The organism is Parafrankia irregularis, assembly GCF_001536285.1.
GTDB classification, from domain to species: Bacteria; Actinomycetota; Actinomycetes; order Frankiales; family Frankiaceae; genus Parafrankia; species Parafrankia irregularis.
The window spans coordinates 115,343-164,213 of the sequence record NZ_FAOZ01000019.1 but is presented as its reverse complement, the minus strand read 5'-3'; the positions used below and the strand labels follow the sequence as shown (position 1 = coordinate 164,213).

The 48,871-nt window shown below is 70.6% G+C and carries 39 protein-coding genes (1 of these 39 only partly in view); 21 read left to right on the top strand and 18 right to left on the bottom strand.

Annotation, left to right across the window (positions count from 1 at the left end):
* Both AWX74_RS24970 and AWX74_RS24965 read left to right on the top strand, forming a co-directional pair.
* The coding region (locus tag AWX74_RS24970) for an amidohydrolase family protein (RefSeq protein WP_165615773.1) at positions 1-456 on the top strand (456 nt) is incomplete at its 5' end.
* Positions 457-554: 98 nt separating this feature from the next.
* Complete coding sequence (locus AWX74_RS24965) at positions 555-1,604, top strand: aldo/keto reductase (protein ID WP_091281634.1); 1,050 nt, start codon at positions 555-557, stop codon at positions 1,602-1,604.
* A gap of 192 nt (positions 1,605-1,796) precedes the next feature.
* On the opposite strand, the gene AWX74_RS24960 is transcribed toward AWX74_RS24965, so the two are convergent.
* From AWX74_RS24960 to AWX74_RS24950, 3 genes are all read right to left on the bottom strand, one after another.
* A complete protein-coding gene (locus AWX74_RS24960; RefSeq protein ID WP_226931187.1) occupies positions 1,797-2,924 on the bottom strand; it encodes a glycoside hydrolase family 6 protein in 1,128 nt (375 codons plus the stop codon).
* Between the two features lie 225 nt (positions 2,925-3,149).
* On the bottom strand, positions 3,150-3,683 hold the full coding sequence (locus AWX74_RS24955) for a hypothetical protein (RefSeq protein WP_091281627.1): 534 nt from the start codon (positions 3,681-3,683) through the stop codon (positions 3,150-3,152).
* Between the two features lie 4 nt (positions 3,684-3,687).
* Complete coding sequence (locus AWX74_RS24950; RefSeq protein WP_091281625.1) at positions 3,688-4,749, bottom strand: phosphotransferase; 1,062 nt, start codon at positions 4,747-4,749, stop codon at positions 3,688-3,690.
* A 318-nt stretch (positions 4,750-5,067) separates the two neighbouring features.
* On the opposite strand from AWX74_RS24950, the gene AWX74_RS24945 reads away from it, so the two are divergent.
* From AWX74_RS24945 to AWX74_RS41505, 7 genes are all read left to right on the top strand, one after another.
* Positions 5,068-5,718 carry a TetR/AcrR family transcriptional regulator gene (locus AWX74_RS24945; protein WP_091281621.1) on the top strand — a complete coding sequence of 217 codons (651 nt, stop codon included), beginning with the start codon at positions 5,068-5,070 and terminating at the stop codon, positions 5,716-5,718.
* A gap of 429 nt (positions 5,719-6,147) precedes the next feature.
* A complete protein-coding gene (locus AWX74_RS24940; protein WP_091281705.1) occupies positions 6,148-7,218 on the top strand; it encodes a hypothetical protein in 1,071 nt (356 codons plus the stop codon).
* A gap of 299 nt (positions 7,219-7,517) precedes the next feature.
* On the top strand, positions 7,518-10,991 hold the full coding sequence (locus AWX74_RS42130) for a beta-propeller fold lactonase family protein (protein ID WP_278184654.1): 3,474 nt from the start codon (positions 7,518-7,520) through the stop codon (positions 10,989-10,991).
* 203 nt (positions 10,992-11,194) lie between these two features.
* The gene (locus tag AWX74_RS24930) at positions 11,195-11,947 is read left to right on the top strand and encodes a tyrosine-protein phosphatase (protein ID WP_242666400.1); all 753 of its coding nucleotides are present in this window, start codon (positions 11,195-11,197) and stop codon (positions 11,945-11,947) included.
* A gap of 405 nt (positions 11,948-12,352) precedes the next feature.
* Entirely contained in the window at positions 12,353-13,363 is a 1,011-nt protein-coding gene (locus tag AWX74_RS24925) for a DUF2278 family protein (protein ID WP_091281612.1), read from the top strand.
* Between the two features lie 116 nt (positions 13,364-13,479).
* Positions 13,480-14,439 (top strand): TIGR04222 domain-containing membrane protein, encoded by a 960-nt coding sequence (locus tag AWX74_RS40865; protein WP_091281608.1) that lies wholly within the window; start codon positions 13,480-13,482, stop codon positions 14,437-14,439.
* The gene (locus AWX74_RS41505) at positions 14,363-15,985 is read left to right on the top strand and encodes an MbnB/TglH/ChrH family RiPP precursor modification enzyme (protein ID WP_242666399.1); all 1,623 of its coding nucleotides are present in this window, start codon (positions 14,363-14,365) and stop codon (positions 15,983-15,985) included. The genes AWX74_RS40865 and AWX74_RS41505 overlap by 77 nt, the downstream gene beginning before the upstream one ends.
* A 354-nt stretch (positions 15,986-16,339) precedes the next feature.
* Here the strand turns inward: AWX74_RS41505 and AWX74_RS24910 are convergent, their stop codons facing one another.
* Together AWX74_RS24910 and AWX74_RS24905 are read right to left on the bottom strand one after the other, a co-directional pair.
* On the bottom strand, positions 16,340-16,771 hold the full coding sequence (locus AWX74_RS24910; RefSeq protein WP_091281605.1) for a hypothetical protein: 432 nt from the start codon (positions 16,769-16,771) through the stop codon (positions 16,340-16,342).
* 224 nt (positions 16,772-16,995) lie between these two features.
* Positions 16,996-18,591, bottom strand: a complete 1,596-nt coding sequence (locus tag AWX74_RS24905) for a protein kinase domain-containing protein (RefSeq protein WP_091281603.1) — start codon at positions 18,589-18,591, stop codon at positions 16,996-16,998.
* Positions 18,592-18,964: 373 nt separating this feature from the next.
* Here AWX74_RS24905 and AWX74_RS24900 point away from each other — a divergent pair, with 373 nt between their 5' ends.
* From AWX74_RS24900 to AWX74_RS24895, 3 genes are all read left to right on the top strand, one after another.
* Positions 18,965-20,128 (top strand): hypothetical protein, encoded by a 1,164-nt coding sequence (locus AWX74_RS24900; protein WP_091281600.1) that lies wholly within the window; start codon positions 18,965-18,967, stop codon positions 20,126-20,128.
* A 190-nt stretch (positions 20,129-20,318) separates the two neighbouring features.
* Entirely contained in the window at positions 20,319-20,483 is a 165-nt protein-coding gene (locus tag AWX74_RS39080) for a putative RiPP precursor (protein ID WP_114476417.1), read from the top strand.
* 499 nt (positions 20,484-20,982) lie between these two features.
* Positions 20,983-22,077, top strand: coding sequence for an adenylate/guanylate cyclase domain-containing protein (locus AWX74_RS24895; RefSeq protein WP_091281597.1), 1,095 nt, complete (start codon positions 20,983-20,985; stop codon positions 22,075-22,077).
* 7 nt (positions 22,078-22,084) lie between these two features.
* Here AWX74_RS24895 and AWX74_RS24890 read toward each other — a convergent pair whose 3' ends face one another.
* The 10 genes from AWX74_RS24890 to AWX74_RS24845 form a co-directional block, all read right to left on the bottom strand.
* Positions 22,085-22,510 carry a DUF3307 domain-containing protein gene (locus tag AWX74_RS24890; RefSeq protein ID WP_091281594.1) on the bottom strand — a complete coding sequence of 142 codons (426 nt, stop codon included), beginning with the start codon at positions 22,508-22,510 and terminating at the stop codon, positions 22,085-22,087.
* Between the two features lie 267 nt (positions 22,511-22,777).
* Complete coding sequence (locus AWX74_RS24885; protein WP_054569071.1) at positions 22,778-23,245, bottom strand: hypothetical protein; 468 nt, start codon at positions 23,243-23,245, stop codon at positions 22,778-22,780.
* A 221-nt stretch (positions 23,246-23,466) separates the two neighbouring features.
* A complete protein-coding gene (locus AWX74_RS39565; protein ID WP_479724500.1) occupies positions 23,467-24,189 on the bottom strand; it encodes a DUF8175 domain-containg protein in 723 nt (240 codons plus the stop codon).
* A 173-nt stretch (positions 24,190-24,362) separates the two neighbouring features.
* A complete protein-coding gene (locus AWX74_RS24875; protein WP_091281702.1) occupies positions 24,363-24,806 on the bottom strand; it encodes a hypothetical protein in 444 nt (147 codons plus the stop codon).
* A 52-nt stretch (positions 24,807-24,858) separates the two neighbouring features.
* On the bottom strand, positions 24,859-25,452 hold the full coding sequence (locus AWX74_RS24870; protein WP_006545326.1) for a GTP-binding protein: 594 nt from the start codon (positions 25,450-25,452) through the stop codon (positions 24,859-24,861).
* Positions 25,433-25,825, bottom strand: a complete 393-nt coding sequence (locus AWX74_RS24865) for a DUF742 domain-containing protein (RefSeq protein ID WP_006545325.1) — start codon at positions 25,823-25,825, stop codon at positions 25,433-25,435. The genes AWX74_RS24870 and AWX74_RS24865 overlap by 20 nt, the downstream gene beginning before the upstream one ends.
* A gap of 41 nt (positions 25,826-25,866) precedes the next feature.
* Positions 25,867-26,277: a roadblock/LC7 domain-containing protein gene (locus AWX74_RS24860; protein WP_006545324.1), complete on the bottom strand. Its 411-nt coding sequence runs from the start codon at positions 26,275-26,277 to the stop codon at positions 25,867-25,869.
* Positions 26,278-26,280: 3 nt separating this feature from the next.
* On the bottom strand, positions 26,281-29,346 hold the full coding sequence (locus tag AWX74_RS24855; RefSeq protein ID WP_091281589.1) for a sensor histidine kinase: 3,066 nt from the start codon (positions 29,344-29,346) through the stop codon (positions 26,281-26,283).
* Between the two features lie 257 nt (positions 29,347-29,603).
* Positions 29,604-30,713 (bottom strand): helix-turn-helix domain-containing protein, encoded by a 1,110-nt coding sequence (locus AWX74_RS24850; RefSeq protein WP_242666398.1) that lies wholly within the window; start codon positions 30,711-30,713, stop codon positions 29,604-29,606.
* 628 nt (positions 30,714-31,341) lie between these two features.
* A complete protein-coding gene (locus tag AWX74_RS24845; RefSeq protein ID WP_397312320.1) occupies positions 31,342-32,658 on the bottom strand; it encodes a sensor histidine kinase in 1,317 nt (438 codons plus the stop codon).
* A gap of 1,698 nt (positions 32,659-34,356) precedes the next feature.
* Between AWX74_RS24845 and AWX74_RS24840 the strand changes: the two genes are divergently transcribed.
* From AWX74_RS24840 to AWX74_RS24820, 5 genes are all read left to right on the top strand, one after another.
* A complete protein-coding gene (locus tag AWX74_RS24840) occupies positions 34,357-34,638 on the top strand; it encodes a hypothetical protein (protein WP_091281585.1) in 282 nt (93 codons plus the stop codon).
* On the top strand, positions 34,635-35,957 hold the full coding sequence (locus tag AWX74_RS24835) for a glycosyltransferase family 2 protein (protein ID WP_091281583.1): 1,323 nt from the start codon (positions 34,635-34,637) through the stop codon (positions 35,955-35,957). Before AWX74_RS24840 ends, AWX74_RS24835 begins: the two co-directional genes overlap by 4 nt.
* Positions 35,954-36,721, top strand: a complete 768-nt coding sequence (locus AWX74_RS24830; RefSeq protein WP_242666397.1) for a 3-keto-alpha-glucoside-1,2-lyase-like domain-containing protein — start codon at positions 35,954-35,956, stop codon at positions 36,719-36,721. Before AWX74_RS24835 ends, AWX74_RS24830 begins: the two co-directional genes overlap by 4 nt.
* 123 nt (positions 36,722-36,844) lie before the next feature.
* Positions 36,845-38,170, top strand: a complete 1,326-nt coding sequence (gene wecB / locus AWX74_RS24825) for a non-hydrolyzing UDP-N-acetylglucosamine 2-epimerase (protein WP_091281581.1) — start codon at positions 36,845-36,847, stop codon at positions 38,168-38,170.
* A complete protein-coding gene (locus tag AWX74_RS24820; RefSeq protein ID WP_091281579.1) occupies positions 38,167-40,152 on the top strand; it encodes a DUF2334 domain-containing protein in 1,986 nt (661 codons plus the stop codon). The genes wecB and AWX74_RS24820 overlap by 4 nt, the downstream gene beginning before the upstream one ends.
* Positions 40,153-40,298: 146 nt before the next feature.
* Here the strand turns inward: AWX74_RS24820 and AWX74_RS24815 are convergent, their stop codons facing one another.
* The 3 genes from AWX74_RS24815 to rlmB form a co-directional block, all read right to left on the bottom strand.
* The gene (locus AWX74_RS24815) at positions 40,299-41,054 is read right to left on the bottom strand and encodes an RlpA-like double-psi beta-barrel domain-containing protein (RefSeq protein WP_242666396.1); all 756 of its coding nucleotides are present in this window, start codon (positions 41,052-41,054) and stop codon (positions 40,299-40,301) included.
* A gap of 381 nt (positions 41,055-41,435) precedes the next feature.
* Positions 41,436-42,836, bottom strand: a complete 1,401-nt coding sequence (locus AWX74_RS24810; protein ID WP_242666395.1) for a sensor domain-containing phosphodiesterase — start codon at positions 42,834-42,836, stop codon at positions 41,436-41,438.
* Positions 42,837-43,030: 194 nt separating this feature from the next.
* Positions 43,031-44,119, bottom strand: coding sequence for a 23S rRNA (guanosine(2251)-2'-O)-methyltransferase RlmB (rlmB, locus tag AWX74_RS24805; protein WP_091281575.1), 1,089 nt, complete (start codon positions 44,117-44,119; stop codon positions 43,031-43,033).
* Positions 44,120-44,524: 405 nt separating this feature from the next.
* Here rlmB and AWX74_RS24800 point away from each other — a divergent pair, with 405 nt between their 5' ends.
* The 4 genes from AWX74_RS24800 to AWX74_RS24785 form a co-directional block, all read left to right on the top strand.
* Positions 44,525-45,778: a protein kinase domain-containing protein gene (locus tag AWX74_RS24800; RefSeq protein WP_242666394.1), complete on the top strand. Its 1,254-nt coding sequence runs from the start codon at positions 44,525-44,527 to the stop codon at positions 45,776-45,778.
* A gap of 220 nt (positions 45,779-45,998) precedes the next feature.
* The gene (locus AWX74_RS24795; RefSeq protein WP_091281570.1) at positions 45,999-47,558 is read left to right on the top strand and encodes a PP2C family protein-serine/threonine phosphatase; all 1,560 of its coding nucleotides are present in this window, start codon (positions 45,999-46,001) and stop codon (positions 47,556-47,558) included.
* A gap of 2 nt (positions 47,559-47,560) precedes the next feature.
* A complete protein-coding gene (locus AWX74_RS24790) occupies positions 47,561-47,809 on the top strand; it encodes a hypothetical protein (RefSeq protein WP_165615772.1) in 249 nt (82 codons plus the stop codon).
* Between the two features lie 4 nt (positions 47,810-47,813).
* Positions 47,814-48,871, top strand: the 5' portion of a protein-coding gene (locus tag AWX74_RS24785; protein WP_091281568.1) for an FHA domain-containing protein. Its footprint extends 547 nt past the window's final position; only the first 1,058 of its 1,605 coding nucleotides appear in the window; it begins with the start codon at positions 47,814-47,816; its stop codon lies off the right edge, out of view.

Here is a 48,871-nt window from a genome sequence, read left to right as displayed (position 1 = left end):
ATCGGCTGGATCCCGTTCTACCTCGACCGCTGCGACCGGCACTACACCAACCAGAAGTGGCTACGCCGCGACTTCGGTGGCCGGCTGCCCAGCGAGGTGTTCCGCGAGCACTCCCTGGCCTGCTACGTCACCGACCCGACCTCGCTGAAGCTGCGCCGCGAGATCGGCATCGACAACATCGCCTGGGAGTGCGACTACCCGCATTCCGACTCGATCTGGCCGGACGCGCCCGAGTTCGTCCTCAACGAGCTGAACGGCGCCGGAGCGACCGACGAGGAGATCAACAAGATCACCTGGGAGAACGCCTGCCGGTTCTTCAACTGGGACCCGTTCGCCGAGATCCCCCGCGAGCGGGCCACCGTCGGCGCCCGGCGCGCCATCGCGACGGATGTCGACACCGCCATCCGCTCCCGCAAGGAATGGGCACGGCTTTACGCCGAGAAGCACCCCGGCTGACAGCGGATGCGGATCGTCGTCCAGGTCCCCTGAGCCATCCAGAGCTATCCGGCCATCCGGCCATCCGGCCATCCAGCTATCCCAGTGACGGGGGCGACGTGAGATACCGCAGGTTCGGAACAACCGGCGTCGAGGTCAGCAGCCAGTGCCTGGGCACGATGAACTTCGGCCGGCTCGGCAACGTCGATCCCGACGAGAGTGTCCGGGTGATCAGCCGGGCGCTGGACGCCGGCATCAACTTCATCGACACCGCCGACGTGTACTCCGGCGGCCAGGCCGAGCAGATCGTCGGGCAGGCGGTCGCCGGACGCCGGGACGACGTGGTCCTGGCGACCAAGTGCTACTTCCCCATGGGCGGCCGGCTCCAGCGGGGATCGTCGCGGCGATGGATCACGCAGGCCGTCGAGGGCAGTCTGCGTCGGCTGGGCACCGACCGCATCGACCTCTTCCAGATCCACAAGCTCGACTGGACCACCGATCTCGAGGAGACCCTGGGTGCGCTGACCGACCTCGTGCGCCAGGGCAAGGTCCTTTACCTGGGCTCGTCGTCGTTTCCCGCCGACTGGATCGTCGAGGCCCAGTGGGCGGCCGCCCGCCGCAACAGCGAACGGTTCGTCTGCGAACAGCCGCAGTACTCGATCTTCGCGCGGTCGATCGAGCGTTCGGTGCTGCCCGCCTGCCAGCGGCACCGCATGGCGGTCATCCCGTGGAGCCCGCTCGCCGGCGGCTGGCTGACCGGCAAGTACCAGCGCGGCCAGGAGCCCGCGAACGGCTCGCGGTACGACCCGACCAGCCCCTTCATGCAGGGCACGGTCAGCTCGGCCGCCGAGCGCGCCGACCCGGCCCGGTTCGACGCTGTGGATGCCCTGCGCACCGTCGCCGACCAGGCCGGCCTCACCCTGACCGAGCTGGCCATGGCGTTCGTCGCCAGCCATCCCGCGATCACCTCGACGATCATCGGGCCGAGGACGATGAAGCACCTCGAGGACGCGCTCGACGCAGCCGATGTCGACCTCGACAACGACGTGCTCGACGCCATCGACAAAATCGTGCCTCCCGGCACGGACCTTCCCGGGGTTGATCACTTCGTCCAGCACCCGTCCCTCCTGCCCACCGCCCGCAGGCGGCCGTCGGGCCTGGCGGTATAGCGGTCGAGGGGTACCTCAAGGTCGAAGCGGCCGGTGTGACGAACGTGGGCGATCTGGGAGCGGCATACCCGCGGGCGATCCGGCGGCCGTACCGTTTCCGGTCAGGCGGTCCGGGCGGGTCCGGGCGGTAGGCCTTTCGCGGCCGAGGACAGACGGACCGCCGAGCGGCCGTCCATACCGGATCACCGCCGGTCAGGCCGCGTTGCGGACGAGTTCAGCTGCCTGCTCCGGCCACCAGGCGCCGGCCTGCGGATTGCCTCGACCGCACTCCCCGTCGCTGGCTCCCGGCGTCTTGATCCAGAGAAACGCGTCGGCGAGCGGGTTTCCGGTATCAGTCGTCGGTGCCGGGCCGAGGCCACGGCCCGGTGGGTTGCACCAGGCGTTCTCGATGCCCGCGGCGGGCCCCCGGCCGTTGCGGGACGTGTCGACGACGAAGTGGCTGTTGCCGGTCAGGCCGGAGATGACGGTTCCGCGGGCCACCTCGTCCTCGGTGCGGTAGTAGTTGGAGACGTTGACCGCGAACCCGCGGGCGCGGGCGACGCCGGCCCGCCGGAGTCGTTCGGCGATGGCGGCCGGAGCGGTCCAACCGCAGTTCGTCCCGTCCAGGTACACGCTGGTGCCGCCCAGTCCGGCGTAGACGTCGACGGCGTCGTTCAGGAGCTGGTAACGCTCCTCCTGCAGGGCCGGGGAGAGGCTGTCGATCTGGCCGAGTGAGTCCGACTCCAGGATGACGACGGCATGGTTCGGACCGATGCCGACGGCCACCTGGCGGGTGAAGACCCGGTAGGAGGCGGCGTTCAGGGCGCCACCGGCGGAGAAGCCCGCGCCCGCGTCGCGGTGCGGGATCGCGTAGATCACGAAGACCGCGGTGGCACCGGCCGCGGCCGCGGCCTCGCTGCGCTGGCGCACCGCCGCCGTCACGTCGGGCAGCCAGTCTCCGACCCAGAAGGCGGTCGGTGTCCGTACGAGTGGCTCGATCAGATCGGCGTCGGCCGGGTCCGCCGCGGCCGCGCCGGCCGCCTGGCTCGCCGGGTCGGTGAAGAACGGCTGCCGCGGAGCCTGGCCCCACGGACCGCCTGCATCGGCCGCTTCGGCTGCTTCGGCTGCTTCGGCTGTGGCCGAAGCGGGCGCGCCCGAGGCACCCGAGGCACCCGAGACACCGCCGCAGGTGACCGACTGGCTGCCGGCGGCGTTGAGCAGCGTCGCGGTCGGCGGATGAGGTGCGCCCGCCGCCTCGGACCCGCAGGCGGCGAGCCCGGACAGGAGGAGAAGCGCCACCAGGAACCGGGCCCGTACCGGTCGGCTCACCGGACGTGCCATATCCAACGCCGTCCTCCGACCTTCATCCGACCGTCATCCGATGGCCTTCATCCGGCTCATCTCATTGAACCTGGACCCAGGTTGCCACCGATGGGGCACCGGCACCGTTGTCGACGAAAAGCATGTCAGGCGGCGAACCTGAGTATTCGCGCTCAGGGGCTCGCCGCGAAGGGCACTCTCTACTCGTTCGCGCACGATGACCTCGACGGGCACGAAAAGATCCGGCTATGGAGTGAAAGTTCCTTCTCCTCCCGGTAGAGGGGCGGAGGGCTCCCGCGTCACGTCGGAGTACCAGACGCCCAGGTCGGTCCGGTCACCGTCAACGGATGACACGTAGACGTGAATGCTGAATGTCGAGTTGTCCGCGGCGCGGGTCGCGAGGCAGTTCATTTCGGCGCCCATCTGGTTGGGAAGGTCGCCGGGGCAGTCCGCCGTGTACGTCCCTCCGCTGCCCGATCCCCGGTACACCGGGCCGATCTGGGCTTCGACCTCCTCCTCGGGCACCACCGGCCGGAGCGGCTCAGGGGATGTGGCACCATCCGCCGGCGGTGTGGCGGCGACACTTCCGGCGGGCGTCGCCGCCGGTGGCTCGGCGTCGCCGGCCGAGCCTGAGCAGGCGGTCACCGTGAGCACGGCGGCGGTCGCAGCCGCGATCGCCGCCGCCGCGCCGTACTCCCGCGCCCGGCGGCGTCCGGCCGCTTCATCGGCCCGATCACCCGCACCTGCGACGCGGGCGCGGGCGCGGGCGCGGGGCGACATTTGGCTAGGCGAGCGCGTCGAGGGCTCCGGCGGTGTCGAGGTCGACGTACGCGGCCGCGTAGCGTTGCGCGAGCGGGATGGACACCTCTGGTCGTTGCCATCCGTCGGCGGAGGCGGTGGCCATCCAGATGGCGAGGCCGTGGGCCACCGAGGCCCGGTAGCGGAGCCAGATGCCGTCGCGGGTCGGCAGTTCCTCGGCAGGCAGGTCCAGGGCGCGGTGGTATTCGTCGACCAGGTCGCTCTCGCACGCCCGACGGTCGTCGATGGTGAGTGCGCTCTGCACGAAATAGCCCAGGTCGATGACGTGATTTCCGCGGCGCAGCACCTGCCAGTCGAGGAAACCCGCCCGGTTTCCGGGAAGGGTGTAGGTGTTGCCAATGTGGGCATCGCCGTGCAGCAGGGTCTGGGGTCCGTCGGTCAGGGTGCCCACATAGCTGACCCACATCTGCTCGATCTGCGCGCCGGTGAGGGACCGGACCGCCGGTGGAACGGTTTCGGCGACCCTGCGCAGGCCGGTCTCGATGCCCTGCATTCCCTTCCACGCCGCGAAGGGCTGGACCCAGGCGAGGTCCTCCCGGTCGAGGCGACGCCCCCAGAAGGCACTGTGCAGCCGGGCAAGACTTCGGACGGCGTCGGCCGCCTGGTCGGGATTCATGGGTGTGGTCGCGTCTCGAGGCTCCGCGCCTCGGATGGTGACGTCCTCCATGACGAGAACGAAGTCGAGTGTCGGCTCGTCCATGAGGGCGCAGTACGCGGCCGGGTGCTCCAGCGGTAGCCGCACACCGGTACTGAACAGCCGGGTCTCGTTGAACAGTCCGCCGGTCATCGCGTTGAGCTTCGCGTGGGCCGGGTCGGCGGCTTTGACGAAGACAGCGGGCGGACCTTGTTCCCCGATGTAGGAGAGCGCGAAGCGGGCGCGCCGGTTGGTGCCGTCGTCCCGCAGCACGAGGTCCGCCGTACGGACCTTCACGCCGGGAAAGGCGGCGGCCAGGGCCGCGGTCATCCACTCCGCGGTGACGTCGTCCCAGTCTGCCGGTATGCGTAAGGCCGGAGGCGCGCCTTCCATCTCGGTCCCCTTTCGTGTGGACATCCGGTCGCAGGTCGCACAGCCGGGGCGGGAGAGCGAGCCTGATCGTCGGCGGACGCAGCATAGCGCAATTCGCGTTAGACATCACACGCGAATTGCCGCTCAGCCTCGATCGCCGTTCCCACCGCGGGAGGCACCCGTCGGGCCGCCCCCGGCAAGGCGGGCACGACACGACACGACACGAGGCAACTAGAGTCGCGTTCGGGAGCGGCGGTCAGCCGACCAGCGGCGCCGGCCCCCGCGACTCCGGTACGCAAGGATGGGTGACGATGTCGGACGGCCGGGCGGTCGGCACCTGTGAGTGACCCCGACAGCGGCGAGTCGGGCACGGCGGAAGAAATGGACGCACTCCCGCCGAAGCGGCGCCCGTACGAGAGCCCGACACGTCGCCAGCAGGCGGCCCAGACCCGTGATCGCATCGTCGCGGCCGGCGCCGAGATGGTCCACGGCTTCGCCAGCTGGGACTGGCGTGACCTGACGGTACGGGCGGTCGCGCGACGCGCCGGAGTCAGCGAGACCACCGTCTACCGGCACTTCGCCACTGACCGGCGGCTCCATGAGGCGGTGATGCGCCGCCTGGAGGAGGAGGCCGACATCGAGCTGGAAGACCTTCAGCTCGATACGTTCGACGACCTGATCCGGCGCATGTTCACCTATCTGGCGTCCTTCCCGATCAGTCCGCCGACACAGGACGACCCGACCTTCGCGGCGGCCGACGAACGCCGGCGAGCGGCGCTGATCGCCGCGGTGACCGAGTCCGCGGACGGCTGGTCGGACGAGGATCGCGAGACCGCCGCGGCGATGTTGGACGTGTTGTGGAGCGTGCCCTCCTTCGAGCGGCTGACCACGGTGTGGCACTTCGACGCCGACCGTGCCACGAACGCCGCCACCTGGCTCGTACGCCTCGTCCGAGCCGCCGTCCGGGAAGGGCTTGGCCCCAGTCGGTGACGTGACCCGTTCTGCGGGTGTCGCCCGTCCGGCGGGCGGTGCCGGGAGAAGATCTTCTGGCTTTGCCGTCAAGCCTGGCGTGGTGCCACAGGCACCAGGGACCGGTACCGGATGTCGAACGCCTCGCGAGCCACACCGGTGGTCGGCATCTCGTGGTGGATCCGACCGCGGACATCGTCTGACGTCGGAGCGACTCTGGACAAAGCGGATAACTCCGGGCAATTGATCGACGTCTCGCAACCTCCTTGCTTCAAGTCGACACAACTGCCACAAGTCCTGCGCAAATACGGCCTATAGTCGCCGATGGCTCCGTATCTGCGGATCCCGTGCAGCGTCGCACGCCCTGCGCTCCACCCGCGCAGAAGCTGTCACCCCCGGTGTGGACGGGCACCTGTGCTCGCATCGCGCACCCCTGACGCGAAGGTCAACGTGAGATCACATCTGTCTGTGCGTAAGCACGCCGCGGCAACAGCACTGGTCCTGGGCACCGCGCTGGCCGTGGCCTTCCCGGGCGCGGCACACGCCAACACGGTGGGCGTCACGGTGAAGACACCCGGGGCCACCAGCGGTCCCGCGAGTGCCAACTCCGAGATCTCCACCCACGCGGACTGCAGCAGCGGCCTGATCTCCGGCGGTGGGATCAACCAGGCCACCGGCAGCGGCAACGGCAACCATGTGAAGGGCACCTCACCCAGCTCCGACGGCACCACCGAATACACCGGTTCCACCGGGGTCGTCGGCACCGATGTAACGCACTGGCTCGGGATCGGCGGCAGCGGCGGCCAGGTCGACAGCGGCTTCTCCACCACGCCCTTCGCGGTGTGCTTCACCAGCAACCTGATCAACCACACCCAGGTCGTCATGAACAAGACCAACGCACCCACCACCGCGACGACGGTGGGCCTGGTCACCGCGACCTGCCCGGCGAACACGGTCCTGCTCGGCGGCGGCGCGCGCACCACCCCGGGCACCATCGGCAACTTCAAGCCGATCGCCAGCTTCCCCACCTTCAACAACTCCGCCCACAACTACGGCCAGAAAGCCGCGGCCGACGGCGAGACCAACCCCGATTCCTGGACCGCTGTCGGGTGGGCCAACGGCGCCAACAGCACCAACTACACCTATGCCTACGCGATCTGCAGCGGAAACAACATCAACGTCAGCGGCGTCACCGTGAAGGTCCGCTTCAGCGAGGCGAGCGGTCCGACCACGGCGAGCACCGGCCAGAAGGCAACCGTCGGCTGCTCCGGCGGGGACGGAAAACTGGTCAGTGGGGGCGCCGCCATCAGCGGAGGCAGCGTCACCACGACCAACTTCACCGGACCGGGCTCGGGCGGCGACCACCTCAACGAAAGCTTCCCCAGCGATTCGAGCGGCAACCCGGTCAGCGACGGGACCACCACGGCGGCGTACTGGACGGCCTTCACCCATACCGGGGGCTCAAGCTCGCCGAGCACCTATTCCGACGTCTGGGCGCTGTGCGCCGACGACGGAGTCTGAAGACACCTTCAGCCCCGGACGCCGCGCGGGCGGGCACGGCAGCGAGCACGGCCCGCCCGGTCCTGCGCCGGGTGAGGTGACGAAGGAAAGGGGCCCGGCGATACGCGGCCGGCGGCCGGCGGCCGGCAATGACGAAGCGCTGCCGCGTTCGCGGTGGCGGCCCGGCGTCGCGGTGGGACGGCGAGGCCGGGTCGGCAGGTTCTCGTGGTTCATGAATGTTTTACCAGAGGGGGATGATCGTCATACGAAATCGTCGCGTATTCGCGTGGTCTGTTTCAGTGCTGGGTGTTCTGCTGAGTATGACGCTGACCAGCTGCGTGCCGGAGTTTCCGGCGGGTGGCTCTCCGAAAAAAGCCTGCGGCAGCTCGGGTGTCCTCAACAAGAAGACCTGCACCTACAGTACGGTCGGTTCAGACACCTTCACCGTTCCCAGCGGCACAAAATGGGTCGAGATCACGGTTGTCGGCGCTCAGGGTGGTCATTACCACATCGCCGGTGACGACATTCACGGTGGCTCGCCGGTGGGCGATATCACCGGCCGTCCGGGTGGGGCCGGCGGCCGTGCGTACGGCGTGATATCGGGTCTGCCCTCGGGCCTGGTGCTGCAGGTCGATGTCGCCGGCAAGGGTATTGACGGCACGGCGGCGAGCCGATCTGGTGGAAAGAACAACGGGCCGTCGGGCGGGCAGGGCGCCGCGGGCGGGTTCGGCGGCTCCAACGGTGGTGTCGCGGGCGGCAAGGGTGACGCCGGCGGCGCTGCTGGCGGCACCTCGAGCAACAACGGTGGCAACGGTGCCGGCGGCGGCGGCTCCTCGGACGTACGGGTCGCTACTGGCGGCTGCGCAAAGTTGACGTGTGGCCTGTCGGCTCGAGCGCTGGTTGGAGCGGGCGGCGGCGGCGGTGGCGGCACCGGGGGCCAGGGCTATGCGCTCGGCGGGGCCGGTGGTGCCGGTGGCGGTGACGCCGGCGCCGCTGGTGGCGCCATCGTCGATGGCGGCCATCCGGGGACTCCTGGGGGCGGTGCAACCCAGACCGCGGGTGGGGCCGCGGGCCTCAACGCCGGGCGGCACGCGACTCCGCCTGCCCCCGAGCCCGACGATCCGCGTTTCGGCGGCGATGGCAGTGTCGGCGGCTCCGGGTCCGGTGGCGTCGGGGGCGCGGGAAACCAGCCCTGCCTGGGTGTCCACAACCCGCCCTGCAGGAACCCCGATGATCCGACCTCAGGCGGTGGCGCCGGTGGTGGCGGTGGCGGCGGCTACTTCGGCGGCGGTGGCGGCTCGGGTGGCGGAGGCCTCTCGATCGGCGGCGGCGGAGCGGGTGCCGGTGGTGGCGGAGGAAGCTCCTTCGCCGCATCCAACGCGAACATCAGCTCTGCCCTCCTGACCGCCGGCGTCAACACCGGAACCGTCAACAACGGAAACGGCCAGGTGATCATCACGTGGGGCAGCTCCAACGAGCCCAAGCCCACGCACCCGACCGAGCCGGAACCGACAACAACCCCGGAGCCGACTTCAAGCCCGGGACCGACAACCACGCCGACACCGGAACCGACAACGACGCCGACGTCGGAACCGACAACGGGGCCTGGTTCGAAGCCGGCGGCAGCCACCGCCTACGTGATCAACAACTTCGGTAACACGGTGACCCCGATCGACGTGGCCACCAATACCGCCGGTACCCCGATCCAGGTCGGTAAGACCCCGAGGGGAATCACGGTCACGCCTGACGGCAAGACCGTCTATGTGACGAACCGGTCCGACAACACGGTGACGCCTATCAATGCGGTCACCAACACCGCTGGTACCGCGATTCCGGTCGGTGAGTCACCGTTCGGGATCGCGGTGACTCCCGACGGCCGGACCGCGTACGTGGTGAACAATGTCGGCGACAGCGTGACGCCGATCGATGTCGCCACCAACACCCCCGGCCCCAACATCCCGGTCGGGGACAACGCGCACAGTGTCGCGATCACGCCCGACGGCAGGACCGCCTACGTCACCGACTCCGCCGATGGCATGGTGACGCCGATCGACGTGGCAACCAACACCACCGGCACCCCGATCCCCGCCGGGAACAACCCGCAGGGGATCGCGATCACGCCGGACGGCAGAACCGCGTACGTCACCGACAACGCCAATGCCGAGAGCGCCACCGTGACACCGATCGATGTGGCTACCAACACCCCCGGTACCCCCATCCAGGTCAGCGACCGCCCGGTCGGAATCGCGATCACGCCCGACGGCAAAACCGTGTACGTCACCAATGAGCGCGAAAACGTGGTGACGCCGATCGACGTGGCCACCAACACCCCCGGTGCCACCATCACCACCGGAGGAACCCTGCCGTTCGCGATCGCGATCACGCCGGACGGCGTGGCCGCCTACGCGGTCAACCGCGACAGCGACACGGTGACGCCGATCGATCTGGCCACCAAGGCCCCCGGCGCCCCCATCCCCGTGGGTGACCGGCCGGTGGGGATCGCGATCACCCCGGCACCGGTGTGTGGGAGCACCGGCGTGCTGTCCGGGACAACGACCCTGACCTGCACGTATCACTCCGTCGGATCGGACACCTTCCGGGTGCCCGCGGGAGTGGGCTCGGTCGAGGTCATCGTCACCGGCGCCCAGGGCGGGCACTACTTCATCGCCGGCGACGCCGCTCATGGCGGTTCGCCGGCCGGTGACATCACCGGACGTCCCGGCGGAAGCGGTGGCCAGGCATCCGGGACACTGACCGGCCTCGCGAGCGGCCAGGTCCTGCAGGTGGACGTGGCGGGTAAGGGCGCCAACGGCACCGGCGCCTCACGTTCGGGCGGAATGAGCAACGGCCCGTCCGGCGGTTCCGGCGCACTCGGCGGGTTCGGTGGGTCCACCGGCGGAGTGCCGGGCGGGCCTGGCGACGGTTCCGGTGCGAACGGCGGAACAGCCTTCAACGGCGGTAACGGTTCCGGCGGCGGCGGCTCCTCGGACGTCCGTCTGGCCACGGCGGGATGTGCCGCACTGACCTGTGACCTGTCCACCCGAATGCTGGTCGGCGCGGGCGGCGGCGGAGGAGGCGGCACCGGCGGCCAGGGCAACGCGCTCGGCGGGGCCGGCGGTTCCGGTGGCGGTGACGCCGGCGCCGACGGTGGGACCACGGTCGATGGTGGCAACGCCGGATTCTCCGGCAAGGGCGGCACCCAGACGGCCGGCGGCATCGGAGGGCTGAACGCCTGCCGGCACGGCGCTGGGAGTCCCCCGCCCAGCGATCCGCTGACCGATCCGCGCTGCGCCGGGGACGGCGCTGACGCCGCTGCCGGGGCCGGCGGGATCGGCGGGGCCGGCAACCTGCCCTGCAACGGGGTGTATGTCCCGCCCTGCCAGAACCCGACCGCCACCACTTCCGGCGGTGGCGCGGGCGGCGGCGGTGGTGGCGGTTACTTCGCTGGTGGCGGCGGCAGCGGTGGCGGCGGCGCCTTCGGCGGCGGTGGTGGTGCCGGCGGTGGCGGCGGTGGCGGGAGCTCGTTCGCCGCGTCGGACGTCGTGAACGCCATCCTGACCGCCGGAGTCAACTCAGGCACGGTCAACGACGGCAACGGTGCGGTCACGATCACCTGGACGCCTCCCAGCACCCCGGCTGCGGCTGCGGCTGCGGCGCCGACTACCGCTTCGGCTGCGGCTGTAACTCCGGCGGCGGTTGCGATCTCGACCGTCCCGCTGACCCCAGACCCCACTCCAACCCCAACCCCGACCCCGGTACCGACCCCCACACCGTCACTGGCCCCGAAGCCCTGACAGGACGAATGACAAACCCGCGGAGCGCGCGCAGGTAGCGCGCACGGGGCAGCGCAAACACCGCACTCGGCCGGTGATCGACTCGATCACCGGCCGAGTCGCGTTGACCCGTCACCCCGAGTCGCGCGCGACGTCCGGCCGGTGCGGAATGCTGGTTTCAGATTCGCTCGGGTCGCACGCGGGGTCGGGGCAGAATGGGGCTCGTGACCGATCGCTGGATCCAGCTCGACGGGTGTGTGAACGCGCGGGACCTCGGCGGGCTGCCGCTGGCGGGCGGCGGCCGGACCGCCCGCGGTGTGCTGTTCCGGACCGACACAGTGCAGCTGCTCAGCCTGGACGACATCCGGCGGCTGGTTGACGGTCTCGGCCTGCGCGCCGTGCTGGACCTGCGCACCCCGAGGGAGGCGGCGGCGGAAGGCCGTGGCCTGCTCGCCGAGACCGACGTGCGCTACCACAACCTGGCGTTCGTGCCGGACTCCTACCTGGTTCCCGGCGACCCGGAGCACAAGGTGATCGTCGAGCGCCGGTCGAAGCAGGAGATCGCCGACCACTACCTCGACTATCTGCTCCGGTCCGGCAGCGAGGCGCCGGATGCCATCCGGCTGCTCACCCGGCCGGTGGAGCTGCCGGCGCTGTTCCACTGCGCTGCCGGCAAGGACCGCACCGGGGTGCTCGCCGCGCTCGTCCTCGACATCGCGGGGGTGGAGCGGTCAGCGATCGTCGACGACTACGTCCTCACCAACGAGCGGCTGCCACTGATCGCGGAACGGCTCGCCTCACTGCCCACCTACAACAGCCGGCCGGCGGCCAGGCGGGACATCAGCTGCCGACCGGAGACCATGTGGACGTTCTTCGAGCGGCTCGACGACAAGTGGGGCGGCGCCACCGGCTGGGCCGCCGCCCACGGCATCACCGACCCCGAGCTGGACGTCCTGCGAACCCGGCTGCGCCCATGACCAGCCGGATCTGGCCCGTGGCAACCCCGCCCAGGTTCGCTCGAACCTGCCTGTCTTCGCCGAACCCGGGGATCCACCTGGCAACTCGCAAGAAGTGGGATTTTGGTTGCCCTCGCAGCCATAATCCTCATTTCTTGCTCAGAAGCAGCGACGGCGGGCTGCCGCCCGGGCTACCAACCACGAATATTCACCTCCCGTTTCATCCACCGATGAAGCACGCTTCCCTTCCCTTGCTTCCTGGCGGGCTTTCCGCCGGCGATACCCGCGACCGCAGGGGTGCGAAGGCAGAGCGGTCGCCGGAATCCCGGAATCAGCAACACGGCACCGTCGTGCCGCGACCTCTCACCTTGCTGCTACGCTCCGCGTGAGCGTTGCAACCACGGGGAAAGTCAGGTGGAGGTTGTCATGCCGTTGAAATCCTACGGAGTTCTCGCCGGCCGCGTTCGTGACCACCGCCGGGAGGGCGGCACGGACAGCCCGCATTACCAGATCCAGGTGGAGGCGGCCGGAACAATGTTCCGGGTGGCGGTCAACGTGCTGTCCTCCCAGGCCCCGGCGGAGCTTCTCTACACCGCCTCCGAGGACTTCACCCATCCGATCCTGCCCGGGCTGGCCGCCCTTCCCGACGGCTTCAACCCACTGGACAGCACACCGGGTGGGCTCGCGCTCGATTTCATTCGCGGCAACCTGTTCGACCGCACCAGCCTGCGAACACTGCCGTCGGACAAGCCCGGTCCCGACAACGACCTGGCGGACAAGCTCGACCACTACGTCCAACGCGCCGAGGCCGATTCGACCGCCCGGCTGTACGCCTTCGGGGAGCGCTGGGGCCCGGAACCCACCACCCCCGACAAGGTCTTCGGATTTCTTCCCGGGAACGGCGTCCACGACATCCACATGAACCAGGGCAACAGCCGCCAGTTCACCCGGGATGACGGTGTCTGGCAGGACGGTGGGCTCCTGCTCGCGTTTGCCGACCGATGGGTCGCGATCTTCCTCGCGTTCCAGAACCAGATGTGGCACACCCACGACAGCACCGGCCACACCCTGGTCGGCGTTCCGCCCGCAGGCCCGGCCGGCCACCCCGCCCCCGGCGAGCCCGACCGGCAGATCCGCATCATCGCCGCGCTGGTCAACCCGCTCGGTCCCGCCCCGGAGGCCGAAACCATCACACTGCTCAACACGACCGCCGAGCCGGTCGATCTGACCGGTTGGTCCCTGATCGACCGCGCCAGCCACCGCGCCAACCTGACCGGCCCGGTGCTTCCCCCCGGCGACGCGGCGCGGATCCCCGTCCCGGCACCGGTCGCGCTCGGCAACAGCGGCGGCACCATCACCCTGGTCAACGCGGACGGGCTGAAGGTCGACGGCGTCGCCTACACCACCGCCCCCGAAGGACGCACCCTCACGTTCTGACCAGTTGAACCGCTGCCGACAAGGAGCCTGACCGGTAATCGGCAGTCGTTGAGCCGACTGGTCGCGCGGGCCGGGTTTCCTGGACGCCGCCCGGCGCGCTGCCGCACGATCGGTCCGTGGCAGCCAGCGGAGTCGTGGTGCTCGCGGCCCAGGGCGATACCTGGGGGATCAGCGGCCCTACCTTCCTCAGGATCTACGGCTGGGCGTTGGTGGGAGTCGCTGGTCTTGTTTTTCTCATGCGGCAGCGGATGCTGAGCCGCGCCGATGGTTCTCCGGTTCATTCGAACAGCCAGCTGCACGGGGACTATGCCTATCTGACCGGCGGCCTGGAGCGGGCGGTGAACGTCGCAGTCGTCTCGCTGTGCGAACAGGGTTACCTGTGCCCGGCGCAGCCGCACGGGTGGCTTCAGGTCGCCCGGCGACCGGCCCCGGGGGTTGTTGGCCCGGTCGAGCAGATGGTGCTCGACCGGGTCGGCGCGATGGGAGCAGCACGGCCTTCTCAGCTGGTGAGCCGTCTCGCGAGAGACCCTCGGGTCGTGGCTGCGCATGGCCATCTGGCCGGGTTCGGGTTCGTCGCGTCACCGGAGCAGGTCCGAACAATCCGGGCACTGAACAGTTTCTTTCTCCCGCTGCTGGGAATCGGTCTGATCAGGCTGGTGTTCGGGGTTTCCCGGCACCGGCCGGTCGGCTTCCTCGTGGTCGAACTGGTGGCCACCGTGCTGCTGGTCGTCGTCGCCACCCTGCCATGGCGCAGCCCGTTGCTCACGTCAGCCGGCCATCGCGTGGTGCGCCAGGCTCGGGCCGACTTCGGCGGGCTGCGTTCGGGCGGCCTGCAGGGCGAGCGCGCACTGGCCGTGTCACTGTTCGGCCTGGCCGCACTGTGGGCGGCTGACCGGAACCTCGCCGGGTGGTTGGGGTTCGACCGGCCGCGGCGCGATGGCAGCGGCTTCGGCGGTGGCGGCAGCAGCGACGGCGGGTACATCGGTGGTGGTGGCTGTGGTGCCGGCCACGGTGGTGGTGGCGGCTGCGGTGGTGGTGGCGGCGGAGGCGGTGGCGGTGGCGGCTGCGGTGGGTGACGACCGTTCGGGACGAAAGCCATCCGGGCTGAGCCCAGGTCTGGGCGCCGGGTGGCGCCCGCCGCTGGCGAACGTGCTCGCGCAGCGCTCCGACCTGACGTTCGTCGAGGTCATCGCGGAGGCCGTGGACCCGCGGGCACCGCTGCCGGCTTCACTCGCCACCCTTGCCGGCCGGGGCGTCCCGATCGTTCCGCATGGAATCCGGCTGTCCCTGGGAAGCACGGAGCGTCCGCAGCCCGCTCGCGTCGCGCGCCTCGCCGCGGTGGCCCAGCGGTGCCAGGCGCCACTGGTCAGCGAGCATGTCGCAATGGTCCGCGCCGGCGGCCTCGAGGCGGGGCACCTGCTGCCGGTGCCACTGACCCGGCAGTCGCTCGACGTGGTGGTGGGCAACGTCCGGGCGGTCACCGCCGAGCTGGGTGTGCCGCTGGCGCTGGAACATCCGGCCTCTCTGCTGCGGTGGCCGGCGGACCATCTGCATCCGGCGGACTTCCTGACCGAGCTGGCCGAGCGGACCGACGCGCTGCTGGTCCTGGACGTGGCCAATCTCCACGCCGACCGGCACAACCACGGCCTCGACCCGGCTCGGTTCCTCGACCGGCTTCCCTGGGAGCGGATCGCCTACGTGCACGTGGCCGGCGGGGTCGAACACGACGGCCGCTACCACGACACCCACCGCCACCCCGTGCCCCCGGCGGTGCTGGACCTGCTGGCCGAGGCGGTCCACCGATGCCCGCACCGCCTCCCGGTCATGCTGGAACGCGACGGCGACTATCCCAGCGCCGCCGGGATGAACGCCGAGCTCGACGCCGTGGCGGGCGTCCTGTCAGTCGCGCCCGCGGCCCAGCCCGCGCCGCGGTTTGCCGACTCGTGCCGGACCGCGAAGCCGGCCGGCGGCTGGAACGCGGCCCCACAGGCGGATCTGGCTGCCGAGCAACCGGATCCGGCGGATGAACAGCGGGTCCCGGCGGCTGAGCAGCGCGACCTGGCGGCTGAGCAGCGCGACCTGGCGGTTGAGCAGCGCGACCTGGCGGTTGAGCAGCGCGACCTGGCGGTTGAGCAGGTTGATCTGGTGCGAGCGCTGGTCGCCGGCGGGCCTGACCCGGCCGCGTTTGATCCGGCCGGTCTCGCGGCCACTCGGGCGGCCCTGCTGGACAAGCGGACACGCGAGGTGGCAGCCGTGTGGCCGGCGCTTGCGCGGATCCCCGGCTTCGCTGACCGGTTCGCCCACTACGCGGCCGGCGCGCCACCGCGCGGCCCGGTCGCCGACGGGTGTGCCTTCGCCGAGTCCGTCCGCACCACGCTCGGCATCGTTGCCGTGGCCGAGCTCCTGACGCACACCCTGCCGAGACGGCCGTTCGCCGTACGGACCGGGCGTTCGGCCGACCGGCGTGCGGTTGCCGCCGTTCGGCTCCCGGGCGGTGCCTTTCGGTTGCTGAAGTTCCCCGCTCCACCGATCGACCCGGGCTCACGAAGCTCGCCGACCGGGCGGCGCCCGTGGACCAGGCCGGACCAGTCGGCGACCAATCCGATCCTGCCGAGATCTTGACTGGGCATGGAGGTTCGCGCTCCATGAACGTGGTCAGCACTCCGAGAGCCCGGTAGCCCGGCGGCTCTGTTTGTCGAGTCGCAAGAGTGAAGGATTTTGGTTGTTCCGACGACCAAAATCCTTCACTCTTGCGCACCGCCAGGCGAATCTGCGCCCCTTTTGCCCCGCTTGAGGTGAACTGCCGGTGCTGCGTGGCAGTGCGGGTGCGGTTCGCCTTCCGTCAGCATGGCTCCGCCAAGCCCATGCTGCTGGTCCGGATCCGCCGCGACTCAGGATTCTGCTACAAGCTCTACGGAAGCCGAAATCCTCGATTGTTGCTCGGAAGCGGTGGCGGTGGACGCGTCCGGTCGGGCGTCAGCAGTCGATGGCGTGCTCGGTGAGTTCGGCCCGCAGCTGGGTGAGGGTCGGGTTGTCCGGCCAGGTGCGGTCGTCCTCGACCTCGTGCCCGGAGCCGCGGGCGTCGCGGACCTCGTCGACGTCGAAGTAGTCGACGAGACCGCGGCCCGAGGAGCGCACGTCGTTCTCGAGTTCGACGTCGCAGGTCTGCGGGTCGGCGTCCGTGTTCACCAGGACATGCGCGTCGTAGGCGACGGTGCGCTTCTTCCCACCCTTGCGCTCGATGTCCGCGGACACGTGGACCTTGCCGTAGCCTTTCGTGCGCAGCTTCTCGGCGAACTTGTCCGCGTCGTTCTTGGAGCCGCAGGCCGTCAGACCGGTCAGCACGCTCGCGGTGAGCGCGAGGGCGATCCCGCCCCTGACCATGGGTGTCCGCTGCTGCCTGGTCATGTTTCCTCGTCCTGCCTTCCACCACGCAAGGTCGACACGTCTCGAGCAGAGGTCGACATGACCTGAGCCGGGTCGGTCCAGAATGACCCCTTCGCCGGGAAGGCACCCGTCTGTGTCATCTATTGGGCAGGCACCTCCGGCACAGACAGGCACCCCCGGGCAGGCACCGGCGTTGGTACGCACTGCCGGTCGTGACCTGCGCGAACCGAGTGAACCCGCCGCTCTCAGGACTGGACGGAGACCCTGAAGGCGCAGCCGGCCTCGGCGAGGTAAACCTTGTCAGGGCCGCCCGCGTTGAGCATGACCGGGCCGTCGCCCTTGTGTGCCGTGACGAAGTCGAGCGACCGACCGTCGATCGCACGCAGCGTGAGTTCGCAGTCCGTCGCGTCGCCGAAGTCGATCGGGTCGACCGAGATCCTCCCCGACGTGTCGAACACGGAGGTGTCCCCGCTGTAGGCCATCTGGAGGAAGGGGAGCCCGGTTCTGGCCGGGCTGTCGTCGGCGTTCACCAGGCAGCCGTCATTGTTGACGGTCCAGTGGAACACGCCGGTGTCCGCGACCTGGTAGGCCTTCCGGCTGTAGACCCCCTCGAACAGCTGGACGACGGCACCATCCGCGTCCAGCACCGTCACCGTGCAGCCTGTGTCGTCATTCCCCTCGATCTGGTCGTCGATGGTGATGCGCCACGGCTCGCTGGCTGTGAACTCGGCGGATTCGGCGGACTCGGCGGGGGACTCGGTGTCGTCGTTCTGAGTCAGGACGAGGCCGATGATCCCACCCACCGCAGCGATCAGCAGCACGGCCAGGACCGCGACGAGCCGGCGCGCACCGCCGGGTCCGCTGGGTCCGCTGGGTCCGGTTGCGGGCGGAGCGGCCGGCGGCACGCTCTCCCGTGCGGGCTGATCCGTCCGGGTCGCACGCACCGGGGTCGACAGTGGGGTGTCCGCCAGGTTTGCTTCGAGAACCCGGGTCACCGGGAAGGCGACGTCGCTGGGCACCAGCCCCACGAAAGCTTCATAAAGATCCACGGCGGTCGGCCGGCTCGCCGGATCACGAACCATCGCGGTCGTCACCAGATCACGCAGCGCAGGCGCGATCAGCTCGCGGTCGACTACGGGCTCCGCGACGGCGACCCTGGCCAGCACAACCTCCGGGCTGCCGGTGCCGAACGGCGCCTTTCCGCTCGCGGCATAGCAGAGCAGCGCGCCCCAGGCGAAGATATCCGCGGCGGCCGTGACCTCCTGGCCGGATATCTGCTCCGGCGAGTGCCATCCAGGGGTGCCGACGAAATGGCCGGTCGACGTCAGGGCGACCGTGTCGGTCACGGACGCGATGCCGAAGTCGATTACTTTCGGCCCGCTGGGCGTCCACAGCACGTTCGACGGCTTGAGGTCGCGGTGGACCAGGCCCGTCGTGTGGATCGAGAGCAGCGCCTCGGCGAGCCCCGCGGCCAGGACCAGCTGCGCGTCCGCGGCGAGTGGGCCGTCCGCCCGCACCTGCTCGGCCAGGTTGGGCGCGTCGAAGAACTCTGTCGCGAGCCACGGGCGGTCGGCGGTGAGCTCGAAGTCGACCAGCCGGGCCGTACGTGCGCCCCCCACCCGGAAACAGGCCTGGACCTCGCGCTGGAAGCGGCGGCGGAAATCCGCGTCATCGGCCAGCTCCGCACGGACGAGTTTGACCGCCACCCGCCCGAACGGACCTTCAGCGAGATAGACGACGCCCATGCCACCGGCGCCGAGCCGGCCCAGAACCCGGTGACGCCCAAGCACTTCGGGGTCGCCAGGCCGAGGCTCCTGAACGAGAACACCGGTCTCGGTCATCGTCGGTGGCGCTCCTCAGAAGTCCGGGCTACGACATATCGGGTCACGCGGCGCGCATACTCCACGCAGGCTGAATATGCCACGTGTGGGTCACCACCGGGCAGCCAGCCGGTGCGGCAGGCGGTCGCGCCACGAGTCGTACCCGGTCGGTCTCGCCGCGCTTCGGAGAAACGTCGATTGCCGCGGATTCACCGCGACCGGTCGCACGACAGGTAATAGGCACCCGGCGGCGACCGCCGGCACCCAACCCGGCATTGACATCTGTCGCGAGACGGATGTTCCTGTCCACCAGCGGTTCCGCGTCGGCGGCCACTTCTCCATCCGGGATGTGACGGCCTGCGCTCCGGGCGGATCCTGTGTCAGGATCCGCCCGGTGACCGCCCTGGGAGACACGCTGGAGGCAATGTCCACGTCGGCCCGGCGGTGGAGCTCGCTACAGGCCGACCTGCGGGGTTGGGTCGACCACGCGGCGGTGGCGGCGGCGGTGAGCACGGCGCAGGCCACCCGCGGTTTCCGCGTCGTGGTCTCACCACCCGGCGCGCCGGGCAACCAGCAGGCTCCTGCCGGGATGGACACGCGGCGCGGGTCGCTCCAGGCCACGCCCGAATCGCTGCGGGTCGACTGGCACGGCGACAGCGACGGCAACCCGGACAGCGACGGCGTCGTCGTGCGGGGCCTGCAGTGGCGGCGGCGTCACTGCGGCAAGGTCCACGGCTCGAGGCCCGCCGCCGCTGAATTCGGGCTGACCGCCGTGGGGATATCCGAGCTCGCCCTTGTGCGGCCCTGGCTGGTCCTGTCCGGTCTGGATCTGGCCGCCCCGCGGCCCGATGCGCAGGAACGGGACGGCCGGCCGGCGACCTGGGTACGCGGGGTTCCGCGCGACCAGAATTTCGCCCCCCGCCTGCACAACCTGCCGGAAGGCGACTCCTACGACCTGGTCGTGGACGATGCCACCGGCGTGCTGCTGGAGCTGACCGCCTGGTCCGGCGAGCGGAAGACCGAGCAGCTGAGCCTGCGCGCCCCGCGGTTCGACGCGCCGATCGATCCGCGTCGCTTCGATCTGGGCGCGGTCGGCACCGTCGCCGAATCCGAGCGCCTCGGCGGCCAGGCCCGACCGCTGGCCGCGCTGGCCCGCGAAGTGGATTTCACGGTGCTCGCCCCCCGCGACCTGACCTATGCGGGTGTTCTGGAGAACGACGAGGACGGGGCAGCGATAGTCGCGCATTCCTACGGAGGACGTCTCCCGATCAGCCGGGTGTGGTTCGTTCAGTCCCGGGGCGCGCGGATGGCGGACCCCGCCGAATGGAAGCCGATCGCGCTGGCGGACGGCACGCCGGCACGCTGGTGGTCCCCTGCCGACGACTCCGATCAGGGCCATGTGCGCTTTGAACGGGCCGGCACCCAGATCTGGGTCCTGGGTCATGGGCGGCGGGAGATCCACGACCTGGCCATCAGCCTCGCACCGGTCTCGTGGCCGGAGAGTGAGCCTTTTCCATCGTCGACCCGGACCTGCGGCGACCCTGGCCACGAACCGTGAGAGGGAAACGGCTCAGTGATGAACCCTTTCTGAACCACCAGTGAAGGCGGCCGAGCGACGATGAAAGATGGTCGGTTGAGCGCCCTGACCCTGGTGGGCGCGCCCGACCGCACCGGCAGGGCTGGCGGGCGCGCGGCCGATCAGCGGAAGGAGGATCACTCCTACGCGGACTCGGGATGAGGAAGCGGCGATGAAGGACAGGTACGCGGCACCGTCGATACGGGCACAGGGTTACTTCCGAGACGTCACCGGAACGTTCTTCTGGGGCTGGCGCCACGGCTGGGGCGGCTGGGGCTGGCGCCACGGCTGGGGCGGCTGGGGCGGCTGGGGTCGGCACGGCGGTTGGGGCTGGTAGGCACCAGCAGGGACCGAAGTCGCCGAGATCACGGTTGCATGCCCTCCAGGAAGCGTCATCCAGAGCTGACATGAACCGAGGGCCTGTGGTTCGCTTTGAGAACCACAGGCCCTCGTCTCGTTCTCCCCACCCTCCTGAAAATGGACATACCCGACAGCGGTGCGGAATAACGGCATACGCATCGCCGTGGCACGCATACGGGCCGATTCGCGCGGAAACGGGATCACCCGGTCGCCCGGACTGGACCACCACGAGAACGGTCCTGACGCTGACCAGGGGAAGGGCCTGCGGCCCGGTGCAGGTCCCGGCCGAAGTGGGCTAGCACAGTTTGCGCCGGACCGCAGGCGCACCGCGGCCGGTTACGTAGGCCAGGGTGGATACCCCTGAAGCCCCGCGGGTTCTCCCTCGAATCCGCCGTGGCGGGCCGTTGCACGCCGCTATGATTCCGGCCGTGCCCGCGGCGGCGGCGGGTCTCGGGAAGGCGGGCGGCATAGTGAGAATGGAAACCACGACTGTGCTGGTCGTGGATCTGGTGGGCTCCACCCGGGCCATGGCCTCCGTTCCACGGGTTCGTATGACCGAAATGATGACCGAGGCGGTCCTGCCGATTCGCAGGATCGTGGAGGAGCTCGGCGGCGAGATCATCAAGTTCACCGGTGACGGATATCTGACAGCTTTCCGCTCCGCCACCGATTCGCTGCACGCGGCGGCCCAGATCGTCAACCTGTTCGTTTCCGGCCCGCGTCTGCCGATCGGCGACTGGGTGGAGGGCTGCCGGGTCGCGATCCACACCTGCGACACGATCAGGTTCGAGAACGACCTGCTGGGCGAGGGCGTCGTCGTGCCCGCGCGGATGGAGAAGCACGTACCCACGAACGAGGTGTACGTGACGTCGACCACGCGGGACGCGGCCAAGTCGGCGGAGTTCGGCTTCGACCTCGTCGGGGAACTGGCTCTCAACGGGATTCCCCGGCCGGTGCAGGTGCACCGCCTCCTCGCGGACCGCTACCGCGGCATGGAGCGCAACGCCTTCCTCACCGTCACCGACCTGGTCGGCCTGAACGCCCTCGCCGCCCGCGTGTCCCTGACCACGCTGAACGAACGGCTGCATCGTTGGGTCGAGCTTCACCATGAGGCGCTGGGCACGACCCATGGCCGGCTGCGTTCCGTCGCTGGCGACAACATCCTCGCGACCCACGACAACGCTGACGACGCGGCGGCCTTTCTCATCGCGCTCGACCGGCTCTCCCGCCTCCCGGCAGATCCGCCGACCACGGCGCGGACCAACCAACCTGACCAGCCCGACCAACCTGGCGAGGCCGACGAGGCCGGACAGCCGCCGTTCGCCTTCAGCGCCGTCATCGCGCACGGCGATCTGTTCGTCCCGGATTTCGGGCTGGCCGGGCCGCTGGTGAGCAGTACCTGCCGCACGCTGCAGGCGCTCTCCCCAGGCACGAAAATCGTGACCTCGGCGGTGCTGCAGCGCCTCACCTGCGACCAGGCGGCTTTCGGTCAGGTCATGCCCCCGGCACCGGGCGACGGGGTCGTCGGGGAATACCACCTCTTCATCGGCGCCAAAGGTCGGGATTCCTGAAAGCGGATCAGCTCAGCGCGGACACCAGCAGCGCTCCGACGAACAGGCAGCCGATATGCAGCGACTGGTCGGCGAGGTAGATTCCGTTCACGCCGCTGCTGGTGCTCTCGGCGAAAAGGGGCGACCGCCCTCGCTGGAGCAGCACGCGTACCGGCCACCGGCGGTCGATGAATCCATGCGTGAGGACGGACCAGATCAGCGCCACCACGATGCCGGCCGGCCGCAGCGGCACGTCGATCACGACAAGACCGAGCAGCGCGGCGCCGATACACAGGTGATAGTTGAACAGGTGGCCGATCATCGCCCGGGCGGCGGCCCAGCCGGATCCGTGCTTGCGGGCTGCCTGCCAGTCGGTCTGCGCGACGTGGTCACCAAGGTGATGACCGACAAATAACGCGATGAACACCGCGGAGAACAGAGCGGCGTGATTCATGAATTTTCCCCCTCCCACCGAAGATCACAGTAGGGGAGGAAAGCGCATCAATCCGGGAGTTCGGCGGACCGGGGCTCCTGGGTGTCGTGACTGTCTGGCATCGCGGGCACCTGAGAGGCCCGACCGACCGCTCTGGTCGACCGATCCGGTTGACGCGTCCGGCCGGATCGGCGGGTCTCGCCGTTGGGTCGGATGCGGCCGGTCGGGCTGCTCTTCGCGGCCAGTAAGGCCGCCGGGTGCGTGGTGCCGCTTAGTGCGTGGTGCCGCTTAGAAGGTGCGCGTTCCGGTGGAGCTGACCGGGCCGGAGAACAGGACGTTGCCGTTCAGGTCGTAGGCAGTGGCCGTCCCGGTGGAGGTGTACGTGTTCCACGCGGTGAAGGTGGCCGAGTGCTTGATGTCGATGGTGCCGATCACCACGCCGCCGGGGCCGGGCAGGGTCCGGACGAACCCGTAGGTGAAGGTGCGCGGGCCGGTGGACTTCCAGCTGCCCGTGAAGTCGCCGGTGGGCGTGGAGACCTCGAACTTGCCGTTGAGGTAGAAGTGCGACTCAACCGACTCGGTCGCGCCGAGGGCCGTGGTGGCGGTGCCCGACCAGCAGCCGACCGGCAGGTAGTACACCGAAGCGGACGCCCCGGCCACCGGCGCCGCGCCGACCGTAAGGGCGAGCATGCTCGCCAGCGCCGCGAGGATCAGCGTCGCGCGCGCGGAAGCGCGGCGGACGGACGATCTCAACATTCATGTGCTCCTTTGTTGCCGTCAGCATCGAGGCGCCTGAACACCCGGACCTGGCGCGAAGATGTCGGGGGCTTTCAGACGTGCACGCTCAGGCGGCGCCATGCACGCGTTCGCACCCCGCGACAGATGTGGGACTCCAGCCCCCCGTCCGTGGTGTTGGGGGTTCGTGTCGGCCTGTGCGGGCACGAACCCCCAACTCCACGGCTGGCAGGACCCGCCTGTCAGCGGCGCGGCGACGACAGCGACGTAACGTGTGCGGGAAAGAGAATGAAACCGGACATATCGCCGTCCGCACTGAACGCGTCGAACCACTCCCCCGTAGGCGGAGCGACGACCCGCCAGTCGCCATCGGCCCAGTTCACCTCGACCCGCATCGTCACCGAGACGACGTCATCGCCGCCCCCGAACCGGGTGAGAACATACCGTACCGTCGCGTTCCCCGATGAATAGCTCTCAAGCTTCCATCCGGTGATCTCAATTTGTTCATAGGTGCGACGGGTAAGATTGCCGACCGCTCGCCCGGTCGACCCGTGATCCTCTTTACCGTCGGAGCCGTTCACCTGGTTGCCCCGCCGACGCGGATCGGGTCCTGAACCGGACTCGGCCGCCGGCCAGTGACCGGAACCGCTCCTGGGCTCATCCGCGGAACATTCACGCAGGTCAGCGCCCTGTTGCTGGGTGGCGATCCGCCGACAGGTGGTGATCACACCGTCCATGCCAATGACCTGGAAGGCGATGTTCACGGCGCCGATGACCGCGCCGAGCGGAGAACGCGCAAATCCCGCCACGCCGTTCTCGTCCATCACCCACGGACCGGCCGACGGACTTCGTGGCAGTCGTATTCGCCCCAGTTGACCCGATCCGTCCGCCGCCGTGTCGGTGCTACCGGGGCGCCGACTGCCGGCGGGTTCGCTGAAGGTGGTGGTGATTGCGGCGGGAATCATGCCGGTTCCGCATTCCTGGCCGGTTCCTGCCAACGGGTGGCCGGTTTCTGCCAACGGGTCGTAGAAGTCGACGTCGGCCAGGCTGATGTCCCGCGTTCGGGCCCAGATCCGGAGCAGCACCCAGACCGTCACGCCGAACACCGTCCCGGCCTCGGCCGTCAACAGCAGCAGAGTCACGCGCATTCTCCGGGAACGGACCCGTCCACCGGCACCATCCGCTGGTAGCCGGCCGCGAACGGCGCCGGCGGCCGATCGGCGAGGTCGGCGAGCTCGGGGTGCCGGTCCGAGCCGGCCGCGAACGGCGCCACCGGCAGATCAGCCAGCTCGGGATGCCGGTCCGAGCCAGCCGCCATCCGGGCCGCGGCCAGCAGCGCCCGAGCCACCTGGGCCCATTCGCTGCAGTCACCGCCGATCGCGCCGCGGATCGTCTCCAGGCTGTGCAGCTCGTGGGAGAGCCCGCCGGCGACATAGGCCGGCATGCGCACCATGACCGCGGGGCGCCGGCTGTTCGGCGGGTCCTCGACCTCGATCTGGTCCTCCCAGTCGACATAGACCTCCATCTCGATTCCGGGCACTCGGCCACGCGGCCGGGGCAGGTCGAGGTTGTGGCTTGACATCACGGCCTCCTGAGATCCCCCCGAGCTGATCGTCACCGCCGAGCCCGGCCGGTCACGGACCATCCAGTGGTTCTCCGGTAAGGGCAAGTTCCAGGGCATGGCGCACGAGATGGACGAGCGTCGTCTGCGCACTGTCCGGGCGCCTGGCGTCGCAGTACATCACCGGTCGGTGCGGAGCGAGGTCGGCGGCATCACGGACCATTGGGAGCGGGTATTCATGGGAGTTCGCCTCGAAGCGGTTGACCGCGACCAGGAACGGCACCTGGCGGTTCTCGAAGAAGTCGATGGCGGGAAACGAGTCGGCCATGCGGCGGGTGTCGACCAGCACCACCGCGCCGATCGCGCCCCGGACGAGCTCGTCCCACATGAACCAGAACCGGTCCTGGCCGGGAGTACCGAACAGATACAGGATGATGTTGTTGCTGAGCGTGAGGCGACCGAAGTCCATGGCCACGGTGGTGGTCGTCTTCCTGTTCACCGCGCTGGTGTCGTCGACGCCGACGCTGGCGCTGGTCATCGCCGCCTCGGTGGTGAGCGGCTCGATCTCGCTCACCGACCCGACGAACGTCGTCTTGCCAACTCCGAAGCCACCGGCGACGAGCACCTTCACCGCGGTGGGTGCGCGTCTAGAGAGTGGTGAGACCATGCAGAACCCTCCGTAGGAGCTCCGGGCTGGGTCGATCAGGATGTTCGGGGCGGTGGACGGAGACCATTCCGCCCCGCGCCATGTCGTCGATGAGTACCCGCACCACCATCAACGGCAGTTTCAGACGGGCGGAGATCTCGGCGATCGAGTGAATTCGCATGCACAGGATCGCGATGTCGTGTTCCTCGGGCGCGAGCCGGCCGCGCCGCCGGATCGCCGCCATGCCGCCGTCGGTGGTCGCGACGAGCGCGACGAGCTCCAGCGGCACCGCCGGCGTCGTGCGTCCTCGGGTCACCGCGTAGGGGCGGACGAACGCCTCGGCGTCGTCCCAGTGCTCGCCCGGCGCCGGCGACCCGGACCAGTCCTCGGGCACCGTCTACCTCCCTCCCCCGCTTGCACGCGGTCCAGGTCGACTCAGGACGGCAGGGCCGCCCGCATCTGGCTGCGAAGCTCCGGGGTCAGGAACCGGCCGGCCCTGCTAACCAGGTGCGCCATCTCGTAGGCGATCTGGCCGACGTCGGCGTCGGCGGTGCTGGAGACGGCGAGGCAGGCGCTGTGGCCGACAGCGGTGATGAACAGGTAGCCGTTCTCCATGTCGACCATCGTCTTGTTGACCTGGCCCCAGCCATGCTGGCGAGCGGCGCCGCGGGCCAGTGCGTCGAAGCCGGACGCGACCGCGGCGAGCTGGTCGGCCGCCGTGCGTTCGATCCCGCTCGACGTGGCGAGCAGCAGTCCGTCCGCGGACAGGACAACCGCGCACAGGATGTCGGGAACGGTCTCGCGCAGGCGATCGAGCAGAAAGGAGAGGTCGGGCTGTCGGTGCATCGCTTATCTCCCGTCGAGGTCGTCGGCGTCACGCATTCCGCGTTCGAATGCGCTGGTGAAGCCCTGGGCGAGCGCGCGGGCGGCCTCGGGGTCGGGCGGGCGGGCGGTGCGGCGGGCCGGCTGCTCCGCGTCGGGTTCCGAGCGCAGGCTCTCGGCGAGATGCGCCCCGCGGCGGCGGCGCGGCAGATCCTCAAGCCGTGGATGGCCCCCGGCGCCTCCCGTGCCGCCCGGCACGGTCGCGGCCGCGCCGTCGCTGCCCCGCAGCGGTCCGAACAGGGGGTCGAAGACGCCGCTGTCGGCCAGGTCCATGGCGCTGTGGGCAGCCACGCCGGGCGTACGTCCTTCGCCGCCGCGACGCGAGGACGGGTCCAGGGCCGGATCCAGGCGCACCGGCCGGACGTCGTCCGGTGGCACCCTCGAATCGCTGTATCCGCCGTACTCGCCGTACCCGCTACGCCGGCCGCCGCCGCTGCCGCTGCCCCCGCTGCCGTCTTGGCCGCTGTAACCGCCCGGCCTGCCGTTTCCGCCGTGCCTGCCGTATCCGTCCTGGCCGCCATTCCCGCCATACCCGCCGCTGCCGCCATTCCCCCCACTGCCGCCGTGCCCGCCCGGCCCCCCGGAGCCCAGCGGTGCGCCGGCCCCCGCCGCGAGCGGGTCGAAACCGGGCGCCGCACCGGACCGGGCGGCCGCACCGGAACCGGCCGAGCCCCGAGCGCCCTCGGCGAAGTCGCGGGTGCCGTACATGCCTGCCTCGCCGGCCCCGTTGGCCCCGTGATCGCTGTGAGCGGCGTATGCCCCGTGGGTCGAGTCGGCGAACCCGCCGAGGCGCACGTCCGCCCCGAACCCGTCGGGACGTCCATAGCTGTCGCCGTGCCCGTTGTCACCGCCCCGGCCCATGCGGACGGTGTCCCCGGAGCGGCTCGAACGGCCGTCCGCGTCGCCGGTCAGATCGACACCGATGCCGCTGCCGGCCCGCGCACCGACCGGGTGGGGCGCTGTTCCCGTCCCGACGGGCAGCGCGAACTCCTCGGTGGGCGTATGCCTGCCGCCACCATTGCCGCGATCTCCACCGGGACCGCCGCCCGGGCCCAGTTCCGGCCTGCGCCGCCCCGGGTCGTCCGGACCACCGCCGGTACCACCGGTACCACCCGTGCCGCCCGCCCTGCCCGCCGGAAGCATCGCGGTCTGGTGGGCGACCTCGGTGTGGATGAGACCCGCGGGAATGATCGTGACCACGTGCACACCGCCGTAGACGCTGGGCTTGAAACGCACCGCGATCCGGTGCCGGGCGGCGAGGCGCGCGACGACGAACAGACCGATCTGGCTGCCGTGCGTCGAGGCCTCGAACGGCGGCGGGTTCGCCATGCGGTGGTTGGTCGCGGCGTACATCTCGTCGTCGAGGCCGACCCCGCGGTCCTCGATCTCCACCGTCCAGCCCTGGCCAACCCGGCTGGCCTGCACCGTCACCGGCGTGTCGGGCGGGGAGAAGGCGGTGGCGTTCTCGATGAGCTCGGCGAGCATGTGGGTGAGGTCACCGACGGCGGAGCCGACGATCTCGACATCGGACGTCGGCAGGTGCACATGGACCCGGGTGTAGTCCTCGACCTCGCTGACCGCCGCCCGCAGCACCTGGACCAGCCGGACCGGGCCGCGGAAGGTGCGTCCCGGCTGGCCGCCGGAGAGCACGATGAGGCTTTCGGCCAGCCGCCGCATTCTGGTGGCCTGGTGGTCGACGCCGAACAGCTTGGTCAGGATCTCGCCGTCCTGCTGGTCGCGCTCCAGTTCGTCGATCAGCCGGAGCTGGCGCTGGATGAGGCCCTGGGTGCGCCGCGCCAGCGTCTGCAGGATGGCGCCGACGCTGCGGCCCTCGGCGACCTCGTAGGCCGCCGTGACGGCGGACGAGTAGGTGACGTTGAAGGCGCGCGCGACGTCACCGATCTCGTCGCCGCCCGCGGTCGGGAAGGCCGCTGGCTCCGCCTCAAGGTCCACGGGCTGGCCCTGCCGTAGCTTCGAGGTGACCTCCGGCAGTCGGCGCTGGGCGACGTCGAGCGCGCCGGTGCGCAGGTTGCGCAGCCCGCCGACGATCCGGCTGGCGACACCGACGGACACCGCGACGGACAACGCGAGGACACCGGCCGCGAGCAGACCGGACAGCGCGGCCTGGCGCAGCGCCGCGTCGGCCAGCGTCCCGCTGCGATGCTCCAGCTCCTCGACAACCTGCCGCTGGACCGCGCGGACCTGCTCGGACTTCGCCCCGCTCGCCGCCGCCCAGGCGCTGAAGTCGATCCGCTGGCCGTGCAGCACCTTGTCGCGCAGCTCGGTCACCGCCGCCTGGGTGGGGCCGACCAGCTTGTCGTAGAGGGCCACCTCGGCTGCGGTGGCGGACAGCCGGAACTGGGTCATCCAGGCGGTCTCCGTACCGATCGCCGACTGGACCCGGGTGACCCTGTCGGGCACCGCGGTGCCGAGCACGGCCGCCGACGAGACGTACCCGTACTGCTGGCTGATCGACTCACCCACCCGGGAGATCGCGGACAGCGCGGTCGCGACCCGCACGACGTCCGTGTCCTCGCTGCCGATGCCGACCATGGCGGCTCCGACGTCCAGCCAGCCGGAGATCATCTGGTTGTAGGTGACGGTCCCCGGGCCGGGCTGAAGGGTCTGCGCGTCGACCCCGGCGCGCACGGTCGCCAGGCCCCCCATCTGGCCCTGGGCCGCGGCGACCGCGTCCCGGACCTGGTTGCGCGGGCCGGCGGGCAGCTCCGCGGCGGTCTTCGTGACGGTCGTGATCGCCTCGTCGACGGGGCCTCGCGCGTTCGTCGAACGGACCGCGAAGTCTCGTTCCCGGTACCCGGAGCCCACCAGGCTGGAGACGGCGTACCGCTCCGTCTGCAGGGCATACACAAGATCGTTGACGTGGATGAGGAACCGGGCCGCCGTGCGCGTCTGCTCGCTCGCCCGCTGCGCGGCGAGCTGACCGGAGACGACCCAGCCACCGAAGCCGACCAGAGCAAGCAGTGGCAGGAGCAGCACCACGGTGATCTTGTAGCGAATGGGCCAGTTCCGCACTCCGCCACCTCTCGTCGGGACGCGGGGTCCGCCGGACGTCAAGTCACCCGACGGGACCGGGGCGTGGCAGGGAGGGGACACGCCACGCCCAGCCGTCAGCGCTCTGGGTGGCTCCACGGCCGCGTGCCGAGTACATCCACCACGCCGGAGCAACTCTGAGCAGCTATCTCGATCCCGTCGGCGAGCAGGACGGTAGTCGTGGTTGACGGTTGACCGGAAGAGTAATCATGTGACGCTTAAGGGACGTCGTGTCCTGTTCATGCCATTCCAACCGTTCGACTGCCGGCGGCAGGGGCCGTCGACGGGATCGCAGCGGCCGGCGGCGCGACTGGCGGAACGGCCGAAGGAACGCCTGACGGAACGCCTGATGAGACGCCTGACGGGACGCCCACGGCTGACGGGACAGCGGTGCCACCCTGCTCCGCGCCCCGGCCGCCCCTGGACAGATATCCGGACCGGGCGGCGGCGGCACCGAGCTGGAACCTGCTCAGGACACCGAAGCGCTGGCACAGCTCGGCCACGTCACGCTTCACGGTGCGATCGGAGACCCCCAGCTCCCGGGCAGCCCGGCTGTCGTCCAGCCCCATGTCGAGCAGGCGCAGCAGTGCTCGCTGGCGGCGCATCGTCGCCGGTTCGTCGACGACCACCTCCGCACTGCCGCGGACAGCGGCCGCCCGCTGGGTGCGGGTCACCATGTCGGCGACCGCCAGGACGAGCGTCGGCGCGACCACCGCGAACGCGCCGTCGTCGAGATCGTCGTCCCGCACGGGAACCAGGGCAGCGGTGGCGTCCCAGACGATCGCCCGCATCGGCAACGCGGGTGCCACATACACCTGACCGATGGGCGGCAGCCGCCGCCCGGCGTTTCGCCGCCTGGCCACCGTGACCGCACCGGGCGTCCAGACGCTGGCGATGTGCACTCCCCGGCCCGCGGCCGGGACCAGCAGATCCGGGACGTCCCCACCGAGGCCGGGCGGCGGTGGACCACTGAGCAGAAATCGGATGGACTGCGTGGACTTTCCGGTGAGCTCGGCCATTCGCGGGAAGATCTCATCGCGGGCGAGAACCTGGATGCCGGCATTCGTCCCCGCTCTGCGGCGGCCGGCGACGTAGTCCCCGAAGAGCCCCGAACGGTAGAGCTGGGCCCGTTCATCCGCCATTCGGGCTCGTTCGGCCACCAGCGCCGCCTCACGTACCGCGTGCCGTGCCTGCAACACGCGCGCCGGATCCTGAGGCTCCCACTGGTGCCCGACCTGACGGACGAGACCGGCCTCTACCAGCCGCTCCATCTCCGCCTGGACGATCGGCTCCGGCCGGCGCAGCCATTCGGCCAGCAGGTCGACCCCGCTGTATGGGTGGCGTGCCACCGCCCGCCACACCTCGTCTGAGAATTCATCCAGTCCATCGAATCCGAGTTCGGACAGGCGCATCTACACCCCTTCCCGTCTCCTGGCGGCACCGGCAACGAACATTCCAGACACGTCCCGGAAACACTCCGCTGGATTTACCGGAAATTGCGGCACGCGCCAGACACGACACTGCACTGACGCACCGATTACGACTGGTTACGGCAAGCTATAACAGCTCCGAGGACTCTTCAATGGCTTCGCGGGAAATTACCGGGAGATTCCCGCTACACCACAACGTGCACGCAAAGATGATCGATCATTTGCGTTGTCATGGTCTTGCATGGTGTATTCAAAGGCAGATCTGTTCCGAATCCCGCTTGCGCGACCATCACTCCAACGGTCACCAACGCCAGCACATCGGGGCTCAGTCAGTGGACGTCCGCCCACGTCAAAAGGTTGCGGACGGCCGCAGCGGGCCGCGTCACACAGCCCGGTCCGTGCACCGGCCGGTAACTCGATCGTTACTCGCCCGCCTTCTGGTGCCCCGGCAGGAATCACCGCCCGGCCGCTCCGGCGGGCTTTTCGGGGCCCGCCGGAGCGGCCGGAAAGAGATTCGAATTCGGCCGGCCGGGGGTCGTGCGGCGGCTTATAGCCCCGACGGTTCCCGATCCCGCCAGGGCACCGCCGCCTCGACGCGCGTCGGCCCACCGTCCGGGCTGTGCACGAGCAGGGTGCCATCGATCGCGCCCAGTCGTTCCGCCAGCCCCGCGAGCCCGCTCCCGGAGCCGACCCGCGCCCCGCCCCGGCCGTCGTCGGTCACCACCATCCGCAGTCGGCCCCCGACCCGGCGCAGGTCGACAGCCGCCGAGACCGCCTGGCTGTGCTTGCTGATGTTCGTGACCAGCTCCGCCGCGGTGAAGTAGACGATGCCCTCGATCGCCGGGGCCGGCCGCCGCGCCAACTCGACCGTGACCTTCACCGGAACGGTGCACCGCGCGCCGAGCGAGGCAACCGCCGCCGGCAGGCCGCGGTCGGTCAGGATCGCGGGATGGATCCCGCGGGCGAGATCCCGCAGCTCGCGCAGTGCCAGCTTCACCTCGTCATGGGCCTGCTCGACCATCGTCGCCGCGGCCTCGGGGTCCTCCGTGAGCTTCTCCCGCGCCATCCCCAGCCCCATGGCGAGTGCGACCAGCCGCGCCTGCGCGCCGTCGTGCAGGTCTCGCTCGATGCGGCGCAGATCGGCGGCAGCCGTGTCGACGACGGTGCCCCGACCCGCCTCCAGCTCCCGGATCCGGCGTTCCATCCGGTCGGACGGCGACAGCAGCGCGGAGATCATGGCCTTGTCCACGGCGCCGAGGGCCCGTGTCACCACGGGCAGCACCGGCCATGCGACCAGAAGCAACACCAGCGTCACGACGAACGTGATGATCGCCCAGGGCAGGCGGACGAAGAAGTACAGAACATGCCGCCAGCCGACCGGATCCGCCACCGCGGCCCACAGGCGCGCCATCGAGCCGGGCGGCGGTGGCGCCGGCCGGGACGCCGCCGGGATGTGCAGCCCCAGCAGCACCCGGGCACGCGCCCGCTCGACCGTGCCGAGCGCTCGGGTGACGACCAGCCCGATTCGGAGCAACGGCAGGCCGATGACGGTGATGGCCAGGCCCAGCGCGAGGGAGAACCACGTGACGACGAAGACGAACCCGACCAGCCCCAGCGGAAGATCCAGAAGCAGGAACAGCACGCGCCGCCAGGAACGGACGTCCAGCGCCAGGACAGGCTCCGCGGCCGCGCCGGTGCCCGCGCGCCCGGCAGCGCGGGTGCCCGTGCCCGCACGCTCAGCACCGTCGGCGTGCACGCGCACGCCGGCACCCGTGCCCAGGCCCACGCTCCCGCCGGCACCCCTGCTCCCGCCGGTCTCCATGCTCGCGCCGGCTCCGGCGCCCGCGTCGACGGGACCGGCCACGGGCGCTCCTTTCGATCGGGCGGCACGGCGAACTCGCCCCGGGCGGGTCGGCGCCGCCGCTCGCTGACCAGCGTTGCGCTGGCAAGTCTGCCGGAATGGCAGGGGGTGGCGAGCCGCGTCCGGTTCGTCCCCCGGAACGCAGAGAAGCGTGGTTCCCGGCCCTCGTCAAGAGTCGACCGATAACCGCCAGCGACACGTCACTATGGAAACACTCCGATTCAACACTCCTCGCTGTGCGCCTCCCGGTGAACAGTCACGGCATCCGGGGTTCATTCCGGCGGAGCGGGCGACGTCCGTTCCGCCGCGATCCGAGATCACGAGACCACGATTCATGGCGACCCGGCCCAGGGTGTCGCCGCAGGTGCCCACGGAGCCGGGCCACGCGGTGACGGAATGCTCCCGATGCCCCCGGATGCCGGGTTGGGAGCAGCCGGCGCGGCAGTCCCGCCCAACCCGGCCCGCACGGCCACCGGCCCCGGTCACCCACGATCGGCGAATACCGATCCAGCCCGATCGCAATGCCGTTCATGCTGAGGTGCCTGAGGTTCTACCGAGCGCCGAGAGAACTGGGCTCAGAGCTGGCCAGGCGCCACCGGGGACTGACCGGCCCGACACCAGGAATACCCAGCAGAAGCACCCATCTAAAATTATCTATATTCATCAGATTTGAATCTCACGAGACCACATCGTGTCATGCGAGTGGCGCCGACAAGAAAAGTCGAGTACCTCCACCACTGCGGTCGCACAACGTGCAAGAATGAAGTCGAACACGCAAGGCACGGGGCGCCCTCCCGCCCTGATCCACTAAGGATTCAGCGAGACCGCAGGCCGTCGTCCACAGTCGACCGTCCTGCAGTCCCGGGGAGGCACGGCTCCATGGGGGGGAAGATCTGAGCAAGCAAAAGCCGACGGGCGGCAAAAATATCCCGGCGACGTCACGCCGGTCACGCCCGCAGGACCCGTCTGCGCCGCGGCGGCGCAGGTCACACGGGTCGCATCGCGTGATGCGCAGGCCGCAGCCGCTCCATCGAGCCGGCCGCCTGGCGCCGCATCAGCCATCCTCGCCGCCCACACATCCCGGCGATAACCACCCGCCTCGGCGTTGCCTCCTGCCAGAGAGCTCCGCGGGCGGGAGACGATGTCAGGCACGGCAATCGTCATACCACGGACGAGATTATCGCGCCGAGCCACCGAATGCTGAGAACCACCACCAGTCCAGGTCATCGGGCCGCGCATCCCTGGCGGCCGCCCACACATCTTTCCGAGAACCGGGAACTGTGAGTCCTTTCCATCGTCGACTCGGGCCTGCGGCACACCTGATCATGCACCGTGAGACGGTGAAGGATCAGTGAGCACCTGATCTCAGGCACGGCCACCTCAGCCCGGGTCTCCGTACCCGGCTAATCCTGCCGACAACGCACGCTGGCCGCCGTCATCCGCACCCCTGGGTCCAGCAGGTCCTTTCGCCGCCAAAACCCAGGTGCGCCGGTTCCAGCCTGCTCCGCGGCAGTTGCTTCCGAGGTCTGTTCCAAGGCGCCCCGTCACGGCCTGCCGAGGAACAGCTCCGCCACGCCCATGCCATGGCTCGCCGAGCCACGGCGTGGGACGCCGCTGGTCCGCGACCAACGGCCACCTCACCGCCGTGCCGCGGCCTGCCCAAACCGCGGCGCGGTGGGCCTGAACTCGCTCGGAGGATCCATGTACGTCACCCTGCCCCCAGGCGCGGCACTGGCCCGCCCGGGGCTTGGTCCCGTTCACCCGTTCCAGGCCGGAGCGGGTGACGTGGCTGTCCCGATCACCCACCAGGCGTCGACCGACCATGCGACCGCCGTGCTCGACCTGCTCTCGGGCCTGCTGACGGGCGTGGTGGGGCTGGGCTTCCTGCTGTACGCGTGCGCAGGCCTGCTCGGAGTCCTGGTCGCCCTCCTGCTGCGGGTGGGTAGGCGGCCGTCCCGGCCTGGCCCCGACGCGGCCGCGTGAACCTGCTGGATCCCGACGGCGGCGGCGCCCGGCTGCTCGCCGCCGTCATGATCATCCTGGGCATGCTCTACCTCTGCGTGATGCTGGTGCTCGCCCGGGTCCATCGCGCCTGGACCGGAACGCCGCCCGACGGCCTCTTCTTCGTCTTCGTGATGCCGTGCCTCAACGAGGAGGCCGTGATCGGGCCGAGCCTGGCACGGCTCCTGCAGTCCCCCGCCACGAACCGGCGGGTCCTCGTCGTGGACGACGGCTCCGACGACCGGACGTCCCAGCTGGTGCTCGATGTGCCCGACGACAGGGTGTGGCTGCTGCGCCGCACGCCACCGCATGCCCGTAAGGGAAAGGGCGCCGCGCTCAACGCGGCGATGGGGGATCTGGCGACCCGCGCGGAGATCCTCGCCCGCGACCCCAGCGATGTGATCATCGCCGTGGTCGACGCGGACGGGCGCCTCGACCCGCACACCGTGGAGGCCGTCGCCCCGTACTTCGCCGACCCCCGAACCGCCGGGGTGCAGACCGGCGTCCGCATCAACAACCGGGGCACCAGCCTGCTGGCACGGCTGCAGGACATGGAGTTCGTCATCTACACGGACGTCTTCCAGCGCGGCCGGGGCCAGCTCGACAACGTGGGTCTCGGTGGCAACGGCCAGTTCGTCCGGCTGTCGGCCCTGCGGTCGCTGGGCGGATCCCCGTGGTCGCACAGCCTCACCGAGGATCTCGATCTCGGCGTGCGCCTGCTGCTCGCCGGCTGGCGCAACCAGTTCTGCCCGCAGGCCGACGTCCATCAGCAGGGTGTCGTCCGGCTGGGCCGGCTGCTTCGGCAACGTTCCCGCTGGTTCCAGGGCCATCTGCAGTCCTGGACGCTGATGCCCAGGGTGCTGCGCCAGGCGCGGGCGCGCGCCCTGCCGGACATGCTGTTCCATCTGTCCAGCCCGCTGCTGATCCTGCTGGCGTCGCTGCTGACCGCCGCCTTCGTGCTGAGCACGGTGGCGGTGCTCACGAGCTGGTTCGCCGGCGGCCCCGCGCCGGACGCGCGCTACTTCCTCGGCGCGTACCTGATGGCCGCGGGCCCGGCGTTGGTCTGCGGGCTGATCTACCGGTCACGTGAGCCGCTGACCGGTGTCGGCATGCTGCGGCTGGCCGGTTACGTGCACCTTTACATGCTGTATGCGCTGGTGTGGTTCGTGGCCGGCTGGTGGGCACTCGCCCGGGTCGTCGGTCGCCGCACCAGCTGGCACAAGACCGCCCGCACACCCGAGCAGCCCCGTGCCGACATCCGCACGCCGATGCCCGCAGCCTCGGACGGACACCGAGGGTGAGCAGTGGGCATCACCCCTACCACCGGAGTGATCGCGTTCTGGTCGGCCGGGCGGAGCGGTCAGCCAGGTACCGGCATCCGTTCCAGATACTGCTCCTGCTGCTTCTGGGAGCCATCGCCGCGATGTCCGGGGTGTGGGCGATCATCCAGCTCAGCTCGGACGGACGCCCCACCCGCTGGCGGGACGGATCGGCGCACGGCCCCTGGCTCGCGATCTTCGACGGCTACGGGCACACGACCGCGCACGCGGCGGACGACGGCCTGGTCATCACGCTCTCCCCGCGGGCGGCGGAGGGTCCCGACCACACCCATGCCGGCCTCGTCGTCAGTGCCGAGACGTACCGCAACGTGCGCTTCTCCACGCAGGTCCGGACCGTCCAGCAGCTGCGCCAGGATTCGCCGGCCCCCTGGGAGGTCGGCTGGGTGCTGTGGAACTACACCGACCCGCAGCACTTCTACGCCTTCGTGTTGAAACCGAACGGCTGGGAGCTCAGCAAGCAGGACCCCGCCTATCCCGGCGGCCAGCGGTTCCTGGCGAGCGGACCGTCACCGCGCAGCACGTTGGGCAGCTGGCACACCGTCGACGTGGTCCACGCCGGGGACTCGATGGCGGTGTCGGTGGACGGCGTCCCGACCGTGCGGATGCAGGACACCGAGCGCCCGTATCTCGCCGGCTCGATCGGCCTGTACTGCGAGGACGCCGTCGTCGAGTTCCGCCGAACCGCCGCGCGCGAGCTACGGCCGCCCGACGGGCAGCCGTCCTGATTCGACCGGGTCGTCCGGCGGCCTTGAGCTGCCCGGCGCTCCGGTGCGACACCGCACCAACCAGCCAGTCCCAGCAACCAACAGTCGACCCACCGATAGAAGATCAAGTATGGGAGGTTCATCGTGGCCGACCGCTCCACCGGTCACACGGTGCTGCTCGTATACGGCACGAGACCCGAGGCGATCAAGATGGCGCCAGTGGTCCACGAGCTTCGCCGAACCAGGTCACTGCGTCCCGTGCTCGCCGTCACCGGGCAGCACCGGACGATGCTCGACCAGGTCAACAACCTGTTCGGGCTGGTCCCCGACTACGACCTGGAGATCCTTCAGCACCGGCAGTCCCTGTCCGGGGTGACCACCCGTGCGCTCGGCGGCCTTGAGGCCGTGATGGCCGAGGTGCGGCCGGATGCCGTCGTGGTCCAGGGCGACACGACCACGGCGTTCACCGGCGCACTCGCCGCCTTCTACCAGAACGTGCCCGTCATGCACCTCGAAGCGGGGCTGCGCACGGACGACCCGATGTCACCGTTCCCGGAGGAGATCAACCGGCGGCTGACCGCCCAGCTGGCGGAGCTGCACCTGGCACCGACCCCGTCGGCCCGGGCCAACCTGCTGGCGGAGGGCATCCGTCCCGAGTCGGTTCTCGTCACCGGCAACACGGTGATCGACGCCCTGCTGCACGTGGCGGCGGCGCCACCACCCGACGACCCGCTGCTCGCCGAGGTCCGCCGCCTGGCCGGGCTCGACGAGCCCGCGGAGGTCGGCAGACGTCAGATAGTGCTCGTCACCGCGCACCGCCGCGAGTCCTGGGGCGAGCCGCTCGCCCAGGTGGGCGCGGCGCTGGCCCGGCTGGCCACCGAACGGCCCGAGCTGCTGGTCGTGCTGCCGGTCCACCGCAACCCGGCCGTCCGGGAAGCCGTGCTGCCGCCGATCGCGGGACTGCCCAACGTGCTGGTCGCGGACCCGGTCGACTACTCGGCGTTCACGCACCTCATGGCGGCGGCGACCGTGATCGTCACCGACAGCGGAGGGGTGCAGGAGGAGGCCCCCAGCCTCGGCAAGCCGGTGCTGGTCCTGCGGGAGAACACCGAGCGGCCGGAAGGTGTGCGCGCGGGCACCACCCGCCTCGTCGGTACCGACACGGAGCGGATCGTCGCCGCCGTCGGCCAGCTCCTGGACGATCCCGTCGCCTACGCGGCCATGGCGGAGGCGGTCAACCCGTACGGCGACGGGCAGGCCGCGAGCCGCGCCGTCGCGGCGATCGAGCACCGCCTGTGCGGAACACCGGCGCCCGACCCGTTCATCCCCGGCGCCCGCGCCATCAACATTCCGCTGCGGATTCCCCACCAGCCGACGTACTCGGAGGTGATCGCGCCGGGAACCAGCGCGGTACTGGCCGAGCAGACCGCCGCCGGCGCTTCGGCACGATTCAAGGAGGCCGGCGCGTGAGCCGCCTGACACAGCTTTTCGCCGGCAGCCGCGGCGCACGGAGCTCGGCCCGCACCAGCGCCCGCGCCCGCGCCGGCACCAGCGCCCGTGCCGGCACCGGCGTCCACACCGGCGTCCACACCGGCGTCCACACCGGCGGGGAGCAAAGCTCGGTCGGGCGCCGACGGCGTACCCGTGGGGCCGCGACCGCCGCCGCGGCGGGCCTGCTCGCGCTCACCGTGGGAGCCGGCACGGCCATCGCGGCACCCGCCGGCGGCAAGGGCGGATCACCGGCGCATCCACCCCGCCACGCCCGGGCCGCGACCCCACAGGTACATCCGGGCGACAAGGGGCTCAGCACGCTGCCCGCCCCGCCGGCGCCACCACGAACACCACCACCGCGCCGGGCTCCGCGCCCGGTGCCCCCCGGCCGCGGCGACGCCGCCATCGCCGGCGCGGCGAGCGGATCGTCAGGCACGCCGGCAACCGGGTCGTCGGCCGCGGCGGCAACGGCGGCAACGCCCCTGGCCGCGGCGGCGGCGACCGGTCAGGGCACGCTGATCCTCTACGACACGACCGGCACCTGGGGATGGCTGGGCGAGCAGTACGCCATGCAGGCCGCGAACCTGGCATCGCGTTTCGGCACCTGGCAGGCCCGGCCCGTCAGGTCGTACACGGCCGGCCAGATGGCGCAGTACGCGGCTGTGATCTACATCGGATCGACCTACGACGAGCAGGTGCCCACGGCCTTCCTGACGGACGTCCTGGCCGGGACCAGGCCGGTGCTGTGGATGTACGACAACATCTGGCAGCTCACCGCGCAGGCGCCGAACTTCGCGACGACCCACGGCTGGAACTGGTCCGGCTTCGACACCACGTCGATCGGAGCGGTCCGGTACAAGGGAACCGATCTGACCAGGCTCGCGACCAACGCCGCGGGGATCATGAACTACGGCACCGTCGACACGACAAAGGCGACGGTGGTGGCCGAGGCGGTGCGCGCGAACGGTACCCGCTTCCCCTGGGCACTTCGTTCGAACAACCTGACCTACATCGGCGAGATCCCGTTCGCCTACGCCGACATGACCGACCGCTATCTCGCCTTCGCCGACATCCTGTTCGACGCGCTGGCCCCGCAGACAGCAACCCGGCATCGGGCACTGGTGCGCATCGAGGACGTCGGGCCCGACGCGGATCCGGCCGAGCTGCGCGCGATCGCCGACTACCTCTCCTCGGTGAACGTTCCGTTCTCGGTCGCCGTCTACCCGCGCTACGTCGACGCGAACGGCACCTACAACAACGGCGTGGCGCAGGACTACACCCTCGCGTCACGCCCGGACGTCGTCACCGCACTGCGCTACATGACCCAGCGCGGCGGAACCCTGATCATGCACGGCTGGACGCACCAGTTCTCGAACGTCGCCAATCCCTACTCCGGTGCGAGCGCAGACGACTTCGAGTTCTTCCGCGCCCATGTCGACGCCCAGGACAACGTGGTCTACGACGGCCCCGTACCCGGTGACAGCCAGAGCTGGGCCGCCGGCCGGATGGACGGGTCCGCCGCCGCGTTCACCGCCGCCGGGCTGTCGGTGCCGACGGTCTTCGAGTTCCCGCACTACGCGGCCTCCGCGCCGGACTACGCCGCGGCGAAGGCGAAGTTCCCGCGCCGCTACGACCGCGGGCTGTACTTCCGCAACCAGCTGGCCGGCGGCACCATCGACCACACGAAGTTCGGCGGCCAGTTCTTCCCCTACCCGGTCACCGACATCTACGGTTCGTTCATCATTCCGGAGAACATCGGCAACGTGGAGCCGGAGGCGTTCAACAACCACCCCGCCCGACTACCCGCCGACCTCGTCGACGCGGCGCGCCGCAACCTGATCGTCCGGGACGGCTTCGCGAGCATGTTCTACCACCCGTATCTGGGGGTCGACTATCTGCGGCAGACGGTCGAGGGCGTGAAGGCCCTCGGGTACACCTTCATCGCCGCTTCCGCGGTCTGATCCCGGCCGGCCGGCCGGTCCGCCGGACCGTCTGATCCGCTGGACCGCTGGACCGCTGGACCGCTGGACCGCTGGCAGGGCACGGGAGCTCCCCTGGGCTCCCGTGCCCGTGCCGGCCCGCCACCGCTACAGCGCCTCCTGGTGTTCTACTGCGATTGCCGCGGCTCCGTGACACGGATTCCCGCGCCGATTCCGGTCAGATAGAGCGGGCTTTTCTCGGTGAAGTCCGGGATGTTCTCCTCGCCGATGTACAGGTCCAGATGCTGTTCACCGCCGAGCCCGGGTGTGAACTCGTCACGGATCTCCCAGGAAGTCCGTCGCAACACCTCGCACGCACTCGGGTCAATCTCGGATCCGTCCTCCTCGACACCACATTCCTCGATCACGAACGTGGTGCCGGCCGGCAGCACGGAGGAATCGGCGGCGGCACTTCGGAACGGCACCAGTGCCCGGCCGGCGGTGTCGCTTGGAATGTCGTCCAGCCAGAATCCGGTGTCGTAGGACCAGTTGAGCATGGATCCGGCGAGTGGCGCACTGGTGATCCGACCGGTCCCCTCGTCGCGCACCGCCTGGACGAAACCGGCGGGAAAGGTGCCGAGCAGATCGGTACCGAAGGAGCACTCCCGTTGGCGGCAGCCACGGACCACGGTCGGCGGCGTCCCCTCGTGAAATCTCTCCACCGCCGTGTAGTAGACCGTGATCTCCCAGCCCTCGTTCTGACCGCCCGGCGCCCGACCGCCCGCCGGCTCCAGACAGGCGGCGAGGCAGGCATACCCACTGATCAGCGCCGGAACCAGCAGGATCCGCCGGCGGCGCCGGCCGGGCCGTGACGGTGCCGCGCGGGCCGCCCGGGTCGCGCGGGCCGCACGAGAAGTCCGTCCATTCCTTCGCGAGATATTCACGCCCACACTGTGCAGGGGCACCTCCTCCGCTGGCAATGACAAAAGCCGGCAGAGCCATCACAATTCCGAAAGACCACACCGGGACAATTATCTCGACCCATCAGAAACCAGAGTTACCACGTCTTCCTGCACACGCCAGCCAAGATCTGCCGCCACCACCGCCACCACTTCCCCCAAGCAAGAAGTGCGGATTTTGGCGCCCGCAGCAACCGAAATCCTCATTTCCTGCGGTTCGTCAAGCGACTCGGTGCCCGACTTGTCGCGATTGGCATGAATGCTGGCGCTGCGCGGCACGGCCGCACGCCCCACAGAAGCCGGAAACCGACGAAGCAGGTACCGCTCTTCAGATAGTTCGCATTTCCCGAAATCCGTGGGCGTCGTTCAGGTCATCGCCGTGGCGGCCAGTCGGCTGTGTTTCACGGCCACGCAGCGGCCATGGGCGGGAAGTGGCAGCGGTCCAGGTGGGCTGAGGAACTCGCCCTGCCCCTGGTCCACACCGGCGGCGGACAGCACCCGCAGCTCGTCCGCGGTCTCGATACCCTCGGCGACCAGCGTCGCACCGATCTGCCGGCTGAAGTGGACAAGCGCCTCGACCAGCGCCCGGCGGGCCGCGTCGGAACCGACATTCATCGAAAGCCAGCGGTCCATCTTCACGACGTCCGGCAGGAACTGCACCATTCTCCGCAGGCTCGCATAGGCGACGCCCACGTTGTCCACCGCGATCCGGGTCCCGAGGTCACGCAGCTCCAGCAGGCGGTCGAGCGTCGTCGGCAGCTCGTGGTTGCCCTCGCGCTCGGCGATCTCGACGACCACCTGGTCGGCGCTGGGGCCGTCGATCAGCTCGATGAGCCGCCCGGACGCGATGGTCGCGGGCGACGCGTTCACCGAGAGCGCCAGACCGCGTGGGAAGCGCGGCAGCTCCGCCAGGGCCGCACGGATCGCCGCCAGCTCCAGATCGATGCCCAGGCCGACCGACGTCGCCTGCTCGAACCAATGGGCCGGCGACAGGACGCCGTCGTCGCGCCGCCCACCGGGATCGCCGCTGGACCCACTTCCCGGCGCGGTCCGCAGGCCGTCAGGCGATGGGAACCGGGGGAAGCGCGCCAGCGCCTCCGCACCGACGATCCCATGCGTCGGCAGGTCGAACATCGCCTGGAAGACCATCGTCGGCCCACCGGAATCGATGATCTCCCCGATCACGGACCGGACATGATCGTCATCGGCGTGGCCGCGGTGGATCGCGGAAACCGTGTCGGTGAGGACGTCGGCCAGCAGGCTCAGGAAACGGACGTCCCGCTCGCCCAGGTTCGGGTCCGGCTCGGTGCCCAGCGCGCACAGCATGCCGTAGAGCTCGCCGTTGTCCAGGTGGACAGGTGTGCCGACATAGGACCCGATGCCCAGATCACGCGTGACCGGCAGGTTGGCCGTGCGGCTGTCCGCTCGAGCGTCGGGCACCACCGCGGGAAGACGGCCGTCCAGCACTCGGGCGCAGTAGGTCTGCTCCTTGTCGACCCGGTACCCGACCAGGCTCTCGACCAGGTCACCGTCGCCCGCGACGAGATCGATGACCTGGTGGTCGCCGCTGAACCTGGCCAGCCAGGCGACATCGGTCCGCAGATGACGACGCGCGAGGTCGAGGACGCGCCTCATCTCGTCGTTGTGATCCCGCGTCTGCGGGCCTTCCGGACCCGGGTGCCCACCGGATGCGCGGTCGTCAGCCTTCCCGGGCGGTCCGGAGCCCACTGGCACCTCCCACCCCCCGCCGGTCACAACATCGTTCACGGCGTACACCTCCCGGCCGGCAGCGCTCGCGCATCGGCGTTCCCTTCCGATGGTGCGCCGCCAGCCCGCAGCCCGCAGCCCACGACGGCACAGCGGGCCCCGCGCCGGTGCAGCGCACGGCGGGGCCGACCGCGGCGGGCTGCTGCGGGCAGCCGGCCACCGCGGGCCACCGTGGGCAACGCGGCGGGACCGGTTCAGGGGGCGGGCGCCGCCAGGCGACGACGGCGCGCGATCTCAGCGAGCGCGATGCCCGTGGCGACCCCGGCGTTCAACGACTCCATAGCTCCGGCCATCGGGATCCGGACCTTCAGGTCGCAGCACTCGCCGACGAGCCGCGAGAGGCCGCGCCCCTCCGAACCGACCACAAGAACCAGCGGATCCGCGGCAACCTGGAGATCGTCGATGTCGACCTCCCCGTCCGCCGCCAGGCCGACGATGAACAGGCCGGACTCGGCGAACGACCGCAGGGTACGGGTCAGGTTCACCGCTCGGGCGACGGGCAGCCTCGCCGCCGCACCCGCGGACGTCTTCCACGCCGCCGCGGTCATACCCGCCGCGCGCCGCTCGGGAACGACGACACCGTTCGCGCCGAACGCCGCCGCCGAACGGACGACGGCACCGAGGTTGCGCGGGTCGGTGACGCCGTCGAGCGCGACGACCAGGCCGGGCGCCGCGGACTGGGTGGCGGCAAGCACGTCATCCGGGTGGGCGTACTCGAAAGGCGGGACGGAGAGCGCGAGCCCCTGGTGCGGTGCGTTCGGGCAGAGCCGGTCGAGCTCGACCCGCCCGACGTCGACCACGGTGAGACCGGCACGGCCGGCGAGGCGGCGGGCGTCGGCGACCCGCTCGTCGAACTCGAGGCCGCCGGCGATCAGCAGGGAGCTCGCCGGCACCCCTGCCCGCAGCGCCTCGACCACCGCGTTGCGGCCGACCACGAACTCGTCGGTCTCGCCGCGCCGCGCGCCGTGGGCGCCGGTGCCGCCGCTCCCGCCGGCGGCGGCGCCGGAGCCGGAGCCGGCCGACGACCCCGCCTGGCCCTGCGCACTCGGACGCCTTGCTCCGCCCCGGGCGGCCGCAGCAGCCGCGGCGGCGGCACGGCGCTGCGCCGGATGACCGGTCCGCTGCTCGGCCGGTGGTGTCGCGCCCTTGCCCTGCAGCCCTTTGCGGCGCTGCCCGCCGCTACCGATCGCCGCACCCTTGCGGTGGGAACCCGACTTCGCGGCCCGGCCTCCCTGCCCGCCACGGGCGACTCCGCCGCCACCCCGGCTCTGGCCACCGGCCATCACAGACCACCTCGTAACTCGCGTGTTCGGGCCGTCGACCCGCCCCGCGAGCCAACTGATCAACTGACCGTGCCGGGCGCTGCCTGCTGCCAGCCGCGACACAGCCGTACCCCAACGGTATCCGGCCGTGTCACGCCACGCGGCGGACACCATCACCAATGCCCACATCGACCAGCACTGCCCACGGCGATGCGCGCGCCGAAATCGACATGGACGTCGGGAAAGACGTTGACTGTCTGACAGCTATCGGACGGCTGTCGGACGCCGGCGACACCGGTTGCGCGGTACGGCCGGCCCGATCGAGTGGTCCCGGACCGCTCGATGCACAGGTGGACCCCACGAGTTCACCGAGAGGCTCCGCGAATCCGCGACTTGCTACCTATCCTCAGTGGGATGGGCGGGCGCGTGTCTGGAGGGCAGGTGGGCGGCTTCTCCTGGGCGGGCCCCGGCCCAGCCCCGGTGCGCGGCGCGGCTGGCGCCCGCTGCCCGGTGTGCGCCGGCCCCGTCGGTCGCGTCGCCGGCCGGGAGAGCTTCGGCCCGCGGTCGCGAACCAGCGGGTTCTGCCCACGATGCCGGACGCCTTATTCCTTCTCACCGCCGCTGCGGTCCGGGGACGTCGTCGGCGGCTACCGCGTCGTCGACTGCCTCGCCGCGGGCGGCCCCGGGCCGGCCGGCTGGGTGTTTCTGGCCGTCGACCTGGGTGAGGCCGGCGAACGCGCCGGTGACGCCGCCGCACCGGGAACCAGCCACACCGGCGTCACCGACGGCACCCGCCGTGCGGGGCGGCAGGTGGTGCTGAAGAGCCTTCGGCGCGCGCGGTCACGCCCGGATGGCCGGCACGGAGCCTGCCGCGTGCCGCGGCGCCTGCCGCCCGACCCACCGCTGCGGCATCCGGCGATCGTCCCGATGCTGGGCGAGGTCTGCCACGGCGGCACGGATTTCGCGGTGATGGGGTTCGTGGCCGGCCCGTCGCTGTCGCAGCTGCTCCGCTCCCGGCGGGAGGCCGGAGCCGTCACGAGTGCGCCGCTGCCAGTGCCGGCTGCGATCGCCGGGGCGCTGCGCCTGCTGTCCGCGCTGCGGTACGTCCACGAGCGTGGCTATCTCTTCTGCGACCTGGCGCCGGGCAACGTGGTCTGGAACGGCGAGGAGGTCACGCTGGTCGACCTCCAGTCGCTGCGCCCGGCAGGCCGCCACCTCGGCGCGTTCCACGTGACGGCGGGATTCGACGCCCCCGAGCTCGCCATGAGCCCCCCGTCGGTGGGCTCCGACCTCTACGCTCTCGGCAGGCTGTTGGCCACCGCGGCACTCGATTTTCCGCACCGAACGTCAACATATCGATACACCCTTCCGACGCAGGAGGTCGACCAGGTGCTGGCTCGGCACGCACCGCTGCACCGGTTCCTCCTTCGTGCCACCGCCGCCGACCCGGGGAGCCGGTTCACCGGTGCCGCGCACATGGCCTCGGCGCTCGGCGAGGTCGCGGCAGGTGCCGGCGCCAGCTGGGCGCCGGCGCGCCCCGCGGGCCTGGCCGAGGGCCCCGAAGAGCCCTCCCACCAGCCAAAAGGCCCAGGAGGTGGCGGCACTTGCGGAGCGCACACGGATGGCGGGCGTACTGCGGACAGGACTCCCCACAATCCACGCAGGACGGCCGGACGTTGACACCCAGGCGGGCACCGCGATCATCGGCGTCGACGCATCTGACGGATCATGCCACTATTCATCTCGGCGTCCTTGGATTTGAGCAGGTCGACGTGATATATCCGGTCCCCACAGGACGGGCAGGAGGCACTAACCACATGGCTCCGCGCCACACGGCTCCGCGCACACCGCCCAGACTCGCTGTCACTGGCGGGCCGCTGCAGCGGCCGGTGGCCTGACCATGGACCTCAACTCCCGTAGCGGGCACAGCTACCCGGGGCACGGCTACCCTCCGGCTCGTCCGGGCGGCCATCATCCTGGCGACGGATATCCGGAAGAGGCCGGCCACGCCAGCGGCTATCACGTCGACGAGGCACCCACCGCGGGTTACGCCGAGGGCTATGGCTCGGCGGAGTTTCACCCGGACGATCCGGCCGCGGAAGGCTACTCAGCCGGCCGTTTCAGGGCCGCGCACTATTCCGAGAACTCCTACGGGGAGGGCGGCGGCTACCCGGAGAACTCGTACCCGGAGAACAGCTACCCGGGCGATGCGTATCCGGGCGCCGGCTACACCCCGGAACCCGGCACCTATCGTGACAGCGAGTACCACGGCGAATACTCCGAGCGCGCGTATGAGTCGTCGTCGTATCCGGCCGGGGCCTATCCCGGCTCCGGGTACTCCGGCGGCGGATTCACCGAGGACGGCTACCCGGAGGACTCCGACGCCGCGACGATGCTGCTGGCGCAGCACGGCACCCCGAGCGACGAGTCCGGCGACGACGAGATCATGCGTTGCCCGGTGTGTGCCGCGCCCAACTACACCGACGCACGGTACTGCGAGGCGTGCGGCTTCGCGTTCGCCGGAGCACCGGTCAGCGGCGGCGACGAGGACCACCGCGAGATCGATCTGGGGCCGCTGGCCGGCGTCTGCGACCGGGGGGTCCGGCACACGACGAACGAGGACGCGATGGGCGTCGCGATCGTCCACGGCACGCTCATCGCCGTCGTGTGCGACGGCGTCTCGACGACTCCCGGCTCCGGCGAGGCCTCGGCGGCCGCGGCGGCCACCGCCACAGCCATCCTCGCGGACGCTGTGCGCGCCCACGGGCCCGGCGAGGCGGTCCCCTACAAGGAACCGTCGAAAAGCGCCGCGAGCGAGGTTCTCGACGTGCTGGAGGAGTACTCCGAGTTCGACGAGCCGCGAACCGCGCCACGGCGGATCTCCGGCGGCTTCGGCCCGGACGAGGCCGACGCCGCCCTGCACACCGCGGTGGAAGCCGCCCAGGCCACCATCGCCCAGCTCAGTGCGGCCGAGGGCCGGATGGCCCCGTCCTGCACCTTCGCCGCCGCGATCATCACCCAGCCCTCGGCGGACGGCCCGGGGATGGTCACCGTCGGGTGGGTCGGCGACAGCCGCGTCTACCTCCTGGGTCCCCGCTGGTGTGAGCGGCTCACCGCGGACGACACCTGGGCGGCCGAGGCCGCGCGGGCCGGGCTGATCCCCGCCTCGGAGGCGGAGACCCACCGGCGCGCGCACACCCTGACGCGCTGGCTGGGTGGCGATGCCGAGGACGTGACCCCGCACACCGCCGCCTTCCCGATCGAGACCCCGGCCACTGTGGTCGTCTGCAGCGACGGCCTGTGGAACTACTCGTCCCGCCCGGACGTCCTTGCCTCACTGGTGAACCATCTCGATCCCGACGCCGCCGCGCTGGACGTCGCGCGCCACCTCGTCGACTTCGCGATCGACCAGGGCGGCCACGACAACATCACCGTGGTCGCGGCCAGGGTGACAGGTTGACAATGCTGCCCGCGTCGGGGCCGCCGGTCACCGACCGGAGCGACACCGCTGCCAGACCAGCAGGTGGGCGTGTGTTTCGGCGTGCGCTCGCCCGGGGCAACGACGCAACCCGCTGCCTCCTACGGGAGGTGGTTCACATCGACATTCCAACAACAGGTACGGTTCGTCTGAAGAAATACGTCGAGAAGATGGACGAGATGATGGTCCGCGACTCGTCGATGTCGGCCAGGACTGTCCGGGTGAACAGGTGATCAGGTGAGCGCACGCTGCCCGGAGGGGCACCTGTCCCACGATCCCGACTACTGCGATCAGTGCGGGCTTCGGATCGTGGGTGGTCAGGATCGTTATGGTTTCCGTCAGGAGGAGGGTGGCCGCGGGGCCGCCTATCCGGCCGGCGCGCCTGCCGGGCGTTCCGCGGATCCGTATGCACGGCGGGCACCGGAACGGGACCCCTCAGGCCCCCAGGCCAATGGCGGAGCCCAGGCGGGCTACGACCCGCTCGGAATCCGTCGTACCCCGAGCGACGCGGCCGGTGTCGCGGATCCGCCGCGCGGCCAGGGCCGCGGCGGCGACCCGTACGGCGGTTACGGCCGCGAGGGCTACGCCGAGGAGCCACGGTCCGCACGGGGCTATCCGGTGGATCCGTACGCCCGTGACGGGTACGGGAACGCGCCCGACGACCGCGCTCGGCCCGACGGCCGCGGCGAGCGGTCACGCGAGGAACGGCACGATCCGTACCAGCGCGACGACCGCGGCGCCGGCTTCGGCGGCCGTGACGACCAGGGCGGCTTCGGTGGCCGTGACGACCAGGGCGGTTTCGGCGGCCGTGACGACCGCACGCCGCCCGGCTACGGGCGCGAGGAGCGCGGCTACGCGGTTGGCCGTGGTGAGCCCGAGCCCGCGTTCGCGCGTGGACGCGACGACCGCGGCTACGGCGCGCAGGAGAGCCGCGGCGGCTACGGCGGCCCCGAGGCCCGGGGCGGCGGATACGGCGCGGGTGACCCGGCTCGGCCGGCACCGGACACCGACGGCCGACGAGGCTACCGCGACGGCTCGTTCGGCGGGCCCGGAGGCGGCTACGACGCGGATCCGCTGGGTGGGCCGGGCGGTGGCGCCACACCGGTTCCGGGCGGCCCAGGTGGCCGGAACCGGGCCGCGGACCGCTACGCGCCCTGCCCGAACTGCCGTTCGCTCAACGACCCGGCCGCGCGCTTCTGCGAGACCTGCGGGCTCGACTTCAGCACCGGTCAGCTGCCCGGGCAGGCCGGCCCGTCAGCGCTCGACGACGCGGGTGCCACGTCCCGGCAGGCCGG

Excerpts from the sequence above, each read along its gene's own strand:
- AWX74_RS24960 (WP_226931187.1), bottom strand. The coding sequence starts at position 2,924 with ATGGCACGTCCGGTGAGCCGACCGGTACGGGCCCGGTTCCTGGTGGCG.
- AWX74_RS24955 (WP_091281627.1), bottom strand. The coding sequence starts at position 3,683 with ATGTCGCCCCGCGCCCGCGCCCGCGCCCGCGTCGCAGGTGCGGGTGAT.
- AWX74_RS24950 (WP_091281625.1), bottom strand. The coding sequence starts at position 4,749 with ATGGAAGGCGCGCCTCCGGCCTTACGCATACCGGCAGACTGGGACGAC.
- AWX74_RS42130 (WP_278184654.1), top strand. The coding sequence starts at position 7,518 with ATGACGCTGACCAGCTGCGTGCCGGAGTTTCCGGCGGGTGGCTCTCCG.
- AWX74_RS24925 (WP_091281612.1), top strand. The coding sequence starts at position 12,353 with ATGCCGTTGAAATCCTACGGAGTTCTCGCCGGCCGCGTTCGTGACCAC.
- AWX74_RS24910 (WP_091281605.1), bottom strand. The coding sequence starts at position 16,771 with ATGACCAGGCAGCAGCGGACACCCATGGTCAGGGGCGGGATCGCCCTC.
- AWX74_RS24905 (WP_091281603.1), bottom strand. The coding sequence starts at position 18,591 with ATGACCGAGACCGGTGTTCTCGTTCAGGAGCCTCGGCCTGGCGACCCC.
- AWX74_RS39080 (WP_114476417.1), top strand. The coding sequence starts at position 20,319 with ATGAAGGACAGGTACGCGGCACCGTCGATACGGGCACAGGGTTACTTC.
- AWX74_RS24895 (WP_091281597.1), top strand. The coding sequence starts at position 20,983 with ATGGAAACCACGACTGTGCTGGTCGTGGATCTGGTGGGCTCCACCCGG.
- AWX74_RS24890 (WP_091281594.1), bottom strand. The coding sequence starts at position 22,510 with ATGAATCACGCCGCTCTGTTCTCCGCGGTGTTCATCGCGTTATTTGTC.
- AWX74_RS24885 (WP_054569071.1), bottom strand. The coding sequence starts at position 23,245 with ATGTTGAGATCGTCCGTCCGCCGCGCTTCCGCGCGCGCGACGCTGATC.
- AWX74_RS39565 (WP_479724500.1), bottom strand. The coding sequence starts at position 24,189 with ATGATTCCCGCCGCAATCACCACCACCTTCAGCGAACCCGCCGGCAGT.
- AWX74_RS24875 (WP_091281702.1), bottom strand. The coding sequence starts at position 24,806 with ATGTCAAGCCACAACCTCGACCTGCCCCGGCCGCGTGGCCGAGTGCCC.
- AWX74_RS24870 (WP_006545326.1), bottom strand. The coding sequence starts at position 25,452 with ATGGTCTCACCACTCTCTAGACGCGCACCCACCGCGGTGAAGGTGCTC.
- AWX74_RS24860 (WP_006545324.1), bottom strand. The coding sequence starts at position 26,277 with ATGCACCGACAGCCCGACCTCTCCTTTCTGCTCGATCGCCTGCGCGAG.
- AWX74_RS24840 (WP_091281585.1), top strand. The coding sequence starts at position 34,357 with ATGTACGTCACCCTGCCCCCAGGCGCGGCACTGGCCCGCCCGGGGCTT.
- rlmB (WP_091281575.1), bottom strand. The coding sequence starts at position 44,119 with ATGGCCGGTGGCCAGAGCCGGGGTGGCGGCGGAGTCGCCCGTGGCGGG.
- AWX74_RS24795 (WP_091281570.1), top strand. The coding sequence starts at position 45,999 with ATGGACCTCAACTCCCGTAGCGGGCACAGCTACCCGGGGCACGGCTAC.
- AWX74_RS24790 (WP_165615772.1), top strand. The coding sequence starts at position 47,561 with ATGCTGCCCGCGTCGGGGCCGCCGGTCACCGACCGGAGCGACACCGCT.